The organism is Halorubrum distributum JCM 13561 (assembly GCF_000337395.1).
GTDB lineage: Archaea > Halobacteriota > Halobacteria > Halobacteriales > Haloferacaceae > Halorubrum > Halorubrum distributum.
Genome location: NZ_AOJF01000055.1, coordinates 1 through 56,159, shown reverse-complemented (window position 1 = coordinate 56,159; position 56,159 = coordinate 1). Strand labels below are relative to the sequence as shown.

General features: G+C 70.5%; 49 protein-coding genes and 2 pseudogenes (1 of these 51 running past the window's edge). 29 read left to right on the top strand and 22 right to left on the bottom strand.

Annotated features, from left to right (window positions below; genetic code table 11):
- Positions 1-621, bottom strand: the 5' portion of a protein-coding gene (locus C470_RS12980; protein WP_239638587.1) for a hypothetical protein. Its footprint begins 81 nt before the window's first position; the window shows 621 of its 702 coding nt (coding positions 1-621); its start codon is at positions 619-621; the stop codon falls past the left edge of the window.
- 275 nt (positions 622-896) lie between these two features.
- Here C470_RS12980 and C470_RS12975 point away from each other — a divergent pair, with 275 nt between their 5' ends.
- The 8 genes from C470_RS12975 to C470_RS12940 all read left to right on the top strand — a co-directional run bounded on the left by C470_RS12975 (position 897) and on the right by C470_RS12940 (position 7,784).
- Positions 897-1,586 (top strand): AAA family ATPase, encoded by a 690-nt coding sequence (locus tag C470_RS12975; RefSeq protein WP_008367801.1) that lies wholly within the window; start codon positions 897-899, stop codon positions 1,584-1,586.
- Positions 1,587-1,686: 100 nt separating this feature from the next.
- The gene (locus C470_RS12970; RefSeq protein WP_004595341.1) at positions 1,687-1,971 is read left to right on the top strand and encodes a translation initiation factor eIF-1A; all 285 of its coding nucleotides are present in this window, start codon (positions 1,687-1,689) and stop codon (positions 1,969-1,971) included.
- Between the two features lie 231 nt (positions 1,972-2,202).
- Complete coding sequence (trxA, locus tag C470_RS12965) at positions 2,203-2,541, top strand: thioredoxin (RefSeq protein WP_004595342.1); 339 nt, start codon at positions 2,203-2,205, stop codon at positions 2,539-2,541.
- A gap of 40 nt (positions 2,542-2,581) precedes the next feature.
- The gene (locus tag C470_RS12960) at positions 2,582-3,724 is read left to right on the top strand and encodes an aminotransferase class V-fold PLP-dependent enzyme (RefSeq protein ID WP_008367799.1); all 1,143 of its coding nucleotides are present in this window, start codon (positions 2,582-2,584) and stop codon (positions 3,722-3,724) included.
- A gap of 90 nt (positions 3,725-3,814) precedes the next feature.
- Complete coding sequence (locus tag C470_RS12955; protein ID WP_008367797.1) at positions 3,815-4,372, top strand: class I SAM-dependent methyltransferase; 558 nt, start codon at positions 3,815-3,817, stop codon at positions 4,370-4,372.
- A gap of 127 nt (positions 4,373-4,499) precedes the next feature.
- The gene (locus tag C470_RS12950) at positions 4,500-5,600 is read left to right on the top strand and encodes a DoxX family protein (RefSeq protein WP_008367796.1); all 1,101 of its coding nucleotides are present in this window, start codon (positions 4,500-4,502) and stop codon (positions 5,598-5,600) included.
- 83 nt (positions 5,601-5,683) lie between these two features.
- Positions 5,684-6,970 (top strand): hypothetical protein, encoded by a 1,287-nt coding sequence (locus C470_RS12945; RefSeq protein ID WP_008367794.1) that lies wholly within the window; start codon positions 5,684-5,686, stop codon positions 6,968-6,970.
- Positions 6,971-7,049: 79 nt separating this feature from the next.
- Positions 7,050-7,784, top strand: a complete 735-nt coding sequence (locus C470_RS12940; RefSeq protein ID WP_008367792.1) for a CPBP family intramembrane glutamic endopeptidase — start codon at positions 7,050-7,052, stop codon at positions 7,782-7,784.
- A 282-nt stretch (positions 7,785-8,066) separates the two neighbouring features.
- Here the strand turns inward: C470_RS12940 and C470_RS12935 are convergent, their stop codons facing one another.
- A complete protein-coding gene (locus C470_RS12935) occupies positions 8,067-9,362 on the bottom strand; it encodes a DNA double-strand break repair nuclease NurA (protein WP_008367790.1) in 1,296 nt (431 codons plus the stop codon).
- Positions 9,363-9,650: 288 nt separating this feature from the next.
- On the opposite strand from C470_RS12935, the gene C470_RS12930 reads away from it, so the two are divergent.
- Complete coding sequence (locus tag C470_RS12930; protein WP_049902356.1) at positions 9,651-11,558, top strand: methyl-accepting chemotaxis protein; 1,908 nt, start codon at positions 9,651-9,653, stop codon at positions 11,556-11,558.
- 51 nt (positions 11,559-11,609) lie between these two features.
- Here the strand turns inward: C470_RS12930 and C470_RS12925 are convergent, their stop codons facing one another.
- The 3 genes from C470_RS12925 to arcD form a co-directional block, all read right to left on the bottom strand.
- The gene (locus C470_RS12925; RefSeq protein ID WP_008367788.1) at positions 11,610-12,017 is read right to left on the bottom strand and encodes a hypothetical protein; all 408 of its coding nucleotides are present in this window, start codon (positions 12,015-12,017) and stop codon (positions 11,610-11,612) included.
- Position 12,018: 1 nt separating this feature from the next.
- Positions 12,019-12,528, bottom strand: coding sequence for a DUF2240 family protein (locus C470_RS12920; protein WP_193365841.1), 510 nt, complete (start codon positions 12,526-12,528; stop codon positions 12,019-12,021).
- A 66-nt stretch (positions 12,529-12,594) separates the two neighbouring features.
- Positions 12,595-14,067 carry an arginine/ornithine antiporter ArcD gene (arcD, locus tag C470_RS12915; RefSeq protein ID WP_008367786.1) on the bottom strand — a complete coding sequence of 491 codons (1,473 nt, stop codon included), beginning with the start codon at positions 14,065-14,067 and terminating at the stop codon, positions 12,595-12,597.
- A gap of 195 nt (positions 14,068-14,262) precedes the next feature.
- Here arcD and C470_RS12910 point away from each other — a divergent pair, with 195 nt between their 5' ends.
- Positions 14,263-15,246, top strand: coding sequence for an NOG1 family protein (locus C470_RS12910; protein WP_004595353.1), 984 nt, complete (start codon positions 14,263-14,265; stop codon positions 15,244-15,246).
- Positions 15,247-15,856: 610 nt separating this feature from the next.
- Here the strand turns inward: C470_RS12910 and C470_RS12905 are convergent.
- From C470_RS12905 to C470_RS12895, 3 genes are all read right to left on the bottom strand, one after another.
- Positions 15,857-16,603, bottom strand: a complete 747-nt coding sequence (locus C470_RS12905) for an SIMPL domain-containing protein (protein WP_007996820.1) — start codon at positions 16,601-16,603, stop codon at positions 15,857-15,859.
- A gap of 59 nt (positions 16,604-16,662) precedes the next feature.
- On the bottom strand, positions 16,663-18,873 hold the full coding sequence (locus C470_RS12900; RefSeq protein WP_008367783.1) for a formate/nitrite transporter family protein: 2,211 nt from the start codon (positions 18,871-18,873) through the stop codon (positions 16,663-16,665).
- 103 nt (positions 18,874-18,976) lie between these two features.
- Positions 18,977-20,251 (bottom strand): TIGR00341 family protein, encoded by a 1,275-nt coding sequence (locus tag C470_RS12895; RefSeq protein WP_008367782.1) that lies wholly within the window; start codon positions 20,249-20,251, stop codon positions 18,977-18,979.
- A 137-nt stretch (positions 20,252-20,388) separates the two neighbouring features.
- Between C470_RS12895 and C470_RS12890 the strand changes: the two genes are divergently transcribed.
- The 5 genes from C470_RS12890 to C470_RS12870 all read left to right on the top strand — a co-directional run bounded on the left by C470_RS12890 (position 20,389) and on the right by C470_RS12870 (position 24,912).
- Entirely contained in the window at positions 20,389-20,637 is a 249-nt protein-coding gene (locus tag C470_RS12890; protein WP_004599573.1) for a hypothetical protein, read from the top strand.
- Between the two features lie 152 nt (positions 20,638-20,789).
- The gene (locus tag C470_RS12885) at positions 20,790-21,671 is read left to right on the top strand and encodes a homoserine kinase (protein ID WP_007345125.1); all 882 of its coding nucleotides are present in this window, start codon (positions 20,790-20,792) and stop codon (positions 21,669-21,671) included.
- Positions 21,672-21,875: 204 nt separating this feature from the next.
- Positions 21,876-22,925: a metal ABC transporter substrate-binding protein gene (locus C470_RS12880; protein ID WP_008367779.1), complete on the top strand. Its 1,050-nt coding sequence runs from the start codon at positions 21,876-21,878 to the stop codon at positions 22,923-22,925.
- Entirely contained in the window at positions 22,922-23,824 is a 903-nt protein-coding gene (locus tag C470_RS12875; RefSeq protein ID WP_008367778.1) for a metal ABC transporter ATP-binding protein, read from the top strand. Before C470_RS12880 ends, C470_RS12875 begins: the two co-directional genes overlap by 4 nt.
- Positions 23,821-24,912 carry a metal ABC transporter permease gene (locus C470_RS12870; RefSeq protein WP_008367777.1) on the top strand — a complete coding sequence of 364 codons (1,092 nt, stop codon included), beginning with the start codon at positions 23,821-23,823 and terminating at the stop codon, positions 24,910-24,912. The genes C470_RS12875 and C470_RS12870 overlap by 4 nt, the downstream gene beginning before the upstream one ends.
- Before the next feature lie 36 nt (positions 24,913-24,948).
- Here the strand turns inward: C470_RS12870 and C470_RS12865 are convergent, their stop codons facing one another.
- Positions 24,949-26,562, bottom strand: coding sequence for an HTTM domain-containing protein (locus C470_RS12865; protein WP_008367776.1), 1,614 nt, complete (start codon positions 26,560-26,562; stop codon positions 24,949-24,951).
- A 147-nt stretch (positions 26,563-26,709) separates the two neighbouring features.
- On the opposite strand from C470_RS12865, the gene C470_RS12860 reads away from it, so the two are divergent.
- Positions 26,710-27,126: a thiol-disulfide oxidoreductase DCC family protein gene (locus C470_RS12860; RefSeq protein ID WP_004595362.1), complete on the top strand. Its 417-nt coding sequence runs from the start codon at positions 26,710-26,712 to the stop codon at positions 27,124-27,126.
- A 61-nt stretch (positions 27,127-27,187) separates the two neighbouring features.
- Here C470_RS12860 and C470_RS12855 read toward each other — a convergent pair whose 3' ends face one another.
- From C470_RS12855 to C470_RS12845, 3 genes are all read right to left on the bottom strand, one after another.
- Positions 27,188-27,742, bottom strand: coding sequence for a dihydrofolate reductase (locus C470_RS12855; protein ID WP_008367773.1), 555 nt, complete (start codon positions 27,740-27,742; stop codon positions 27,188-27,190).
- The gene (gene thyA / locus C470_RS12850; protein ID WP_008367772.1) at positions 27,742-28,770 is read right to left on the bottom strand and encodes a thymidylate synthase; all 1,029 of its coding nucleotides are present in this window, start codon (positions 28,768-28,770) and stop codon (positions 27,742-27,744) included. Before thyA ends, C470_RS12855 begins: the two co-directional genes overlap by 1 nt.
- A gap of 114 nt (positions 28,771-28,884) precedes the next feature.
- On the bottom strand, positions 28,885-29,481 hold the full coding sequence (locus C470_RS12845) for a hypothetical protein (protein WP_007996797.1): 597 nt from the start codon (positions 29,479-29,481) through the stop codon (positions 28,885-28,887).
- 142 nt (positions 29,482-29,623) lie between these two features.
- On the opposite strand from C470_RS12845, the gene C470_RS12840 reads away from it, so the two are divergent.
- On the top strand, positions 29,624-30,700 hold the full coding sequence (locus C470_RS12840; RefSeq protein ID WP_008367771.1) for a pyridoxal-phosphate-dependent aminotransferase family protein: 1,077 nt from the start codon (positions 29,624-29,626) through the stop codon (positions 30,698-30,700).
- Between the two features lie 66 nt (positions 30,701-30,766).
- Positions 30,767-31,189, top strand: coding sequence for a hypothetical protein (locus C470_RS12835; RefSeq protein ID WP_008367770.1), 423 nt, complete (start codon positions 30,767-30,769; stop codon positions 31,187-31,189).
- On the opposite strand, the gene C470_RS12830 is transcribed toward C470_RS12835, so the two are convergent.
- Positions 31,149-31,376: a hypothetical protein gene (locus tag C470_RS12830; protein WP_233125152.1), complete on the bottom strand. Its 228-nt coding sequence runs from the start codon at positions 31,374-31,376 to the stop codon at positions 31,149-31,151. The genes C470_RS12835 and C470_RS12830 overlap by 41 nt on opposite strands.
- 91 nt (positions 31,377-31,467) lie before the next feature.
- Between C470_RS12830 and C470_RS12825 the strand changes: the two genes are divergently transcribed.
- Positions 31,468-32,454, top strand: coding sequence for an aldo/keto reductase (locus C470_RS12825; RefSeq protein WP_008367767.1), 987 nt, complete (start codon positions 31,468-31,470; stop codon positions 32,452-32,454).
- 58 nt (positions 32,455-32,512) lie between these two features.
- Here C470_RS12825 and C470_RS12820 read toward each other — a convergent pair whose 3' ends face one another.
- Positions 32,513-35,707 (bottom strand): FAD-binding and (Fe-S)-binding domain-containing protein, encoded by a 3,195-nt coding sequence (locus tag C470_RS12820; protein WP_008367762.1) that lies wholly within the window; start codon positions 35,705-35,707, stop codon positions 32,513-32,515.
- 120 nt (positions 35,708-35,827) lie between these two features.
- Between C470_RS12820 and C470_RS12815 the strand changes: the two genes are divergently transcribed.
- Positions 35,828-37,498 carry a lipopolysaccharide biosynthesis protein gene (locus C470_RS12815; protein WP_008367760.1) on the top strand — a complete coding sequence of 557 codons (1,671 nt, stop codon included), beginning with the start codon at positions 35,828-35,830 and terminating at the stop codon, positions 37,496-37,498.
- A 55-nt stretch (positions 37,499-37,553) separates the two neighbouring features.
- The gene (locus tag C470_RS12810) at positions 37,554-38,438 is read left to right on the top strand and encodes a succinylglutamate desuccinylase/aspartoacylase domain-containing protein (RefSeq protein WP_008367757.1); all 885 of its coding nucleotides are present in this window, start codon (positions 37,554-37,556) and stop codon (positions 38,436-38,438) included.
- Positions 38,439-38,528: 90 nt separating this feature from the next.
- Here the strand turns inward: C470_RS12810 and C470_RS12805 are convergent, their stop codons facing one another.
- The 3 genes from C470_RS12805 to C470_RS12795 form a co-directional block, all read right to left on the bottom strand.
- A complete protein-coding gene (locus tag C470_RS12805) occupies positions 38,529-38,906 on the bottom strand; it encodes a DUF5811 family protein (RefSeq protein ID WP_004599570.1) in 378 nt (125 codons plus the stop codon).
- A gap of 73 nt (positions 38,907-38,979) precedes the next feature.
- The gene (locus C470_RS12800; protein WP_008367756.1) at positions 38,980-39,525 is read right to left on the bottom strand and encodes a pyruvoyl-dependent arginine decarboxylase; all 546 of its coding nucleotides are present in this window, start codon (positions 39,523-39,525) and stop codon (positions 38,980-38,982) included.
- 493 nt (positions 39,526-40,018) lie between these two features.
- Positions 40,019-41,008 carry an HFX_2341 family transcriptional regulator gene (locus C470_RS12795; protein WP_008367754.1) on the bottom strand — a complete coding sequence of 330 codons (990 nt, stop codon included), beginning with the start codon at positions 41,006-41,008 and terminating at the stop codon, positions 40,019-40,021.
- A 183-nt stretch (positions 41,009-41,191) separates the two neighbouring features.
- Between C470_RS12795 and C470_RS12790 the strand changes: the two genes are divergently transcribed.
- Complete coding sequence (locus C470_RS12790) at positions 41,192-44,716, top strand: pentapeptide repeat-containing protein (protein WP_008367752.1); 3,525 nt, start codon at positions 41,192-41,194, stop codon at positions 44,714-44,716.
- A 132-nt stretch (positions 44,717-44,848) separates the two neighbouring features.
- Entirely contained in the window at positions 44,849-46,156 is a 1,308-nt protein-coding gene (locus C470_RS12785; RefSeq protein WP_008367751.1) for an acetamidase/formamidase family protein, read from the top strand.
- A gap of 378 nt (positions 46,157-46,534) precedes the next feature.
- On the opposite strand, the gene C470_RS12780 is transcribed toward C470_RS12785, so the two are convergent.
- Positions 46,535-47,521 carry a M48 family metallopeptidase gene (locus tag C470_RS12780; RefSeq protein ID WP_008367749.1) on the bottom strand — a complete coding sequence of 329 codons (987 nt, stop codon included), beginning with the start codon at positions 47,519-47,521 and terminating at the stop codon, positions 46,535-46,537.
- A gap of 167 nt (positions 47,522-47,688) precedes the next feature.
- Here C470_RS12780 and C470_RS12775 point away from each other — a divergent pair, with 167 nt between their 5' ends.
- A complete protein-coding gene (locus tag C470_RS12775; protein WP_008367747.1) occupies positions 47,689-48,768 on the top strand; it encodes an aminopeptidase in 1,080 nt (359 codons plus the stop codon).
- Between the two features lie 28 nt (positions 48,769-48,796).
- Here C470_RS12775 and C470_RS12770 read toward each other — a convergent pair whose 3' ends face one another.
- On the bottom strand, positions 48,797-49,192 hold the full coding sequence (locus tag C470_RS12770) for a hypothetical protein (RefSeq protein ID WP_004595378.1): 396 nt from the start codon (positions 49,190-49,192) through the stop codon (positions 48,797-48,799).
- 94 nt (positions 49,193-49,286) lie between these two features.
- Between C470_RS12770 and C470_RS12765 the strand changes: the two genes are divergently transcribed.
- On the top strand, positions 49,287-49,571 hold the full coding sequence (locus C470_RS12765; protein WP_004595379.1) for an amphi-Trp domain-containing protein: 285 nt from the start codon (positions 49,287-49,289) through the stop codon (positions 49,569-49,571).
- A gap of 18 nt (positions 49,572-49,589) precedes the next feature.
- Here the strand turns inward: C470_RS12765 and C470_RS12760 are convergent, their stop codons facing one another.
- Positions 49,590-50,147 carry a response regulator gene (locus C470_RS12760; protein WP_008367745.1) on the bottom strand — a complete coding sequence of 186 codons (558 nt, stop codon included), beginning with the start codon at positions 50,145-50,147 and terminating at the stop codon, positions 49,590-49,592.
- 264 nt (positions 50,148-50,411) lie between these two features.
- On the opposite strand from C470_RS12760, the pseudogene C470_RS12755 reads away from it, so the two are divergent.
- The 3 genes and pseudogenes from C470_RS12755 (at position 50,412) to C470_RS12745 (ending at position 53,927) form a co-directional block, all read left to right on the top strand.
- Positions 50,412-51,721 (top strand): annotated as a pseudogene (locus C470_RS12755) (proteasome-activating nucleotidase).
- Positions 51,722-51,991: 270 nt separating this feature from the next.
- Positions 51,992-53,452 (top strand): 7,8-didemethyl-8-hydroxy-5-deazariboflavin synthase subunit CofH, encoded by a 1,461-nt coding sequence (gene cofH, locus C470_RS12750; protein ID WP_008367743.1) that lies wholly within the window; start codon positions 51,992-51,994, stop codon positions 53,450-53,452.
- Between the two features lie 154 nt (positions 53,453-53,606).
- Complete coding sequence (locus tag C470_RS12745; RefSeq protein ID WP_008367741.1) at positions 53,607-53,927, top strand: DUF2250 domain-containing protein; 321 nt, start codon at positions 53,607-53,609, stop codon at positions 53,925-53,927.
- 44 nt (positions 53,928-53,971) lie between these two features.
- Here the strand turns inward: C470_RS12745 and hmgA are convergent, their stop codons facing one another.
- Both hmgA and C470_RS12735 read right to left on the bottom strand, forming a co-directional pair.
- Positions 53,972-55,195 carry a hydroxymethylglutaryl-CoA reductase (NADPH) gene (gene hmgA / locus C470_RS12740; RefSeq protein WP_008367736.1) on the bottom strand — a complete coding sequence of 408 codons (1,224 nt, stop codon included), beginning with the start codon at positions 55,193-55,195 and terminating at the stop codon, positions 53,972-53,974.
- A gap of 83 nt (positions 55,196-55,278) precedes the next feature.
- A complete protein-coding gene (locus C470_RS12735) occupies positions 55,279-55,752 on the bottom strand; it encodes a GNAT family N-acetyltransferase (protein ID WP_004595384.1) in 474 nt (157 codons plus the stop codon).
- Positions 55,753-55,981: 229 nt separating this feature from the next.
- Here C470_RS12735 and C470_RS16520 point away from each other — a divergent pair.
- A pseudogene (locus C470_RS16520) lies at positions 55,982-56,159 on the top strand (DUF502 domain-containing protein); the annotation flags it as partial.

Sequence of the window (56,159 nt, the reverse complement as noted above, 5' to 3'; positions counted from 1 at the left end):
GCTGACGGTCTTGGGCTCGCCACACTGGAGGACGACGTCCGTCGTCGACTCGCCGTAGTCGTCGTTTCCGGTAAACCAGTCCGACGGGACTTCACGCTCGGTCACTTTCGTCGTGAGCTGCTTCGTGAGCGAGCGGCCCACGGGAACCTGGAACGACTCGATCGACTGCGCGATGTTCCGTGAGCTGCCCGTGGGAAGCCGAACCGACTCGGTGGCCGACTGCTCTCCGTGTACGTCGCTTTCGATGGTTAATTCGAGTGCTCCCTCGCCCGCCCCCTGGCCGCTGATGAAGTCAACGCTCTCCATGCGGATCGTCACCTGGCACTCCTCACCAACGGGGGGTACGGGCGCCGACATTTTGTTCACGCGAAGTTGGACGTGGCTCGGGTTCTCGATGTCGATGGACTTGATCGCCCCGTGGACTCGGTAGCCGTCGGCACCGGCCCAGACGGTCCCTTCAGTGGTGCTACCTGTCACCGGCGCGTCACTGTCCCGACTGACGTTCACGCCGTCCAACATCCCGTCAACCATGTCGATCTGTCCGGTCGCGTCGATGGTGTAATCGGATCGTCCGTCCGGTTCTAATCCCTCCAATACGACGGTGTGTTGGGGGTTGGCCATGGTGTGTTACACCATACCTAATGATTAATTAATAATATTTAAAATTTGTTATTATTGCCGGGTTAGCCCCCCCGACCGTTCGACCGTGGAACCAGTACACCCCCACACGGTCGGGTAACGGGGTGGTTGATCCTCCGCGGGTGGTTACACGCTACTACGGATGCGGGGGACACAGACGACCTCTCGTACGGGGAGGAGATTCCCGTCGAACCGCTCGAACGGCGCCGCAGCGTGATGCGAAGTTTCTTTTACTTCACCCCGGAGGATACGCGTAGATGAGCGACGGAGGCGGCCGAACACCGGACCGGACCGAATCGACGACTTCGAAGCGTGACGCGGCCGACTCTCTCGCTCCGGACGCGTCGACCGCCTCCGCCACGATCGCCGACGACGACGGCCCCTCAACCGGACGGCTGGTCGTCGTCTGCGGCCTGCCCGGCGTCGGGAAGACGACCGTCGCCGAGCGGGTCGCGGCCCACGTCGACGGGCGGATCCGCCGGACCGACGTGATTCGCAAGGAGCTGTTCGACGACCCCGAGTACACCGACGCGGAGACCGAGGCCGTCTACGCCGAACTCCTCTCGCGCGCCCGCGACGACGTCGACGCCGGCGACGCCGTCGTCCTCGACGCGACGTTCGCGGACGCGCGGTTCCGCGCGGACGCCCGCGAGACGGCCGCCGCGGCCGCCGCCGAGTTCGACCTCGTCGAGGTCGCCTGCGACGAGGCCGTCGTCGAGCGCCGGATCGAGCGCCGCGACGGGATCAGCGACGCCGACTTCGATATCCACCTCCACTTCAAGGAGCTGTTCGACGAGGTGGCGACCGACCACGTCCTCGTCGACAACTCCGGCACGGAGGCGGAGACGTTCGCGCAGGTCGACGCCGCGTTCGGGGAGAGCGGGGCCGGCGAAGACCAGCCGAGCGGTCACGGCGACCGCTCGGCCCCGGTCACCGACGCGGAGTAGGCGGCGGCGTCCACGGCTCGGCTGTCGTGCGAGCAGATCGCATGACGGGGGTACACACGCGTCTCCAATCACTTATACGGGCGAACGCACTACTGGTGGTATGAGCGAAGAATCCGGGCGGAAGAACCTCCGCATGCCCAACGACGACGAAGTGTTCGCCGTGGTGACCGAGCACCTCGGCGGCAACCACGTTCAGCTGCGCTGCGCCGACGGCGAGGAGCGGCTCGGCCGGATCCCCGGCCGCATGAAGTACCGAACGTGGATCAGCGAGGGCGACGTGGTCCTCGCCGAACCGTGGGACTGGCAGGACGAGAAGGCGAACGTCGAGTGGCGGTACGAGGACGAGGACGCCGACCAGCTCCGCCGCGAAGGCCACATTCAGTAATCGAGCTACCCGCACTGCGTCGCTGTCGACCGACCTCTCGCGGTTTCTCTCCACTCCGATACGACCCCGGTCGGGCGACCGCTCGTCCGACCGTACCGATTTTCGAACGCCGATAGCGACCGCATCGGTCCGCATCGCGACGGAGCCGGACGGGAACCGCGCATCTGCGCCATCGTAGTATTGTGGAAACTATCCAAAACCATTATTACCACGAGGCGCGTACGGCTTGGTATGAGTTCGACAGAAGCCGCACCCGGAGAGCCGATCCAGCTGACCGACGCCGACGCGTTCGACGAGCACGTCGCCGACGGCGTCGTCCTCGTTGACTTCTACGCCGACTGGTGCGGCCCGTGCCAGATGATGGAGCCCGCCGTCGAGGCGGTCGCGGAAGACACCGATGCCGCGGTGCTGAAGGTCGACGTCGACGTCCACCAGGCGCTGGCCGGCGAGTACGGCGTTCAGGGCATCCCGACGCTGCTCGTGTTCGCGGACGGCGAACTGGTCAATCGGATGGTCGGCGCGCAGACCGAGGAGGCGCTGGCGGACGCGGTCCGCCAGGCCGACGCCTGATCCGAGCGAGACCCGCCGCGGCGCCGCCGAAACCGACACCATGAGAACGATCCAACTCGACGACGACCGTATGACCCCCAGAGAGCTTCGCGCGGACGTCCCGGCCCTCGGCGACGCGGCGTACTTCAACTTCGGCGCGCACGGACCGAGCCCCGAGTACGTCGTCGAGGCGGCCGGGTCGTTCGTCGCGGACCACGAGTACGGCTCCGCGACGACCGACCCGTACGGACACGCGTTCGAGACGTACGACCGGGTGCGCGAGCGGATCGCCGAGTTCGTCGGCGCCGACCCGGCGGAGATCGCGCTCACCGAGAGCACGACCGACGGGATCAACCGCGTCGCCGGGGCGATCGACTGGGAACCGGGCGACGTCGTCGTCCGGACCGACCTCGAACACCCGGCCGGCGTCCTCCCGTGGAAGCGCCTCGAACGCGAGGGCGTCGAGGTGCGCGTGTTGGAGACGGAGGACGGCCGCGTCGACCGCGACGAGTACGCCGAGGCGGTCGCGGACGCCCGCCTCGTCTGCTTCAGCGCGATCACGTGGACCCACGGCACCCGCCTCCCCGTCGCCGACCTCGTCGAGGTCGCGAACGACGCGGGCGCGTTCACCCTCGTCGACGCGGTCCAGTCGCCCGGTCAGGTCCCGATGGACGTCCACGAGTGGGGCGCCGACGCGGTCGCGGCCGCCGGCCACAAGTGGACGCTCGGCCCGTGGGGCGCCGGCTTCCTCTACGTCGACCGCGACGCCGCGGCCGACCTCGAACCCCACGCCGTCGGCTACCGGGGCGTCGAGGACCCGACCGGCGACGAGATCGAGTTCAAGCCCGCGGCGGGGCGCTTCGAGATCGGGACGACGACGGCCGCGGCCCACGTCGGCCTCGTCGAGGCGCTCGACGCGATCGACGCCGTCGGCCTCGACGTGATCGAGTCGCGGATCGAGTCGCTCACCGACCGGCTGAAGGCGGGCGTTCCCGACGACCGACTCCTCAGCCCGCGGGCGTACGAGTCCGGGCTCGTCACGATCGACGTCGACGACCCGGAGGCGACCGTCGAGCGGCTGGCCGACGACGACATCGTCGTCCGGTCGCTGCCGCATCCGAACGGGATCCGCGCGTCGGTCCACGCGATCTCGACCGAGGCAGAGGTCGACCGACTCCTCGGCGCGCTGGAACGGGAGTGGTGAGCCGCGGGCGGGGTCGCTCGGTTCCGAGTCGGACGCGACCGCGCGCCGCTCGACCGGACGCGTTTTAGCACTTGGCGCACAAGACCGCCCATGGGATTCCACACGTTCGACGCCGATCAGGCGGAGCGGTTAGAGCGCCCCGGCCGCTATCGCTGGGTGTCCGCGGAGGAGCTGGTCGGGCCGCTGGTCGAGGCCGACGCCGAGGTCGTCGCCGACCTCGGCAGCGGCACCGGCTTCTACACCGACGACGTGGCCGCGCGCGTCGAGACCGTCTACGGCGTCGACGTCCAGCCCGAGATGCACGACCGGTACCGCGAGAAGGGAGTCCCCGACGGCGTCGAGCTCGTCGCGAGCGACGTCGCCGACCTCCCGTTCGCCGACGGCGAGCTCGACGGCGTCGTCTCCACGATGACGTACCACGAGTTCGCGAGCGACGCCGCGCTCGCGGAGATCGCCCGGGTCGTGCGGTCGGGCGGCGTCGTCGTGACGTTCGACTGGGCCGGCGACGGCGACGGCGAGCAGGGGCCGCCGGTCGACGAGCGGTTCGCCGCCGCAGACGCCGTCGCGGCGCTGGAGGCCGCGGGCCTCGAGGTCGTCTCGGCCGCCACCCGGACGGAGACGTTCGGCGTCGTCGCTCGGGCGCCGTAGGCGATCGGCGTTCGGTGCCGTCGTCGGGGTATCATCGACGTTCGAATTCGCGAAACTACCGTTTCAGCGGTGAATTCGAACGTTCATGAAGAAATACCGTTAGGTGCGTTCGGCCCGTACGGGGTGTATGTCCGTTCGTACCCGATCGGTCGCCGTCGCCGCGTTCGCCCTGTTCGCGACGCTCGTCGCGCGACCGGTCACGGCCCACGTCGACTACGTCACCGAGGACTCGGGCGATCCGCTCGACGCGGTGGCGTTCACCGCGGAGGTGCTGTCGGACCCGTTCAACGCGGCGCTGTTCGCGGGGTCCGGGCTCCTCGCGGCCGTCGGAATTGCCGCGTACCTCTGGGTACGCCCGACCGTCGTCGACGTCGTCGTCCTCCGCGAGAAGCTCGCCGGCTACGGCGACCTCGTCCCGTGGATGCTGCGGCTGGCCGTCGGACTCCCGCTCGTGGGCGCCGGCTTCCAGGGTTACCTGTTCGCGCCGACGCTCTCGTTCGAGCCGGCGACGAGCCCGCTGCTCCGCGTCTTCTTCATCGGGCTCGGCTTCTTCACCCTCTTCGGGCTCGCGACGCGGATCACCGCCGCGGCCGGCCTGCTGACGTACGCGTGGGTGCTCGTCGCCGTCGACCCGCTCGTCGTCCTCGCGGTGGAGTACGTCCCGGTGTTCCTCGCGCTGCTGATCCTCGGCGGCGGTCGGCCGAGCGCCGACGACATGCTGCTCGCGGTCGCGAGCACGCCGGGGTCGTACTACGGCCGGATCGACCCGGTCCACCACCTGAAGTCGTTCTTGGACGAGTCGACCGGCCCGCTGCGACGCTACGTGCCGACCGTGCTCCGGGTCGGGATGGGCGTCTCGTTCGTCTACCTCGGGCTGATCCAGAAGCTCGCCGACCCGGCGAGCGCGCTACGGGTCGTCGAGAAGTACGACCTCACCGCCGTGGTCCCGGTCGATCCGGGGCTGTGGGTCGTCGGCGCGGCCGTGACCGAGGTCGCCGTGGGCCTCGCGCTCATCGCGGGCTTCTTCACCCGCGGCGCGGCCGCGCTCTCGTTCGTGCTGTTCACGACGACGCTGTTCGGCCTCCCGGACGACCCGGTCCTCGCTCACGTGGCGCTGTTCGGCCTCGCGTCGGCCGTCTTCGCGCTCGGCGCCGGCCCGCTCTCCGTCGACCGGCTGATCGGTCGCCCGGCGCTCGAAGACGAAGGACCGGTCGCAGCGGCCGACTGACGGCCCGGTCGCCGCGTCCCCGCGCGGGGCGGCGCTCGGCCCGGCCGGCGGTTTTTAAGTCGCTCTCGCCCGGTGAGTGAGGTATGCGCGTGGACCTCGGCAACGCCTTGGAGACGACCCCCGGGCTCACGACGGCAACGCTGGACAGACTCGACGACCGCGTCGCGGCCGCGCACGAGCGGATCGCGGGCGGGATGGCCGACGACGAGTTCGGCTACGCCGCCCTGACCCTTCCAGAGACCGCAGACCCGGACGCGATCTACGCCGCGGTCGACGGGTTCGACCGCCCCGAGGCGGTGCTGACGGTCGGCATCGGCGGGAGCGCGCTCGGCGCGGCGACGCTGTCGAACGCCCTCGAAAGCGACGTGGACGCGTACGTCCTCGACAACGTCGACCCCGACGACGCGCGGGCGCTGCTCGCCGACCTCCCGCTGGGCGACACCGTCGTCAACGTCGTCTCGAAGTCGGGGACGACCGCGGAGACGCTCGCGAACTTCCTCGTCGTCCGCGAGGCGATGGCCGACGCGGGCGTCGACTGGACCGAGCGCACGCTCGTCACCACGGGCGAGGAAGGGAACCTCCGCCGGCTGGCCGACCGCCACGACCTGCCCTCGCTCCCGGTCCCGGACGGGGTCCCCGGGCGCTTCTCCGCGCTGTCGACCGTCGGCCTCGCGGTCGCCGCGCTCCAGGGCCACGACGTCGAGGCCGTCCTCGCGGGCGGCCGCGACGGGATGGAGTCGCTCGCGGGGTCGCTGTACGACTCGCCCGCCTACGCCTACGGCGCGGCGACGTACGCGCTCGCGCAGCGCGGCGCCCGCACCAACGCCGTGATGCCGTACGCGGAGTCGCTGGAGACGTTCGCGGAGTGGTTCGCGCAGCTGTGGGCCGAGAGCCTCGGGAAGGACGGGCTCGGGCAGACGCCGGCGCGCGCGCTCGGCGCGACCGACCAGCACTCCCAGCTCCAGTTATACCGCGCCGGCCCGCCGGACAAGCTCGTCTCGCTGATCCGGCCGACCGAGCGCGCAGAGGTGGGGATCCCGAAGACCGACCTCGACGGCCTTGCGTACCTCGGCGGGTCGTCGCTCGGCGGGCTCCTCGACGCCGAGTTCGAGGCGACCGAGGCGAGCCTCGCGGCCGCCGGGGTCCCAAACGTGCGCGTCGAGATCGACCGCGTCGACGAGCGCGCGCTCGGCGAGCTCCTCTTCGGGATGGAGGCCGCCTGCGTGCTCTACGGCGAGCTCGCGAGCGTCTCGACGTTCACGCAGCCCGCGGTCGAGTGGGGGAAGAAAGCGGCCCGCGGGCTGCTCGGTGGCGGCGACTTCGCGGAAGCGGAGGCGGTCGAACAGAAGCGCGAACTGCGGATCGACTGACCCCGGACCGCCGGGTCGGAGTCGACGGCAGCGATCCGCATCCGGTGCGTCTAAAGCCCCGCGAGCCGTGTCTCCGGCAATGAGCGACGACCCTCTCGCGGCCGCGGTCGGCGACCGAGTGTTCCGCGTCGCGAGCGCGCTGTTCGCGATCGTGTTCGCGCTGCTCGTCGCGAGCGCGATCACCGCGCCGGGAGCGAATCTCGCGACCTCCCTCGGGCTGGTGTCGGAGGGGTCGACCGGCCAGCAGCTGCTCCGGACGCTGCTCCAGTTCGGCGGGTTCGCTCTCGCGGCCGTCGGCTACCTCGCGGTCACCGACGAGTGGGAGATCGCCCACGTCTCCCGGCCGGACGGCCGCGAGGCCGCGATCATCGTCGGCGGCGGTATCGTCCTCTTCGCGTTCCAGTACGGCGCGCTGTTCGCGCTCGGCCAGCTCGGGTTCTCCACCGGGCAGAACCAGGCCGTCGTCCCCGCGGGCGACCCCGTGGTCTACTACCTCGCGATGATCGCGGTGTCGCTCGCGGTGGTCGGACCGGTCGAGGAGCTGCTGTTCCGCGGCGTCGTCCAGGGCGGCGTCCGGCGCGCGTTCGACGCCGTCCCCGCGGTGCTCATCGCGAGCCTCGCGTTCGGGCTGATCCACCTGCCCTCCGTCTCCGGAACGATGGTCGAACAGTGGGCGTACGTCGGCGTCGTCGTCGTCCTCGGCTCGGTCCTCGGCGCGCTCTACGAGTGGACGGACAACGTGATCGTGCCGGGGCTGGTCCACGGCATCTACAACGCGATCACGTACGCGGTGCTGCTCTCGCAGGCGCTCTGAAGGCTGACGCGACTGTTCTGGACCGCTATTCACTCTCACTCGAACCCCTGCGGTGGCGCGTGCCTGCGAGCGGCCGGAGCGAAGCGGAGGCCGCGAGGAGCACGCGCGAGGGNCGGCGACCGGAGCGAAGCGGAGGGAGCCGCGAGGCTGGGGAGGCGTGAGGCGCGGTTGCGGCTGGGGAGGCGTGAGGCGCGGTTGCGGCTGGGTGGGACTCGCGGCTGGGGCTTCGGCAGCGTTAGTCCTCGATCCGCAGTCGGCTATTTATGAGTAATCGACCGCGTCTCAGAACGTCTCCTTCCCCCACCGCAGGTCGTCGTACGTCGCCTGCTGGTCGCTGCCGAGCCGCTCCTCGAACTTCCGGCGGAGCGCGGCCTTCTCGGTGGCCGAGATCCGCGCCAGCTCGTCCGCCTTCGCGACCGGCTCCGGCGGCCCGCGCGTCGCCGCCACCTCGGCGACCACCTGTCGGGTGAGCCGCTCGCGGGTGTCCTCGTCGCGGGTGAAGGCGTACGGCGCCTCCAGCTTGTAGGTCACGTCGGTCCGGGGGTCGTAGACGACCATGAACGTCGGCTCGTACAGCTCCGGGTCGAGCTCGCGCTCGACGCCGAGCGCGTCGCCGTCGGCGGCCATCGGCGCGTCCGCGCCGCCGCGGCTGCGGAACCAGGTGGTGAACGTGAGGTCGTCGTCGAGGCGGGCGCCGCGGTCGGCGGCGGGGTCGTCACCGTCCGTTCCGACGGGTTCGGCGCCGTCACCCTGTTCCCGACGCTCCAGCAGCCGAGTGAAAAGCGCCGTGTCGTCGGGCCACGGCGACTCGACGCCGGCGCGCGAGAGGGCTCGGACCGCGGCCCCGCTCGCGGGGTTCTTGACGAAGCCGGCCAGCGGCACGTCGCGCTCGACGAACCGCTCGACGAGGCGGACGTACTTCTCGATCACCGCGCGGGGCTTCGCCTCGCGGGCGAGCGCGCCGAGCTCGGGGTCGCGGTCGGCCCAGGTGAAGAGTTCCTTCGGATAGATCGGGCCGTCGAGGACGAGCAGCTCGTCGACCGCGTCGGCGCGGTCGAGCGCGTGGGTCCCCTCGGCGAGGTACAAGGCGAGCGCGTGGACGACCCGCTCCGCGTAGCGGTTCACCCGCGGGACGTGGAGGACGCGCTGTTTGGTGTGGCCCTCGTCGCGGCGGGTCCACTCGCTGTCGAAGCCGGCGGTCGAGTCGCCGGCGTGGACGGTGGCGACGATCGTGCGGTCGCGGTGGAGGTCGAGGTCCGTCGGCGAGCTCGCCATCGCCGCGTGCGCGACGTCGACGACGAGGCCGTTTTTAAACGTCGTCGGGTTGATCGTCCCCGAGTCGAGGCCGTGGACCGTCCCGAACGGGCGCTCGGCGAGCGCCACGTCGTCGATGGCGGCCCGGCGGCGCTCGTGGTCGCCGAGCGCCTCGATCACGACCCGGCCGTCCCGGCGCAGTTCGGGGAGCCACTCGCGCCACACGCGCTCGGCGAGGTCGTCGTGGTCCGTCGCGTCCACGTCGCCGCCGATGCCGTACGCGAGCCGGGCGATGTTCTCGACGTGGATCGGATCGAGCGTCACGACCGTACGGCGGTCCGGACGGATATAAAAGTCGTCGGCCGCGCGGTCGACGGCACCGTCGCGGCCCGGCGACGACTCGATCCGGCGAGCTGAATCGGGGGGTCAACCGGGACCACCGACCGACCGAACCGGTTCGGACTACGCCGATATACCAGCAAAACGGGCCGTTTTCGGGAGATCGTGAGCGAACGGCAGCAGTTTATTAGCGGCGCTGCGCGTGGTAAACGACGGTATCAGGGATAATAGTTGGAGGCGATGTATTTTTAAAACATACGACAACCCACGGGTATGGCAGAGACTGCGACCGGAGTAGATTCAGGGGGGTCGGACGGGCTGACGGGGGGCCTACGAGAGGTGATCCGGTACATCCCTGACGGCACCTCGATGCCGGAAGAGATGTGGGCGCCGCGCCACCGGAACATCCTGATCGCCACCGTGATCCAGCTTCCGCTGTTGATCGGGCTCGGGCTCTACAGCGGAACGGAGTCGGTCACCGGCGCGCAGATTCCGGCGACGCCGCTGTGGATGCTCGGCGGGTTCGTCGCCGTCATCCTCGCGACGGCCGCGTTGGCGAGCTGGTCGGGGCTCGGACGCCGCCAGCGGACGGTGCTCACGGCGTTCAGCCTCATGACCGTCTCGATGGCGCTGGTGAAGCTGTCGGGCGGATACATCGAGGCGCACTTCAGCTTCTTCGTGTTCATCGGGGTGCTCGCGCTGTACGAGGACTGGCTCCCGTTCGCCGTCGGCGTCGCGTACGTGGCGATCGGCCACGGCGCGTTCAGCCTCATCGATTCGAGCCTCGTCTACAACCACACCGCGGCGATCGAGAACCCGATCGTCTGGGGCGGCATTCACGCTATCTTCGTCCTCGCGCTCGCCGGCGCGCTGATGGTCAACTGGTACTCGATCGAGAAGTCGCGCGAGGCGGCGCGCGAGCAGCTCGAACTGGCGGAGCAGAAGCAGTCGGAGATCCAGGACGTCGAGGCGGCGAAGGCCGAGGTCGAACAGCGCCGCGAGGAGGTCGAGCGGCTGAACAGCCACCTGGAGACGAAGGCGGACGACTACAGCGCTGCGATGGACAGAGCGGCCGACGGCGACCTGACCGTCCGACTCGACGCGGCAAGCGAGAGCGAGGCGATGGCCCAGATCGGTGAGGCGTTCAACGGCATGATGGACGACTTCGACGAGGCGATGGGAGAGGTCAGGTCGTTCGCCCAGGAGGTGTCGACCGCGAGCGCGAACACGGTCGACGGCGTCGAGACCGCGGCCGACCGGAGCGAGGCCGTCAGCCAGTCTGTCACGGAGATCGCCGAGGGGGCGGACGAGCAGCGCGAGATGCTCCGGCAGGTGTCCGACGAGATGAACGACCTCTCGGCGACGATCGAGGAGGTCGCCTCCTCGACCCAGACGGTCGTCGAGGTCGCGGAGCAGACCGCCGACATCGCCGACGACGGCGAGGAGACGGCCGAGGCCGCTATCGAGCGCGTCGAGGAGTCCCGCGAGGCGCTCGACTCCGCGGCGGGGACCGTCCAGGAGCTCGACGAGCGGATGGAGGACATCGGGGAGATCGTCGACCTCATCGGCGACATCGCCGAGCAGACGAACCTGCTCGCCCTGAACGCGAACATCGAGGCGGCCCGCGCGGGCGGGAGCGGCGGCGGGAGCGACGGCTTCGCGGTCGTCGCCGACGAGGTGAAACAGCTCGCCGAGGAGACCCAAGACGCCGCCACGGAGATCGAGGAGCTGATCGGCGCCACGCAGTCGCAGACCGAGGGGACCGTCGAGGCGGTCCGGAGCGCCGAGGAGAACATCGCCGTCGGCGCCGACGCCGTCGATGACGCCGCGGACGCGTTCGCGCGGGTGTCGGACAACGCCGCGGAGGCCGGCGAGGGGATCCGCGAGATCAGCCGCGCCACCGACGACCAGGCGGCCAGCACGGAGGAGACCGTCTCGATGGCCGAGGAGGTCGCGGACATCAGTCAGTCGACCGCCGACGAGGCCGACACGGTCGCCGAGGCCGCCGACGAGCAGCTGACCGCGATGAGCGAGGCGACGACGGAGGCCGGGTCGCTCGCGGAGCAGGCGGAACGGCTCGGCGCGCTCGTCCGCGACTTCGACGTCACCGGCGACGACGTGGACCCGGCCGCCGGTGCCGGGCCGAACGTCGCCGTCGGCGACGGCGGACAGCCCGAGTAGTCGGCGACCGCTCGACGGAGCTCTTTTCGGCGGGTCGACGCCGGCCGTCGGCTACTCGCCGCGAGATGCGTCTCGGAGCGATTCGAGGACCGCGAGCGCCCGCTTCACCTGCGCGCCGTCCTCGACGAACACCAGCGTGCGCGGCGGGTAAACCGCCTTCGGTCGCACGCGGAGGTCGACCTCCCTCGCCGCGTCCGCGGCCGCGTCCGGGGCGACGACCGCCTCGATCAGCGCGCGGTCCGGCTGGACGGACACCTCGGCAAGCGCTTCGGTCGCGCCGTCGTCCGTTTCAGCCCGCTCGCGGGCGATCCGGTACGCCAGCGCGCCGTCGGCCGTCGGCTCGACGTCGCGGTCGGCGTCGACGACCGTCAGCCCGCGGAGGTCGCTCTCGTTGCCGGTCACCTCGGAGGCGAGCAGCTCGGCGATCCGGACGCCGTCGGCGAGGCGGTCCGTGACCATCTCAGGCCGCCCCCGAGTCGTCGACGTCGCTCGATTCGGCCGTGTCGCCACCGCGCTCTCCCGCCTCGGCGGCGAGCTCCTCGCGAACGTCGGCCGCCAGCCGGCCGACCGCGGCGCCCTGCTCGCGGGCGTAGAGGACCGCGGCGGCCTCGATGGTGATTGCCAGCGCGCGCTGGCGCTCGTTGATCGCGGCGACCGCGCGCTGCTTCTCGACGCCCGCGGCGACGATGGCGTCGAGCGCGCTCTCGAAGGTGGACTGTTCGCGGAGCACCGACTCGTCCGGGGCGAACCCCTCCGGGACGGTGACCTCGGCCGGGTCGAACTGCGGGACAAGGTCGCCGTCCTCGGACGCCAGCAGCCCGCGACCGACGGCGACGTCGACGAGGCGCTTCGCCTGGTCGGGCGAGAACCACTCCCGCTCCAGCGACAGCGCGACGACGAACTCCCCCTCGCCGAGCCGGTCCTGGGCCCGGGTCTTGAACGGGGCGGCGACGGCGACCTCCAAACTCATGTGAGACGGACGGCGCGGCGGGCGCGTAAACGTGTCGAACGCGGGGTCGCTCGCGCCCGTCGAGAATCAGTCGTCGCCGCCGGGCGTCGGGGTCGCGGGCTCGCCCGCTTCGGCGCCCGCGTCGGCCGAGACCGGGTTCGCGTCGATCGTGTAGCCGGTCGCGGCCATGGCGAACAACACGAGCGGCGAGAGGAACGCGAACAGGTAGTAGGGCGCGTACTCCAGCGTGGGCACGCCGGTAACGCCAGCCATGTAGACGGCGCCCGCGTGCCACGGGAACAGCGCGCCGGTCGGGGTCCCGGCGGCCTCGACCGCGCGGGAGAGCTGGTCGGTGTCCAGGCCGAACTCGTCGTAGGTGTTCCGGAGCGTGACGCCCGGGAGGACGATGCTCATGTACTGCTGGGAGGTGAGCGCGTTGATGAAGATCGCGGAGACGCCGGTCCCCGCGACGAGCGCGCCCGGACTCCGAACGGCCGACGTGAACGCGTGGGCGATCACCGCGAGGACGCCCGTGCGCTCCAAGATCCCGCCGAGCGAGAGCGCGGCGACGACGACCGTGATCGTCCACGCGGAGCCGGTGAGGCCGCCGGTTGCGAGGAGGTCGTTTACGGTCTCAGAGGCCGACTCCGGCGCGGTCCCGTACATGAAGATCTCCCACGCGGCGACGAAGCCGGTCCCCTGGAGGAGGATCGTCGTGAACGCGCCGGCGAACACGCCGGCGACGAGCGTCGGGAGCGCGGCGTAGCCGCGCAGCGCCAGTCCGAAGGTGACGACGAGCGGGACGAAGGCGACGACCGTGATCGCGTACGTCTCCGTGAGCCCGCCCTGGATCTCGGCGATGCGGCCCGCCGGAATGGTCCCGCTCGTACGCAGGCCGAGCGCGGCGAAGCCGAGGACCGCGAGGCCGAAGGCGATCGCGGTGCCGGTCCGCATCCGTCGGATGTGCGCGTACAGGTCGGTGTTGGTGACGCCGGCCGCGAGGTTGGTGGTGTCGGAGAGCGGCGACTGCTTGTCGCCGGCGTACGCGCCCGAGAGGACGGCCCCGACCGTCATCGGCGCGGGGACGCCCAGTCCCGCGCCGATGCCGACGAACGCGACGCCGAGCGTCCCGACCGTGGTCCACGAGGAGCCGATCGCGAACGCGACGACCGCGGCGAGGACCGCGGCCGCCGGGAGGAACGTCGTCGGCGAGAGCACCTCAAGCCCGTAGTACATCAGGCTGGGGATGGTGCCGGCGCTGACCCACGTGGCGATCAGCCCGTAGATGGTGAAGATGATGAGGATCGCCTGGAGCCCCATCACGAGGCCGTTGGCGATCCCGTCGAACAGGTCGTCCCAGTCGTAGCCGAGCCACAGCCCGAAGGCGCCGACGAAGGCGATACTCCAGAGCAGCGGCGGGTGCGGGTCCAAGCCGAGGACGGCCGAGCCGATACCGAGGAACGCGACGACGGCGAGGACCGGGATCAGCGCCGCCGCGAGACTCGGGCGGCGGTCGGGATCCAGGTCGTCGTACGCCGTCGGGGTGAACGAGCGTGCCATATCCGATTGTATTCCTTTGAAGCATAAGTATGGCTCGAAATATGCGTGTGATAGATAGCGATAGATCTTGCCGCTTACGGTGAGCGGCTCCGGCGGGCCCCGCGGCACCCGCCGCGTCCGACCGTGTGCCGCCGTGTCGCGGCGGTCCGCGAACGGACGCTCTTATACGCGTCGGCGGCGAAAACTCGGGTAACAATGATATTTGAGGGCCTCCCGACGACTCCGCGCTCCGAGGAGCTCGTCGACAAGGCGTTCTCGCGGGCTGCGCGGGCCGGGCGCGCGAAGCGCGGCCACGAGGCGCAGGAGTCGATGCTCCGGACCGCCGGCAACGTGCTCTCGGACAACCTGGAGAACGTCGTCACCTCGTGGCCCGACTTCGGCTTCGACGTCGACCCGTTCTACTACGAGCTCGCCGACGCCATCGTCGACGTCGACCGCCTCCGGCAGGCGCTCTCGCAGGTGATGTGGGCGAGCCGTCAGATCGAGGACCTCCGCGACGAGTACACGACGAAGATTCGGAACTCGGACGTCGACACCGCGCGGAAACACCGCAAGCAGGCGTTCGCCCGCATGGCGGACGTGATGGACCAGATCGAAGACGACCTGCGCTACATCGGCGACTCGCGGGACCAGCTGAAGGTGCTGCCGGAGATCAACCCCGACGAGCCCGCCATCGTCGTCGCCGGCTACCCGAACGTCGGGAAGTCCTCGTTCGTCAACCGCGTCACCCGCGCGTCGAACCAGATCGCGGAGTACCCGTTCACGACGAAGGGCGTCCAGATCGGCCACTTCGACCGGAACCACGTCCGGTACCAGATCGTCGACACGCCCGGACTGCTCGACCGCCCGGAAGACGAGCGAAACGACATCGAGCGGCAGGCGGTGAGCGCCCTCGAACACCTCGCGGACGCCGTCGTCTTCGTCATCGACCCCTCCGGCGACTGCGGCTACCCGCTCGACGTCCAGCTGGAGCTCCGCGAGGAGGTCCGCGAGCTGTTCGGCGCGGACGTGCCGCTGCTCACCGTGGCGAACAAACACGACCGCTTCGAGGCCGTGAAGGCGGAGTCCGTCGACGCGACGATGAGCGTCACGGAGGAGGAAAACGTCGAGGCCGTCCTCGACATGGCTGTCGACGCGGTCGGCTACGAGCCCGACCTCCCCACCCGCGACGGGGAATAGTCACGGGAGTACGTGTGGTAGGTCGCTCAGTGCGATGGCGTCGTTGTTTATAAGTAGAACAGCAGTGTTGCTGTGGGCTATTTATACGTGACCGACGCCGCCGCGGTGAACGGCTTCAGAGCCTCAGCCGCGACGGCTCGCGCGCCTTCCTGTGCTCCTCGCTCGGTCGCTATCGCTCCCTCGCTGCGGTGCTTCTGCGGCGTATCGCCCTCGCGACAGCGTGGCGCTACGCGCCACGGGCAACCGGCGGCTTCGCCGCCGGTGACTGCCCTTTTGAATCCCGCCCCGCACCGCCCCGCACAGCACCTCTCACCTCCCCAGCCTCGTCGCTGGCACCCTCCGCTTCGCTCCGGGGCCAGCGACTCCCTCGCGGACTGGCTCGCGGCCGCCGGTGGCGGCCGCTCGCAGGCGCGCCACCGCACTCTCTATTTATAACCACTCGAAGCCGTCGCTCACGGCTATTTAAATAGCGTTTCGTCGCCACGAGTCTGTGATACCCACTCCCGCACTCGATCAAAAAGCGGCCCCGTCGATCGGATTTTTCAGGCGAGAGCCTGTCTAAAATGGGATTCCAACGGACTCCAGAGGTCGATACGTCCCTGTACGGTCGTCAGGCCGGAACCGCCTCGTACACGACGTTCACCGAGACGCGTACGCTGACGTCGCCGGTCTCGACGGCGGTGGAGGCGCCCGCGTCGCCGCCGGCCGCCGCGTCGTAGCTCTCCCTGACGTACGGCTGCGACCCCGACTGCGCCGTCGACACCTCGTAGACGCCGGACACCTCGAGCCCGCTGGCGTTCGCGAGCGCGGCCGCGTCGTCGTCCGCGTTCGACATCGCCTGCGCGATCGCCTCCTCGCGGACCTCCCGCTCGGTCTCCTGGCTCAGTCCGAACTCGATCCGCTGGACCTCGTCCGCGCCCGCGTCGATCGCGACGTCGATGACCTCGCCGACGGCGTCGACGTCGTCAAGTTCGATCGCGTACTGGTGGATCCCTTCATACCGCGTTCGGTTCGGGTCGTCGCGGGTCTCGTAGCTCTCGCGGACGTCGTACCGCTCCGTCCGGATGGCGTCCTCGTCGAGCCCCCAGTCGGTCAGCGCCGTTCGGAGCTCCCCTTCGCCGGCGGCCAGCTCGTCGCGCACGGCCGCGGCGTCGTCGCCGGTCGCGGTGACCGCGACGCGGAGCGTGGCGCGGTCCGGCGCGGACGTCGCCTCGCCGCTGGCCGTCACTTCGATGCTCCGTTCCAGTTGCGCGTCGTCGCCGCCGTCCGTGGGGGTCGCCGTCCCCGCGAACCCCGTACAGCCGGCCAGCGCGACGAGCGCCGCGATGCCGATGAGTGCCGTCAGTCGCCTGTTCATACCCGTCCGATGGATCGCGGACGCCTATAAAACGCCGATAGCACAAAGAGCCGCTTTCGCTATCGCGCGCCGTCGCCGTCGGCCGCGTCCTCATCGTCAGCCTCGTCTGCCGCCTCCTCGTCCGCCTCCTCGTCCGCCTCGTCGTGGTCCGCGATGAACGCGTCGTCGAGGTGCGGCTGCTCGTCGGCGGGGCCCTCGTCCGCGTCGCTCTCCGCCGCTTCGTCGTCGCCACCCTCGTCCGCGTCGTCGAGAACGGCGTCGACGGCCGCGTCCGCGGCGTCCGCCGAACCTTCGGCACCGATCGCGTCCGCGGCGCCGGATCCCCCGTTCGCGCCAGCGCCGTCGCCGCGGTCGGAACCGTGGGTCCCGGCGGCCCGCACGTCGGTGCCCTCCGACTGCTCCGGGTCGCGCTCGACGCCGCCCGACATGTCGGTCGCCCGGCGGCCGGAGCCGAACAGCCGCTCGCGAAGGGACCGGCTGCTGGGGCGCTCGGTGAGCAGCACGGCGGCGTCGACGTCGTGGATCACGTCGAGGTGCAGCGAGTTCGAGACGAGCCGCGAGAGCAGCCCCTTCTCGGTGGCGCCGATGATGACGAGGGTCTTGTCGACGGACGCGTCGCAGATGCCCGCCTCCACGTCGCCGCCGTCGTCGACCACGAACTCGGCGTCTTCGAGGCCGTGTTCCTCGGCCCAGTTCGCGAGGAACAGCTCGCCCTGTCCCCGCTTCTCGGGGCCGTCGACCACGTGGAGCAGCGTCACGTCGGCGTCGGTGGTGTCGGCGAGCACCTTCGCGACCTCCGCGCTCAGGTCCGAGTCCGGACCGCCGGAAGTCGGGATGAGGATCCGCGAGGTGTCCAGCTCGTGCTCGTTGAGGATGAGGAAGTCGCAGGGGAGCTGGTTGGTGAGCTCGTCGATGGGGCGCTCGGCGCGGGCGGCGCTCCACAGCTGGTCGTCGCCCCAGCCCATCAGCACCGCGTCCGGACGGGTCCGGCGGGCCATGTTGAACACCTCCTCGAACGAGCGGTGCGAGACGACCGTCGAGGTCGACACCTCGACGTCGTACTCCGCTGCGGTCGACCGGAGGTCGTCCATTCCCTGGGCGGAGACATCCGCGATCCGCTGGCCCGCGTCCCCCGAGGAGAGCGACATGCGCTCGGGCGCCTGGACGACGTGAACGATGTGGACGACGCCGTCCTCGTGGCTGCTCGCGAGCCGCGCAGCCAGCTCGACGATCGGGCCGTCCGTCCGGGGGTTCGTGATCGGCACCATGATCCGGTACCCCTCGCCCGCGAACAGCGTCGCCTCGGTGGCGTCTAAGATCGGGACGTACGAGCGACCGGCCGCGCGGCCGAACACCCACTCGGGGACCGTCAGGCGACGGCTGACGCCCTCGAAGCGCGCCTCCTCGAGCCGCTCCTCGCTGGTCTGGAAGTAGTTGACGAGCGTGACCAGCACGACCCCCCCGATGGTGTTCCCGAGTAACACCGGGATCACGAAGCCGACGATCCCGGAGTAGAGGCTGATCTCGGCGCCGTACAGCGGGATGTTATACTCGAAGAACAGGTAGAGAACCTCGGTGAAGGAGACGACCACGTGGAACAGGTCGCCGAGCGGGATCGCGAGGAACGCGAGGTAGACGACGAGCATCCGGCTCACGGAGTCGGTGGAGGCGAAGCCGACCCAGACGACGCCGGCGACGATCAGCCCCGCCATCGCGGCCTTAAAGAACAGCGGCACGGCGCCGACGCTGAACCCCCCCTCGGAGATGTACAGCGCCGCGTCGACGGTGTCGCCCGTGAAGACGCCGCCGTACGACAGCACGAGCGCGCCGATCCCGCCGCCGACGAAGTTGCCCGCGAGCACGATCGTCCAGTGGCGGAGGAGCGTGGGGAGGCTCGCGAGCCGTTCGAGCGTCAGCGCCACCGGCGGCAGCGTGTTCTCGGTGTACAGCTGGTAGCCGCCGATGATGATGTAGATGAACCCGAGGGGGTACAGCAGCACGCTCAGGATGGGGTGGGAGTCGGTCGACGCCGTCAGCGAGGCGTACAGCATGAACGTGATCGTGATCGCCAGCCCGGCGGCGAGCCCGCTGAAGAAGAGCTCTCGGCTCCCCGAGGTCACCTCCTCGTCCGCGGCCGCGATGATCCGCTGGAACACCTCGTCCGAGGAGAATCGGTCCCGGACGGCCTCGCCGACCGCGGGCGCGCCGCTCCGGGACCGCTCGACGACCTCCCGCATCGAATCGTCGTCGGGTTGCTCTGAGTCGGTCACTGGCGGAGCCCACGACGGCCCGATAAAAATCACTTGCTCTTCGGGTCACGCGGGGAAAACCGACCGAACGGCTGGCGATCGGCGGAACCCGCCAGCTGGGCGCTCAGGCCCGTTCGACGGTCACCGTGCGGACCTCAACGGCGACTTCGCGGTCGAGGACCGTCTCGATCCGGTCGTCGAGCGCGGGCGCTGTCCCCTTGACGGTGCTGCCGGGCGGTACGCCCACGGTGATCACCACCCGGTCCGTTTCGAGCGGCGGGACGGTCCCGGTCCGTTCGACGGTCAGTTCGAGCAGTTCGAACTCCGAGTCGATCGCGGTCAGTTCGTCGGTCGCGGCGGCGCGGATGTCCGTCTCGGTGGTCGAGGCGACGTACGATTCGTAGGTGACGCCGCCGAGGAACACCGAGAGCAGCGCGATGGCGACCGCCAGCACGGCGACGCGCTTGAGGAACGCGGCGCGCGCCTCGTCCTCGCGGAACCACCGCTGGGGCCGGTACCCCTCGTACCACAGCACGACCAGCGCCGAGAGGTTGATCGAGAGGACGTTCACCGCGACGATGACGCCCGCGCCGATCACGAGCTGGGGGATCCGGAAGGCGATCCCGATGCCGACCGCGGCCGCGGGCGGAATGAGCGCCACCGCGATCATCACGCCGACCAGCGTCGCGGAGACGCCCGTCATCAGCGAGACGATGCCCGCGATCCCGGCGCCGACCGCGACGACCAAGACGAGGACGTTCGGCGCGAGCCGCTCCGACACCTCCGCGAGTTCGAGCGGGTCGAGCCCGGGCGGGACCAAGGCGAGCGAGCGCAGCGCGAACGCGAACAGCGTCGCAGCGAGGATCGCGACCGCGACGCCCAAGATCTGCATCCGCACCCCGCGCCGGAACAGCGCCTCGTCGTCGACGACGGTCCCGATCGCGGCCGACATCGCCGGGCCGATGAGCGGCGCGATCACCATCGATCCGACCACGGTCGCGGGCGAGTCGAGCAGGAGCCCCGCCGTGGCGATCACCGCGGAGATGACCGTCATCAGCACGTACGTCCCGAGCCCGGAGGCGAGGCCGTCGGCCTTCGCCTGGAGCTCCTCGCGCGAGATGCGGTCGCCACCGCGCTCGGACTCCTCCTCGTACTCCTCTTCGAGCGCCTCGAACCGCCGCGAGATGACAGTCTCGGCCGCGACGATGACGGTGTAGGTGCTCTCGTCGATCCCCGCCTCTCGCAGCCGGTCGAGCACCGGCTCGACGGCGGCGGTCGGGAGCGGGAACGTCGCGACCGCGGTGTACTCCCGGCCGCTCGTCTCGTCGGTGACGACGTAGTCGACCCCCTCGTCGTCGAGCGCACGGACGACCGCCGCCCGCTTACCAGCCGGAATCATGACCTGAACGAGTCGCACGGTCCCCGGTCGCACCGACGGCTCTTATAAGATCGGCACGCGCCGCGGCCCCGGGCGCGACTCCGCGGCCACGAGAAACGGAACTTTAATGCGCGAATCGCTCGCACCTCCAGCCAAGAATGCTCTCGCCGCTGGTCATCGACACGTTCCTGCTCAACTACCACCTCGGGCACATCCTCCTGTTCGGGCTCCTCGTGTCGCTTCTGGGGGCAGCGCCGCTGAAGTCCCAGAAGGTCATCGCGTCGATTCTGGCCGTCTTCGGGGTCATCTTCCTGATGGCGCCGTACACGACGATGCCGCCGACGTTCATCCTCCTCGGCATCCCGCTCGTCCTGGTCGGGACGCTGCTGTGGACGATGGCCCGCTGAGGCTGCCGATCGACGCCGAACGGAGCGCCCGACCGAACCACCCTCGACGCGTCGGAACCCATCTCTCTTCGGCCGACCGCGGGGGCTTCCGTCGCCCTCTCGCTATCTGTTCGATCCCGCTCCTTTTTGCCCCCCGAGAGACACTCCCCGCCATGGTAACGGTACGGGCCCCCGCGACGAGCGCGAACCTCGGGAGCGGCTTCGACGTGTTCGGGGCGGCGCTCTCGCGGCCGGCGGACGTCGTCACCGTCGAGAAGGCGGCCGAGACGACGATAGAGGTCACGGGGGTCGGGGCGCAGTACATCCCGGAGGACCCCGAGAAGAACACCGTCGGCGCCGTCGTCGAGGCGCTCGACGCGCCCGCGCGGATCCACATCGACAAGGGCGTTCGCCCGGCCTCCGGGCTCGGCTCCTCGGCCGCGAGCGCCGCGGGCGCCGCGGTCGCGCTCAACCGGCTCTACGACCGCGGGCGCTCCCGGGAGGAGCTGGTCCCGATCGCCGCTGAGGGCGAGGCCGTCGTCTCTGGGGTCGCGCACGCCGACAACGTCGCCCCCTCGATCCTCGGCGGGTTCACCGTGACGACCGCGGACGGAACGCGGTCGGTCGACGCCGCGATCCCGCTGGTCGTCTGTCTTCCGGACGTGGCGGTCTCGACCCGCGACGCGCGCCGGGTCGTCCCCGAGAGCGCTTCGATGGAGGAACTGGTCGAGACGGTCGGCAACGCGGCGACGCTCGCGATCGGGATGTGCCGCTCGGACCCCGACCTCGTCGGCCTCGGGATGAGCGACCCCGTGGTCACGCCGGAGCGCGCCCGCCTCATCACCGGCTACGACGAGGTCCGCGAGCGCGCCTTCGACGCGGGCGCGACCGGCGTCACCGTCAGCGGCGCCGGCCCCGCGGTGATCGCCGCCTGCCGCGAGCGCGACCGCCGCGACGTCGCCGCCGGGATGCTCGACGCCTTCGCCGGCGCCGGTATCGAAGCCCGGGCGTATCAGACCCGGATCGGCCGCGGCGCGACGTTCCTCGCGGACTGAGCGGCGCCGGGCGGCCGCCGAGCCGACGACCCGAGTAGCGACCAGCGACGGCGCCGGGCGGTAGACGCCCGCGAGCGACCGAGTACCGATCAGCGGCGGCGCCGGGCGGAAGCCATATATGATGCGGGAAAACATAAGATTAGACGAGTCAAAAAATTGGATGTGACTTCTGATATGCCTACTGAACGCAACGACGACCGAGCGGTGACGCGACGCGACGCGGTGCGCGCCGGGGCGGCGACGGCGCTGGCCTCCGTCGCCGGCTGTACGTCGCTCCCGGGCGCGCCGGTGGGGTCCGGCCGGGCCGAAGGCGACGACGGGGGACCGGTCGCCGTGGCCTCCTTCTTCAGCTTCTACGACTTCGGCCGCCAGATCGCAGAGGGGACCCCGCTGACCGTCGAGAACCTCGTTCCGACGGGGCTCCACGGCCACGGCTGGGAGCCGAACGCGAGCATCACACGGCGGATCATCGAGGCGGACGCGTTCGTCCACGTCGGCGAGGACTTCCAGCCGTGGGCCGACCGCGCCATTCAGACGCTCGAGGCCGACGGCGCGGACACCGCGCTGATAAACGCCCGGGAAGGGGTCGACCTCGTGGACCTCGCCGCGTCGCTCGACCGCGACGAGGAGGGCGTCGGCGCCGAGCGCGGGAAGGACCCGCACTTCTGGCTGGACCCGCGGCGCGCGAAGCGGTCTGTCGACAACATCGCCGAGGGGTTCGCGGCGGTGGCTCCGGACCACGCGGACCGGTTCCGCGAGAACGCGGAACGGTACAAAAGCGAGGTGCTCGACCGCATCGACGCGGACTACCAAGCGATCTTCGACCGCTCGGACCGCGACGTGGTCCAGCTGGCCGCGCACAACGCCTTCCAGTACATCGGGGTGCGGTACGGCGTCCGGATGCGGCCGCTGGTGACCAGCCTCGCGGCGAGCGGGGACGTCAAGCCCGCGGACATCCGGGAGGCGACGCGAGTCATCCGCGAGAACGACATCCGATACATCGCCAACGGCGTCTTCGAGTCGCAGCGGCCGGCCAAGCAGCTCGTCCGGGAGACCGCCGTCGAGGCCTACTTCCCCGCCACGCCGTACGCCGGGGTCCGCGACGAGTGGGTCGCGGAGGACTGGGGCTACGAGGAGATCGCGTACAACATCAACATGCCGACCTTCGAGATCGTCCTCGGAAACGAGACGCCGGAGGCCGCGGCGCCGACCGACGGCTGGGTCGACGAGTGGCGGAACTTCGAACCGGTATGAGCGCGAACGACGCGGACCGCGCGACCGTCACGGGAAGCACCGAACGCGAGACCGCGACCGCCGTCTCGGAGGCAGAGGGCCCGATCGTCGACCTCTCCGGCGTCACCTTCGGTTACACGGCGACGCCGGTCGTCGAGGACGTGTCGCTGGCGGTCGAGTCCGGCGAGTACGTCGCCGTCGTGGGCCCGAACGGCTCCGGGAAGTCGACGCTGATGCGGCTCATGCTCGGGCTGCTCGGTCCCGACACCGGGACGGCCCGGCTGTTCGGCGAGGACGCCGCTGGGTTCAACGACGGCGAGCGCGTCGGCTACGTCGCCCAGCGGGCCACCGCCGCCGAGGACATGCCCATCACCGTCCGCGAGGTGGTGAAGATGGGCCGGTTCCCGTATCTCGGCCTCGACCGGCTGACCGACGGCGCGCTCGCAGACGAGTTCGCCGCCGACCCCGTCAACACGGCGCGGCGGACCGCCAACGTCGTCACGGGGCGGCTCACCGCCGACGACTGGGAGATCGTCGACGACGCCCTCGCGACCGTCGGGATGAGCGCGTTCGCCGACCGGCGCATCGGGCGGCTCTCCGGCGGCCAGCGCCAGCGGGTGTTCATCGCCCGGGCGCTGGCCGGCGAGGCCGACCTGCTGGTCTTAGACGAGCCGACCGTCGGCGTCGACGCCGAGTCCGTCGACGCGTTCTACGACCTGCTCGGCGCGCTCAACGAGGCGGGCATCACCGTGGTCCTCATCGAACACGACCTCGGCGCGGTCGCCGAGCACGCCGACCGCGTCGTCTGTCTCAACCGCGAGGTGTACTTCGACGGCCCGACCGACGAGTTCGTCGAGAGCGACGCCTTGGCCCGAGCGTTCGGAACCGAGGCGCGCTTCCTGACGCGGGGTGGCGAATGAGCGACCCGCTGACCGCCGCGGTCCTCGCGTGGCTCCTCGCCGCGGTCGACCAGTCGCCGGCGCTCGCGTTACAGGGCGGCCTCGGCGGCGTCGGAGAGGTCGTCTTCGGCGTCCTGCTGTGGGCGTTAGACCAGTGGTACTGGCTGATGGACTGGGCGTACTACTTCACCGGGCTGGAGATGCTGGACCCCCGCTATCGGTACATGCACCGGGCGTTACTCGTCGGTCTCTGCGTCGGCGTGATGGCACCGCTCATCGGGACCTTCCTCGTCCACCGACAGCTCGCGCTCATCGGGGACGCGCTGGCGCACACCGCCTTCGCCGGGGTCGCGGTCGGGCTCTTCCTCAACGCCGTCATCGACCTGGGGGTGTCACCGTACCTCACCGCCGTCGTCGTGGCGATGATCGCCGCGCTGTTCATCGAGCTCATCTCCGAGACGACGGACGCGTACAACGACGTCTCGATGGCGATCGTCCTCTCGACGGGGTTCGCGCTGGGGACGACGCTGATCAGCCTCAACGCCGGCGGGCTCGCCGTCGGGGTGAACCAGTATCTCTTCGGCAACCTCTCGACGGTGTCGCCGCAGAGCGCCGGGATCCTGCTGGTGCTGTTCGTCGTCATCGTCGGAACCGTGGCGGTGACCCGGAATCAACTCCTGTACGTGACCTTCGACGAGACCGCGGCCGCCGTCTCCGGGATCCCCGTCAACTGGTACAACCGCGTGATGGTGATGTTGACGGCGATGGTCGTCGTCGGCGCGATGCAGATCATGGGCGTCATCCTCGTCGCGGCGATGCTCGTCGTGCCCGTGGCGGGCGCGACGCAGGTCTCTCGCAGCTTCGCCGAGTCGCTCGTCGTCTCGGTGGTCCTCGCCGAGCTCGCGGTCCTCCTCGGCATCGGCGTCGCCTACTACGGCGGCGTCACCGCCGGCGGGGTCATCGTGCTCATCGCCGTGGGGATCTACGTCTGTGCGGTCGCGATCGGGAAGCTTCAGTCGGCCCGCGGCGAGCGAGAGACCAGCGAGATGGGGGGCATCGAGACCGACGGCGCCGACGGCGGCATCGGAATCGGGGGTGACCGACCGTGACGGCCGACGAGGGGGACCGCGCGCTCGTCCCCCGGCTCACTCGTTCTGAACGAACGCGCCCGAGCAGTCGTACTCGATCAGCTCGAACTCGTTCGCGGCCTGAACGCTCCCGTTGTAGGGGTTGGTCCGCTCGTACGCCTGGTAGACGGTCACGTTTGCGACGGCCGTCTCGTGGGTGCGGTTCCAGCTCCCGCAGAGGTAGTTCGCGAGGTACGAGCGGTGGTTCTCGTTGTCGGCGCCGTAGACGTTCTTGAGGTACTTCCGCCAGCGCGAGGTCGGATAGGTGGTCTCCGCGCGCGCCGGCCTGTCGAAGGTAACCGCCGCGTCCCGCAGCACGTCACGTTGGGTCCCGTCTTCGAGCGTCCCGACCGCGACGTACCACCGCGTCGTGCGGATCGGGTCGGGCGCGAACATCTGCCACGACTGCTCCATCTCGGCGGCGTCCAGGGCGTCGTCGGCGGGCTCCGGAACCTCGGCGTAGCCGACCGACGCCGCGCTCGACAGGAGGATCAACACGAGGAAGACGTAGGGAAGGACCGTCGAGAAGAGGACGCGTCCGCGGGCGAGACCCGCGGCGAGGTCACTACCGCGGAGGTCACCGAGACGCTCCGACGGGGCCGGTCGGGGAAGCGACGCGCCGGCCGAGAGGGCCGTCCTCGCCAGGGATTCGAAGCGGGCCCGCCAGCGCGCGAGCGCCGTCGACCAGTTCAGCCGGTCTGCGGCGCGCTCTATGGCGTCCCAGACGGGCGTCTGGAGGAACGGGATGAACCCGACGACGACGACTATCGGGAAGAGGCCGACCCGTATCGTGACCGCCATCCCGAGGTGCATGCCGACGAACAGCGAGGCGAGGGCGGCGCGCGGAATCCCCGTGAGCAGGAGCAACAGCGGCGACGCGAACAGCAGGGCGACCCACAGGAGCGTGAACACCCGCAGGAGTCCGGTGAACTCGGCCAGGTAGTTACCGAGGAGGTAGGTGAACTGGTCGGCCTGCATGACGTACGCGACCGCCTCCCCGCTCATCCAGACCTCGCTCGCGTACTTGTGGACGGAGTTCGTCAGGTACATCACCAGTATCTGCAGCAGGACCGCCATCGTGGCGACGCTCGCCACGGAGGCGGTCGCGGCGGACTCCGCGCCGGCTCCCCGGTCCGCTCGCCTGACCGCGTCGACCGACCAGCGGGCGCCGAGCGGGAGGAAGACGCTCCAGAAGAGCAGCATGCGAAGCAGGGTGTCGCCCGAGTTCAACACCATCGGGTTCCGGGCGTGGAGCGACACCAGCAGCACCCACGAGACGAGCGTCACGAGTCGCGTTCGGTACCCGACGACCAGCGCGAGCGCGAAGGCGCCGGCGACCGCGAACGACAGGGCCACGGCCCACGGCTCGCCGGAGAGCGCGTGTAGCGAGTGGCTCGTCGAGTAATCCGAGAGGAACGCCCGGAGCGGCAGCACCCCGTAGTCGGTGTAGAAGGCGGTCAGCGATCGCGAGCGCAGGAGCAGGTCGACGATCACCAGGGTTCCGAGCCCGATCCGGAACGCGGCGAGCGCCCGCAGGTCGACCGAGACTCGCGCGGCGACCGCGGCCGCGAGCCGTCGAACGGCGGCGGTGAGCCGCGACCGGACGGTCGAGGCGGAGGGGTTTCCAGCCATGCTCTTTTGATCCAACTTGTTGGAGACGCCGAGGGACCGGTATAAGTTTTCCGTGCGACGGGGCCGCCTCGGTCTCGGGCGTCCGCGGGACGAGCGTCGGCTCCACCGGAATCCTGAACTGCGACGGCCGCGTACGTCCGACAGGTGATGGACGAGGACATCCCGGAGGACGCCGCGATCGTGCTCTTCGACGGCGTCTGTAACCTCTGTAACGGGTTCGTACAGTACATCTTCCCCCGCGACCCGGAGGGTAAGTACCGGTTCGCCTCGCTCCAGTCCGACGTGGGACAGGCCCTCTTGGCCGAACACGACCTCGCGACCGAGGAGCTGGACTCGATCGTCCTGATCGAGGGCGGCGAGAGCTACGTGAAGTCGTCGGCGATCATCCGGATCGCGACGGGGCTCGGCGGCCGCTACCGGCTGCTCTCGCCGTTCCGCTACGTGCCCGAGGCGGTCCGCGACCGCGTGTACGACTTCGTCGCCGACAACCGGTACCGCTGGTTCGGGAAGAAGGACCGGTGTATGATGCCCTCGGGGGACGTGGAGTCGCGGTTCATAGAGTGAGTCGCAGGCTCGGTGTGAGCGGAGGGGCGCGTCCCGGCGTCCGGTCCCGCTCCGGCCGCGTTCAGTCCCCGTCGCGCCGCTCGTAGGTGAGGAACGCGAGGTCGCCGTCGCTCTGGCGCTCGCGCTCGGCCCACGACCCGGAGTCCCACTCGGGGAAGCGGGTGTCGCCCTCGGGGCGCTCCGGGATCTCGGTGAGAACCATCCGGTCCGCGCGCTCCAGGTACGCCTCGTACACCGTCGCGCCCCCGATGACGTAGACGGCGTCGACGCCGCGGGCGGCGGCGTCCGCGTTCGCACGGGAGCGCGCCGACTCCACGTCGTGCGCGACGACCGCGCCCTCGGGAAGGTCAGCGTCGTCGATGGGGCGGGTCGTCAACACGACGCTCGTCCGGTCGGGGAGCGGGCCGCCGATCCGGTCGGCGATGCGCTCGTACGTCTTCCGGCCGACGATCACAGGGTGGCCGGTCGTCAGTCGCTTGAATTGCGCCAGGTCCGCGGGGTAGTGCCACGGCATCCCGCCGCCGTCGCCGATCACGCCGTTCTCCGCGACGGCGGCGACGAGGACGAGGTCCGGATCGGCGTCGCGCTCCGCCGCGGAAGCGTCGCCGTCCGCCATCACTCCGCGACCGCGAACGAGATGCCGTCCGCGGAGTCGTAGTCGACGACCTCGACGTCGTCGTACGTCAGCTCGTCGAGCGGCTTATCCGCGACCTCAATGCGGGGGCGGTCGCGGGGCGTCCGCGAGAGCTGTTCGAGCAGGCCGGGCACGTGGTCGTACCCCTCCTGGCCGTTCGGCTCGTCGGGGGCGGTGCGCTCGACCCAGCTCTTCACGTCGAGGTAGTCGTCCTTGGTCTCGACGTTGCCGAGGCGCTCCTGAACGTAGCGGAGGTTGTTGGCGTACCACTTCCCGCGGTCGCCGCGGCCGCAGTAGACGTGCGCGTCGACGACGGTGTGGCCGAACTCCCCGACCTCGAAGCCGGTCCGCTGGGCGAGCGCGTTCGCGAGCAGCGCGTACGCCGCGATGTTGAACGGGACGCCGAGGGCGATGTCGCCCGAGCGCTGCGTGAGGTGGAGGTTGAGCCGGCCGTCCTGGACGTTCACCACGAAGGTGTAGTGGCAGGGCGGCAGCGTCGAGACGGCGGCGTTCGCCGGATGCCACGCGTTCACGACCATCCGCCGGGAGTGGGGGTTCTCTTCGAGGGTGTCGAGGACGTACTGAATCTGGTCGAAGGTGCGCCGCGTCGTCCCGTCGGCGTCCTCCTCGACGGTGACCCAGCGGTGGGCGTCGTCGGGCCACGTCTCGCCGGGGAGCGCGGCGTCGGTCTCCGGGACCGGGTAGCGGCGCCAGAACCGACCGTAGGCGGTGTCGAGCTTCCCCTCCTCGTCGGCCCAGGCGTCCCATATCTTCGTCTCCTCGCGGAGGTTCCGGATGTGCTCCTCGCCGGAGAGGTACCAGAGCACCTCGTGGATGAGCGAGTTCCACCGGTGGCCGTCCATCTTCTTCGTGGTCAGGAGTGGGAACCCCTCCGCGAGGTCGACGGTGTACTGCCCGCTGAACGTCGCGATGGTGTCGACGCCGGTTCGGTTCGGCTTGTAGGTGCCGGTCGAGAGCGCCTCGTCGACGAGGTCGAGGTACTGTTGCATGGTGGGGTGCGCGCGCCGGGATCGGTCGCCGGCGCGGACTGTTATCTGGTCAAACGAGGCGGGAAAAGTAAGCGCGTCGGTCCGACGGTCGAGGCCAACTCGTCGGCCGCGGCCTCATCGGTACCGGTCGGGAAGGTACGGGTCGAGAGATGAGGGGAGCAGCGGGATCACGGCCGCCGCGATCTCCGCGAGTCGCCGGCGGAGAACGGTGTACGCGACCGCGACGGCCAGCGTCCCGATCACGATCTGTCGGAGGGGGCTGTCGACCAGGAGGAGCAGGGGGACACCCAGCCCGACCGAGAGCGCGAGGTCCTCGACCGCGCCGTCGTACCGGACGCCGCGCCGCGGCGCGATCCACTTCTCGCGGTGGTGGTCGTACACCGCGCGGTCGGAGTTGCCCTCCCACGGCCGGAGTTCCAGCCCGCCCCCGTACATGTCGGCGACGCTGTGGAGCGCCGCGCCGAGGAGGAAGAAGGCGACGCCGACGGTGAGCGTCGACGGCGCGGCCACGGCCGCGAGGAGCGCGGGGACCGCGAGGACGGAGTAGTAGACGGGGTAGTGGAGCGTCCGCCGGTGGCCGGTGTACATGTCGAGGTCGGGGAGGAGCCCGCCGAGGAAGCCGGCGGCGAACCCGACGGGCGCCAGCTCCGGCGCTGCCCGCACCAGCGGGGCCGCGAGCAGCATCCCCGCCAGCACGTGGGTCGGAAGCATCATCGTACCGGAACGCAGGCGACAGAAATATATGAGCGTGTCGGCGCCGCGACCGTGGTCGACCCCCGCGCAGCGACCTCCTGCGGCGCCTCGACGGCCGCTTTCGCGGTTCGTTTATATACCGCCGGCCGAACCGAGGCGTATGCTCATGACGCCGGGACCGACCGCGGTCCCCGAGCCGGTGCGCGACGCGATGTCCCGCGAGCTGATCAACCCCGACGTAGACCCGCGGTTCCGGGAGATATACGACCGACTCACGGACCGGCTCGCGACGGTGTACGGCGTCGACTCGGGCGGAGACGCCGGCCGCGACGTCGTCGCCCTCGGCGGCGAGGGGATCTTAGGGCTGGAGGCGGCGGTCGCCTCGCTCGTCGAGCCCGGCACCGAGGTGCTGTGTCTCTCGAACGGACTGTACGGCGAGGGGTTCGCCGACTTCGTCGAGTCGTACGGCGGCGACGCGACCCTCGTCGCCGCGGATCACGACGAGCCGCTCCCGCTCGACGCGCTCGAAGAGAGGTTGGCGGCCGCCGACGCCGACTTCGACCTCGTCACGATGGTCCACTGCGAGACGCCCACGGGGACGCTCAACGACGTTGGGAGCGCGCTCGATCGCATCGAGGCCGCCGACCCGGAACTGCTCACGGTCGTCGACGCCGTCTCCTCGCTCGGCGGCGTGGAGGTCCCGACCGACCGGATCGACGTCTGCCTCGGCGCCTCCCAGAAGTGTTTCAGCGCGCCGCCGGGGCTCGCGACGGCCGCGGTGAGCGACCGCGCGTGGGCCGCGATGGAGGCGCGCGACCCGCACTCGCTGTACGCGAACTTCCTCCCGTTCCGCGACGTGAGCGACGGGTTCCCCTACACGCACCTGACGACAGAGGTCGTCGCGCTCGACGCGGCGCTCGGGCTGCTGCTGGACGAGGGCCTCGACGCGGTACGGGAGCGACACGAGACGGCCGCGGCCCGGTGCCGCGAGCGCGGCGCGGAGCTGGGACTGGAGCCGGTTCCCGACCCGGAGCGCAGTTCGCCGACGGTGACCGCCTTCGAGGTCCCCGGTCGGGCCGAGGCGCTTCAGGAGCGGCTGCGCGAGGAGCACGACGTGATCCTCGCGACGGGACTGGGCGAAGACGCCGGAGACGTACTCCGCGTCGGCCACATGGGCCACAACGCGCGAGTCGAGCGCGTCGAGGAGACGATGGACGCGCTGGCGGCGGTGTTATGAACGAGGGGTGAGACGGGCCCGCAAACCGCCGATATCTTCATCTCAGACGCGGCGGGAGATCCGGTTATGCCGTCGCCACGCGAGGCGATCCGGGAGCACGGCTGGACAGTCGAACACGTCCCCCACGAGAGGATCGCGAAGTACAACGCCTGTTACCGCGTCGAACTCGACGGGAAGCTTATCTACCCGCCAGCGGCCGACGACCTAGGCATCCCGAGGAACGAGGTCTGGATCTCCGAGAAGTGGTTGAGGTACGACCGGTTCATCCTGTATCATGAGCTCAGAGAGATCCTCCACCGGGCGAACGGCCACGACAAGTCCACGGCGCATCGGCTCGCCGAACGCGACGAACTGTCGCTGTGGCGGGACAACCCCCGCTGGCGGGTGATGAACGCCGAGTGGGACCAGGGACGGGCGCACCTCCCGTTCCCGCACGAGGGAGGCGGCCTCAGTCGGCGGACCGCCGCAGCAACAGCGCGATCCCGGTGAGCGACACCGACATCCCGAACAGGATCACGCCGAGGTAGCCGACCGCGATCGACCCGATGTCCTGAATGTGCGAGTGGTACTCGTCGGTCACGTGCGCGTACAGCAGGAGGGTGCCGACCGCGCTGAGCAGGAGACCGACTGCGTTCACTACCAGCCCGAGCTTCGCCATGTCACTCGTGTCGTCCACGCTCCAGGTAAAAGTGAGCGGTGGAGTGGAACGTCGCGGCCTCGCCGCCTCCGGAACGCCCTTGCCCCCGCCGCGATCAGTAGCGGACAGTATGAACCACCGCGAACTCGGCGATGTCGGCGAGGTCAGCGAGGTCGGCTACGGCGCCTGGCAGATCGGCGGCGACTGGGGCGACGTCACGGAGGACGAGGCGGTCGCGGCGGTCGAGGCCGCCCGCGATGCCGGGATCGACTTCTTCGACACCGCGGACGTGTACGGCGACGGCCGGTCGGAGCGGATCGTCGGCGAAGTCCTCGCGGACGATATCGCCGCGGGCGACGTGACCGTCGCGACGAAGGCCGGGCGTCGGCTCGACCCGCACGAGGCCGACGGCTACGCGGAGGCGAACCTCAGGCGGTTCGTCGACCGCTCGCGCGAGTACCTCGGGATGGACACGCTGGACCTGGTCCAACTCCACTGCCCGCCGACGGACGTCTACTACCGGCCGGAGACGTTCGACGCGCTGGCGACGCTCGAAGACGAGGGCCGGATCGCGAGCTACGGCGTCAGCGTCGAGCGCGTCGAGGAGGGGCTGAAGGCGATCGAGTACCCCGGCGTCGAGACGGTCCAGATCATCTTCAACCCCTTCCGCCAGCGCCCCGCCGAGCTGTTCCTCGACGAGGCCGCCGCGCGCGACGTGGGCGTGATCTGCCGGGTGCCGCTCGCGTCCGGACTGCTGACGGGCGCGCTCTCGCGCGACGCGGAGTTCCCCGAGGACGACCACCGCAACTTCAACCGCGAGGGCGAGGCGTTCGACGTGGGCGAGACCTTCGCGGGCGTCCCCTTCGAGGCGGGCCTCGACGCGGTCGACGAGCTCGACGAGCGCCTGCCGGACGACCGCCCGCTCCCCGAGTTCGCGCTGAGCTGGATCCTCGACCACGACGCCGTCTCGACGGTGATCCCGGGCTCGACGACGCCCGAGCACGTCCGCGCGAACGCGGCCGCGAGCGACGCCGAACCGCTCTCCGACGCCGAGCGCGAGGCCGCGAGCGAGGTGTACGACGCCCACGTCCGCGAGCACGTTCACCAGCGCTGGTAGGGGGCGGGCACGGCCGGCGCGCGGCGAGACGGGAGCGAACCATGCGCCGTCACCGCACTCACTCGGCGAGCGCGGCCGCCAGCTTCTCGATCGGGTGCGGCGGCGTCTCGGCGCCCTCGCGGTCGCCGAGCTGCGACCGGCAGGAGGCGCCGGGCGCCGTCACCGCGTCGCCGTCGCTGTCGTCGACCTGCCCGAAGAGGATCCGCCCGATCGCCTGCGAGAGGTCGTAGTGTTCGCTCTCGTAGCCGAACGAGCCCGCCATCCCGCAACAGGAGGAGTCGAGCGGGTCGACGCCGTAGCCGGCCCGCCGGAGCACGCCGACCGCGTGGTGGTCCTTGTTCGTCGCCTTCTGGTTACAGTGGCCGTGGTAGGTGAGCGTCTCCGCGGGCGCCTCGAACGACAGGCGCTCGTCGACTCGGCGGGCGTCGAGGTACTCGCAGACGCCCGCCGCGGCCGACGACACCGCCTCGACGGCCTCGCCGTCGAGGAGGTCCAGGTACTCGTCCTGAAACATCACCGCGTCGGAGGGCTCGACGAAGAGGACCGACTGCCCCTCCCGGACCCGGGGCGCGAGGGCGGAGACGTTCTCGGCCGCGCGCTCCCGGGCCGCATCGAGGAAGCCGGTCGAGAAGGCGGCGCGGCCGGAGGGCGCGAGGTCGTCGGGCACCTCGACGCGCACGTCCGCGGCCTCCAGCACGCGCACCGCCGCCTTCCCGGCAGCCGGGTAACTGTAGTTCGTGTAGGTGTCGGGGAACAGCGCGACCGTGTCGACCGCGTCGCGCTCGTCGACCGCGGGGCCGCCGCGGGCCGCGAACCACTCCTCGAAGCTCGTCGACCGGAACGTCGGCAGCGCGCGTTCGGGGGCGATCCCCGCGACGGCGTCCATCGCCGCCCTGGCCCCGGGGACCTTCGCCGCCGCGTTCGACAGGGGCGCGAGCCTGCTCCCGAGCGCCGAGAGCCGGTCGATGTCGCGGAAGAGGCGCTCGCGTATCCCCGCCCCCTCCCGCTCGTGGTGGTCGTGTTTCACCTCCGCCTTCAGCTTCGCGAGGTCGACACCGGTCGGACAGTCGCTCTGACAGCCCTTACAGCCGACACAGAGGTCCAGCACCTCCGCCTGGAACCGGTCGGAGTGGATCTCCTCGTCGTCGAGCTCGCCGCTTATCGCGGCCCGGAGCATGTTCGCCCGGCCGCGAGTCGTCTGAATCTCCTCGCCGGAGGCCCGGTAGGTCGGGCACATCGTCCCGGAGTCGGTCTCGCGACAGGTGCCGCAGCCGTTACACAGCTCGACGAGCTCCGAGAACCCGCCCTCGTCGGAGAAGTCCAGCGACGTCTGCGGCTCGATCGACCGGTACGTCGGCCCGTACCGGAGGTTCTCGCGCATGTCCGTGTCGGCGGCGGCCTCGGGGTAGCCGCGCTCCGCGGCGGTCTCGCCGTCGACGTAGACGACCTTCCCGGGGTTCATCCGCCACTCGGGGTCGAACGCGGACTTCAGCTCCTGGAACGCCGACCAGAGCTCGTCGCCGTACATCTTCGGGTTGAACTCGGTGCGCGCGAGTCCGTCGCCGTGCTCGCCGGAGAAGGCGCCGTGGTGCTCTAAGACGAGGTCGGTGACGTCGGCGGCGATGTCGTGCATCGTCTCGACGCCCTCGGACTCCTTCAGCGAGAGGATCGGCCGGATGTGAAGCGTCCCGACCCCGGCGTGCGCGAAGTAGGCGGCCGAGGTGCCGTGGTCGGCGAGCACCTCCTCGAAGGCGGCGACGTAGTCCGCCAGCTCCGCGGGCGGCACCGACGCGTCCTCGATGAACGGGTACGGCTTCGCGTCGCCGTCCATGCTCATCAGGAGCGGGATCGCCGCCTTCCGGAGGTTCCAGAGGTCCTCCTGCGTTCCCTCGTCGTACGCCTCGATCACGTCGAACGCGTCCCGGTCGCCGCCGCCGAGGAAGCGGTCGTTCGCGTCGGCGACCGCCGCCTCGAACCCGTCGACCAGCTCCGAGTCCCACTCCAGCATGAGCGCGGCCGCGGCCCGGTCGGGGATCGGCTCCGCGTACTCGGCGTACTCCGGCGAGCCCGCGGCCAGCTCGACGACCGCGTCGTCCATAAGTTCGACCGCGCTCACCGGGAGTTCGAGCGCCTCGGGGACCGCGCGCATCGCCGCGTCGAGCGAGTCGAAGGCGTACAGGGCCAGCGCGGTCTCCTCGGGGCGGGTGACGAGCGAGACCGTGGCCTCCACGACGACGCCGAGCGTCCCCTCGGCGCCGACGAACAGCTTCGAGAGGTTGATGACGCGCTCGCCGTCGTCGTTCTCGGAGATCACCTTGTGGAGGTTGTACCCGGAGACCGACCGCTTCAGCGTCGGGTAGCGCTCCTCGATCTCGTCGGCGTTCCCCTCGACGAGCGCGCGGACCGTCTCGTACAACGCGGCCTCGCGCTCGCCGCCCGCCTCGCCCGCGACGATCGCCTCGTACTCGGGGGAGTCGAGGACCACGTCGCGGGTGTGGATCAGCGTGCCGTCCGCCAGTATCACGCGCAGCTCCTCGGTGTAGGCGTCCGTGATCCCGTACCGCACGGAGTGCGCCCCGGTGGAGTTGTTGCCGATGCCGCCACCGACGGTCGCGCGCGCCGAGGACGCGGGGTCGGGCGCGAACTTCAGGCCGTCCTCGGCGAGCCGGTCGTCGAGGTCGTCCTGGACGACCCCGGGCTGGACCGTGGCGCGGCGCGCGTCGGGGTCGACCGACAGGATCGAGTCCATGTGGCGCGAGCAGTCGAGCACGACGCAGCCGGGGCCGACGGTCTGTCCCGCGAGCGACGACCCCGCGCCGCGCGGGAGGACCGGGACGCCGTGATCGGCCGCGACCCGCATCGCCGCCCGCACGTCGTCGACCCCGCGGGGGTACACCACGCCCGCCGGCCGGGCCTGGTAGACGCTCCCGTCCGTCGCGTACAGCACCTGCGCGTACTCGTCGAACTCGACGCCGCCCGCGACCGCGTCGCGCAGATCGGCCGCGAGCGACCGGTACGCCTCGACGTCCGGCCGGTCGTGGCCCAGCGCGGCGGCGGAGACGATCGACCTCTCCGGGTCAGGCTTGGAAGCCCCGGTCGCCGTCGACCCGTCGCGCGCGGACCCGTCCGGCGCGGTCCGCGTCCCCTCCGCGGCGACCCCCCCGTCCGACGCTACCCGCCGCGCTCGGTCGCCGTCGCCGCTGTCGCGCGATTCGTCCGGGCCGCCGTCACCGGCGAGACCTCCTCCGTCCATGGGGAGAGTGGGCGGGATGAGGGTGATAAATCCATCGTGAACGATAATTATATTCATTTAGGGCGGCCGCGAAGCGGGTCGCTTTTTCCGCGGGACCGCGACCGACCGACGGAGACGACCGTGGGACACGAACGCGGCGAGGACGCGAGCGGTCCGGACGCCGGCGGCCGCGAGGGCGACGTGCGCTCCGAAAGCGGGGACGGCGCGCGTTCCGATAGTGAAGGCGGCGCGCGTTCCGATAGTGGAGGCGACGCGCGTTCCGGCGGTGAAGGCGGCGCGATCCCGGACGACGAGCGCGAGGCGCTGGAGACGATCGCGCACGGCGCGGTGCTCACCTCGGGCGGGGTCGCCGGCCAGCGCGCGCTGATCGCGGCGACCGAGTTCGCGCTGACCCGCGGGCTCGGCCCGACCGCCTACGGCGTGTACGCGCTGGCGTGGCGGATCGCGCAGTTGCTCTCGCGGCTCGTGACGTTCGGCAGCGTCCCCGCGATCCAGCGGTACCTCCCGGAGTACGCGGCGGACGCGGATCGGCAGGGCGCGGTCGCCGGCCTCGCGTACGCGACGACGCTCGGGTTCGGGGCCGCGATCGCGGCCGGCGTCTGGCTCGCGGCGCCGGCGATAAACGCCCGCACCGTCACGGAGCCGGCGTTCGCGGGGACGATGCGGGCGTTCGGCGGACTCGTCGGCCTCCTCGGCGTCGTGATGGTCGCGTCCGCGCTCTTCCGCGCGGTCGGGTCGGCCCGGGGCGAGATCCTCTTCAACAAGCTGTTGCGCCCGGGCGTCAGGCTCGTCGGCGCCGTCGGGGCGCTGGCGCTGGGCTACTCCGTCGTCGGCGTCGCCGGAGCGATCGTGGCCGCGACCGCGCTGCTCGCGGCGGCCGCGGTCCCCCTCTCCGCGTCAGTTACGGGGGTTCGACCGACGCTCCGGGGCGCTCGCGCGGAGGCGCGCCGCTTCTACGACCACGCGGCCCCGGTCGCGATGAGCAGCCTCGGGAAGGTGTTCCAGAACCGCGTCGACGTGCTGCTCGTCGGGGCGCTGCTGACGGCGACCGCTGCCGGCGTCTACAACGTCGTCCTCGTGGTGATCGCGGTCGCGTGGATCCCGCTCCTCTCGTTCAACCAACTCCTCCCGCCGGTCACCTCGGAGCTGTACGCGAACGACCGGACGGCGACGCTCAACGCGGTGTACGGCTCCGTCACGCGACAGATCGTCACCGCGGTCGTCCCGATCCTCGCCGTGCTGGCGGTGTACGGCCGCGAGATCCTGGCGCTGTTCGGCGAGGCGTACGTCGACGGCTACCTCCCCCTCGTCGTCTACCTCGGCGGCGTCTTCGTCGGGAGCGCGGTCGGGGCGACCGGCTGGCTGCTGATGATGACCGACCACCAGTACGCGCGGATGGCGCTCGACTGGCTGCTCGCGGGCCTCAACGTGGGGCTCACGTACGCGTTCGTCGTCCGGTACGGGCTCGTCGGCGCCGCACTCGGCACGTCGCTCGCCATCGCGGTACAGAACGGCATTCAGGTCGTCCTCCTCCGTCACTTCGAGGGGTTGTGGCCATTCGACCGGACGTTCCTCACCCCGCTCGCGGCGGGCGGCGTCGCCGTCGCCGCGATGTACGCGGTCCGAACGCTCCTGACCGGTCTCCCCGCGGTGCTCGCGGGGAGCGCGGTCGGGCTCGCGGCGTACGCGGCCTCGCTCCGACTCATCGGCGTGGACCCGCGCGACCGGTTCGTCGCGCGGCGGCTGGCGCGACGGTACCGGACCGCGCTCGCGGAGCGGGTCGAGCGGTAAATCTCTCGCAGGCGGATCGCGACGATTTATGAGCGGACGGCGACGTACTGACGGTATGCAAACGATCGACCGCGAGTCGGTGGGATCAGCTCGCGTCGCGATCGTCGGCGGGATCCACGGCGACGAGCCCGCCGGCGTGCGGATCGTGGAGCGGCTCGCGGACGAACTCGACCCGCTCGACTCGGCCGACCGAGGCGAGAGCGACGGCGATACGGGCTCCGAGGGGCTCGTCCGGCTCATCCTCGCCAACGAGCCGGCCATCGAGGCCGAGACGCGCTACACGGACGCGGACCTGAACCGGGCGTTCCCGGGCGACGCCGACAGCGACGAGTACGAGCGGGCGCTCGCGCCGCGGCTCACCGCCGAACTACAGGGGTTCGACGCCGTCCTCGCGCTCCACACCTCCCACAGCGCGCCGCCGCCGTTCGCCATCTTCAGCGACCTCACGGAGTCGGTCCGCCGCACCGTCACCGGGCTCCCGGTCGACCACGCCGTCGACGCGAGCGGCCTGCGGTCGACGACGCTCGACTCCACGATCCCGCACACCGTCTCCATCGAGGTGGGACGACAGGGCAGCGAGGAGGCGGCCGAGTTCGGCTACGAGGCGTGTCTCGCGTTCCTGCGGGTCCACGGCGCGATCGCGGACGAGCCGCCGACGTTCTCGGAGACGACTGTGGTGAAGGGCAGCGAGGAGGTGCCGAAGGGGGGCGGAGAGCCGCACGTCCACTTCGCCAACTTCGAGGCGATACCGGAGGGCGCGGTGTTCGCCGAGGACGACGTGCACACCCACCGCGTCGATGAACCGGGCGTGGTCCCGATCCTCGCGAGCGAGAACGGGTACGACGACATCTTCGGCATGTACGGGCGGGTTACCGGCGTGCTGAAACCGCCGGGAGAGGGGGATCCGCGGGTGTACCCGCGCGACGGGGCCGAAGACTGAGACGAGCGTCGCGACTCTGACGCGGGCGGCGACGACTGCGAGAACGGACCGGTCGGAGCGTTCGAACTGACTACGTCTCGGCGCGGAACGTCACTTCGCGGTCGGCGTGATGTCGCCGACGGCGTCCATCACCTGGACCGCCGCGCTGGCGGCGAGGCCGCGGGCGACCTCGTCGGTGTCGGACTCGGCGATGCCGGCGTCCAAGTCCTCCGGGTCGGGGGTGAAGCCGGCCGAAACCGGGTGGCCGGCCGGGGGGTTCACCGCGACGGTCGCCTGCGGGCCCTCGGCGCCGACGGAGAGTTCGGAGCCGACGGCGTAGCTGTCGGGGAGATACGATTCGGTGCGCGATACGATCCCGGCGACCGCGCGCCGGAGCTGTCGTTCCTGGTCCGGAGAGAGGTCGACGGCGGCGGGCGAGCCCGCGTCCGTCACACCCGGTGCCCCGGCGTACGGGTTGTTGCCGTTCATTCGAAGCTACGTCCTGTACGCGGAGCCGAGTCAAAAAGGCGTCGGCGGCGGCGACCGGAGCCGCACGAGACCCTCACAGGATCGGCTCGGACTCCCCGTACGCGGCGATCACGACCGCCGTCGCGTACCGATCCGGCTCGGCGGCGACCCTCTCGACGCGCGTCTCGCGGGCCGGGAGCTCCCAGTCGCGAAGGTCGGCGCCGGCGTCGAGGCCGGCCTCGATCCGCTCGCGGACTCCCTCGGGGTCCTCGCCGGTGACCTCGTAGAAGAGCCCCGGCCCCGGGCCGGTCGCCCAGCCGAGCCCCGCGACCGCGTCGGGGTGTCGGCGGGGCGCGCGCTTCGACTCGGCGCCCTCGGCCCCCGAGCGCCCGCCCTCGCGGAAGTCGACCTCGTCGCCCGGCCCGATCGTCCGGCGCGCCTCGACGACGGTGAGCCGGTTGCCGGCGGGGCCCAGGTCCGGGACCTCCGACACCGCCTCGACGGTGGCCTCGGCGGGGACGACGGAGGAGACCGCGACGAGGTTGTAGTTGTGGAGGTTCGCGTCCGCGAGCGCGGCGTCGTACGAGGCCATCGCCGTGTCGGCGACCCCGACGCCGCCGGCGACGTGGATGGTGTTCATCGACGCGGGATCGGCGGCGAGCGCGGTAAGGGGTTACGAACCCGACCGCCGGCGCGGATAGCATAAACTGTACGTAAAAATGCGGTGACGCGTGCCGATGAGCGCCCGGAGGGCGCGAATCGCACGCGCGAGGTCGTCGGGCGAAGCCCGACTGGCAGAGGCGCGTCGCGCCTCGCTGTCACCGAACTGCGTCCGGTTTCAAGCGAGAGCGAAGCTCTCGCCCTGTCGCCGGCGCTACGCGCCGGCTGCCAGAGGGACCTTCGGTCCCTCGCTGGACGCGGCGACCGAAGCGAGGGAGCCGCGAGGCTGGGGAGGCGTGAGGTGCGGTCGCCGTGCGGGGCGAGACGGGACGCAAAGGGGCAGCCGCGAGGACGGTGTCCGCCGGTGAGTCGCCATCAGCCACGTATAAACGATCGACTGGGGCTTTGGCGGTGTCCGTAGCCGATCCGCCAGTATCTATTTATAAATAAACGACCGATTCGCCCCGATCGACTCACGCCAGATCTCGATAGTCTCGGTCCTCGTCGGCGTGCGCGCGGACCCACAACTGGCCGGTCCGCGAGAGGCTCGTCCGGTGGGACTTCCCGTGCTCCTCGCGCTCGATGTACCCCTTGCCGCCGGGCCCGAGCCGGTCGACGTTATAGATGACCTTCGAGCGGAACGAGTCCGTGTACTCCTCGTTGAGCTCGGCCGCGAGCGTCTCCGCCAGCTCCGAGACGGACTCGAACTCGCCGTGTTCGCCGAGCGTGAACAGCACCAGCTCCTCGAACGGCTTGACGTTCTGGAAGGAGGCGACCGGGAGTTCGATCACGTGGCTGTCGCCGATTTTCTTCGCGCCGATGGTGGTGCCGCGCTCGTCGAACTCCGCGAGCAGGTCCGTGGTGCTCGCCAGCCGGTCCGCGACGCGGTCGGGGTCGACGCTCGCGTCGGTGACCGCCTCGTCCGTCCCCTCGTCGAGGTCGCGCAGGAGGTCCCGCGTGGCGCGCAGCTCCTCCGCGAGCTCTGTCTCCAGGTACTTCTCCGGGGCCGTGTAGTAGGTGTGGATGCGGTCGCGGTCCGCCTGCCGTTCGACCATGATCGAGTGGGCCGCGGTCGCGAACGCGAAGGAGACGGGCCGGGGCATCGAACAGAGGTTCACCCACACCTCGCGCTCGTCCGCCGGCGCGTCGCCATCGGGTGTCACCTCGGCGTCGTCGACTCCGTCGTCCCGGTCGAGTTCGGCGTTAATGAGGTCGAACGCACGCTCGAAGGCGGCGTCGTAGTCGTACACGTCGTCCAACTGCTCGCGCACGGTCTCCGCGCCGAGGAGATTCTGAAAGTCTTGCTCCAGCTTGCGCGCGATGTTCCGCGAGTACTCGACGTTGGCCTCGCTGCCGACCGTCCCCTCCAGCAGGATCACCCGGTCCACGTCGAACTGGTCCCGGATGAGCGGGGCGATCATCCGGTCGTAGTCGAACCCGACCGGAACGATGTGCGTCTGCATACGCGGCGTAGTTGGCGCGACCGCGGTAAAAAGGGCCGCGCACCGTCGCGACGGATCACGACCCGTGCCGACCGCGAAACCGGCCGCCGATGCCACGGCCCCCGACGAAGCGCCTGCCGGCAAACGTGCGGCCGAGTACCAAAATTAAAGTCACTGTCGTTACGATGACCTGTCAACATACCGATGGCGAGCCGGTGTACGTTTCGACTCGACCCTCAGGCGGCCGGCGTGGCAGCGGACGCAGCCGCGGAGATAGACGAGGAGTGGCGCTGTCCGCACGACGCGCACCCGGAGGCCGACCGCTGCGTGTTCCACCTGTCGAGCGACGCCCGCGACGGTCTCGGCGTCGACGCAGACGCCGTCGCCGAGCGCCTCCGTACGGTCGCCGGCGAACGCGGCAAAGACGCGAAATGCCTGCTCGGCGCCAGTCTCGACGACCTCTCGATCCGCCACGAGATCGTCGAGGCCGCCGACAAACATCCCCTCGATCTCAGGGGTGCGACGGTGACCGGCACCCTCGACCTATCGGAGTCGGAGTTCGAGGGGCGGATCGACCTCTCGGGCGCGGAGATCGGGGCGATCGACTGGACGGAGTCGGAGTTCGACGCGTCGGTCGACCTCTCCGGCGCCGTCGTCCGCGGCGAGACGGCCCTCACCGGCGCCGTCTTCGAGGGCGACGTCGATCTCGCCGGCACCGCGTTCGAGGGCCCCGTCGACGTCCGGGAGGCGCGGTTCAACGGCGACACCACGCTGCGCGGGGCGCGGTTCCGCGACGCGGCGACGTTCGACGGCGCCGAGTTCCGCGGCGACGCGAACCTCTTGGACGACGACGCGTGCTTCGAAGACGCACGCTTCGACGCCCCCGTCTCGTTCACGGAGGCCGCCTTCCGGTACGCGGACTTCGTCGGCTGCGAGTTCCGCGACGACGCGGCGTTCGACCGGGCGACGTTCGGCGGCGACGCCGAGTTCGCGGACGCGACGTTCGCGGCGACGGTGACGTTCGCGTCCGCAGCCTTCGACCGGGACGCCGCCTTCGACCGGGCGGCGTTCGGCGGCCGCGCCGACTTCGCGGAGGCCCGGTTCGACGGCGACACCGCGTTCTCGGGGGCGCTGTTCGAGGCGCCGGCGACGTTCGCGGGCGCGGAGTTCCGCGGCCGGGACAACCTCGAAGACGACGACCTCTCGTTCGCGGACGCGACGTTCGAGGCGGATGCGACGTTCCGGCGCGCGGTCGTCGGCTTCGCCGACTTCGCGCGGCTGACGGCGGCCGCCGACCTCGTCTTCGACGAGGCGCGTTTCATCGAGGAGGCCGGCTTCGAGGACGCGACGCTGGCGTCGCTCTCCTGTGACGAGGCGCGGTTCAGAAGCGACGCGAGCTTCGCGGGCGTCGCGGTCGACGGGGAGGCGACGTTCCGCGGCGCGGAGTTCGAGGGGGGCGACAACGTCGACGACGACGACCTCTCGTTCGCGGACGCGGTGTTCGGCGGCGAGGTCGACTTTCTCAGCGCCCGGTTCGGATACAGCGACTTCTCCGGCGCAGCGTTCGGCGGGAAGGCGGTCTTCGACGAGTCGCGCTTCGACGACGACCTCGCGTTCACCGACGCCACCTTCGACGAACGAGCGAGCTTCGACGAGTGCCGGTTCGACGACGACGCCGCCTTCGAGCGGGCGACGTTCGCCGGCGTGGCCAGCTTTCGCGGCGCGGAGTTCGACGGCGGCGACAACGTCCGCGACGACGACGTGACGTTCGCCGACGCCGCCTTCGCCGACGAGGCCGACTTCTACTGCGCGGAGTTCGAGTACGCCAACTTCGAGGGTGCGGCGTTCGAGCGGCCCGCGACCTTCGAGGCGACCCACTTTGCCGGCGAGGGCGACTTCCGCGACGCGGCGTTCCGCGGCGAGGCGACGTTCGCCGAGGCGCGGTTCGACGACGACGCGACGTTCGAGGACGCGGCGTTCCGCGACGCCGCCTCGTTCCTCGGCGTCGAGTTCGTCGGCGACTACCACGAGGACGACGACGCCGCGTTCTCGCGCGCCGTCTTCGACGGCGAGGCCGACTTCCGCGAGATCGAGTTCGGCCAGACCGGCTTCGACGACGCACGCTTCCGGGGACCGGTGTCGTTCCAGGAGTCGCTGTTCGGCCGCGCTCGCTTCGAAGACGCGGTCTGTACGGAGTCGGTCGACCTGTCGTTCACCCGCTTCACCGAGCCGGTCTCGTTCGACGGCATCGCGTTCGAGTCCGGCGTTACCGCCGACGAGGCGCGGTTCGAGAGCGACGCAAGCTTCGCCGAGTCGGCGTTCGAGGAGGGAGCGACGTTTCGCGGCGTCGAGTTCCAGGGGGGCGCCCACACGGTCACCGACGCCAACTTCGAGGCCGCGACGTTCGCGGACAGCGCCGACTTCAAGCTCGCCGAGTTCCGCGTCGCGGACTTCTCCGGCGCGGAGTTCGAGGGGACGGCGCTGTTCGAGCGCACCGTCTTCGAGGACGACGGCACCTTCCGGAACGCTGAGTTCGGCGCCTCGGCCGTCTTCTCGCGCTCCCGGTTCCTCGAGGAGTCCGACTTCTCCAGCTGCCGCTTCGGCGGCGAGGCGCACTTCGACGAGCTCCGCTTCGAGAAGGACAGCACGTTCGCCGACGCCGAGTTCGGCGGCGACGCGACGTTCCGGTCGGCGGAGTTCGAGGGGAGCGCGAACATGCACAACGACGACGCCAGCTTCGAGGCGGCGACGTTCCGAGGGAAGGCGGACTTCGACAAGGCGTCGTTCCTCTACGCGAACTTCACGCACACGACGTTCGCCCGCGACGCCGCGTTCACCGAGGCGGAGTTCGAACACTCGGTCGCCTTCCGCCCGCGGCCCGCCGAGTCCGAGACTCTCGTCGACCTGAGCGACGCGGTCGTCCGCGGCGGGACGCTCGGTCAACCGGAGCAAGGCGACGCCTTCTACGACTGTACCCACGCGGAGGTCCGGGAGGTCACGCTCGACGACGAACACTGTGCCCACGGCCTGTTCAACCACTTCCGGTTCTGTAACACCGACTTCCACGGCTTCGACTTCACCGCCCACAAGACTTACCTCGCGCGCAACAACTGGGAGATCCATACCTTCGCCGCCACCGAGGCGGCCGACCGGTCGGGGTCCGAAACGGATTTCACGCCCGCCAGGCTGGAGAACACGTACCTGAAGGCGAAGAACTGCGCGAGCGACTTCGGCGACCGCAAGGCGGCGGCCGAGTTCTTCATCAAAGAGATGGTGTACCGCCGGCGGAAGAACTGGCGCGCCGCCTTCACCCGCGAGGAGGCGGTGTCGCCGGTCAACCGCACGAAGGCGCTCGGCAAGTGGATCGGGAACAAGGTGCTCCACCAGACGTGCGGGTACGGCGAGCGGCTCTGGCGGGTCGTGTACGTCTCCGCGGTGACGGTGTTCATCTGGGGCGTGTTGTACACCACGACGACGCAGGGCACGACCGGCAGCAGCGGGCTCACGACGCAGGGGATCGGCGGCCTCTCGAACCTCTTCTCGCCGGAGGGAGCGGTCGTCCTCGGGAAGAACATGTACTTCAGTATGGTGACGTTCACCACGCTCGGCTACGGGGACATCCAGCCGGTCGGGTCGACGGCGCGCGCGCTCGCCGGACTCGAGGCGTTCCTCGGCGCGCTCTTGGTCGCGCTCGTCGTCTTCGTGCTGGGCCGCCGGGTCGCGTGGTGATCCGCGCGCGGCGTCGAATCGACTCAGTCTCGCGGCCGCAACGGCGGCAACAGGGGCAACGGCCGCAACTACCCCCGCTCCCCCTCCGCGAGCAGTAGGATTATCTCGGTCAGTGCCGTAGGTTACCACGGTATGTCACAGCAAGGCGTTCAAGAGGAGCTGTACGTCGACCAGTACACGCTCGGCCTCGTCGGACCCGACCAAGAGTGGGCGGGCACGGTCGCGGACGGCGGCACGGTGACGACGTACACCCCGCCGGGCTGTTGGGGGCCGATGGTGACGCCCTCGTTCCGGGGCGGCCACGAGGTGACGCGACCGATCCGGGTCGAGGGCGCCGAGGTGGGCGACGCCGTCGCGATCCACATCCGCGACGTGGAGGTGACGAGCATGGCGACCAGCACGGGGTCGATGGCGGAGCGCGAGGGGGCGTTCGGCGACGACCCCTTCGTCGACCACCGCTGTCCGGAGTGCGGCACCACGTGGCCCGACTCCGTCGTCGAGGGCACCGGCGAGGACGCGATCCGCTGTGCGGAGTGCGGCGCGAACGCCTCCTCGTTCGGCTTCGAGTACGGCTACACCGTCGCGTTCGACCACGAGAACGCCGTGGGAATCACGCTCGACGAGGACGGCGCTCACGAGCTCGCGCTCGACGCCGACGAGGTGATGGACATCCCCGAGAACGCCCGCCAGCACCCGATCCTGCTGTACGAGCCCGACGGGATGCCCGGCACGCTCGGCCGGCTCCGTCCGTTCATCGGGAACATCGGCACCACGCCGCCGGTCACCATGCCGGACTCGCACAACGCGGGCGACTTCGGGCAGAACCTCATCGGCGCCGACCACGACTACGGCGTCGAGACGGAGGAAGGCTTGGAGCAGCGGACCGACGGCCACATGGACGTGCCGGAGGTCCGCGCGGGCGCGACGCTGATCTGCCCGGTCGTCGTCGACGGCGGCGGGATCTACGTCGGCGACCTCCACGCGAACCAGGGCGACGGCGAGCTCTCCCTCCACACCACCGACGTGAGCGGCACGGTCACGATGGACGTGGAAGTGATCGAGGACGTCGACCTCGACGGCCCCGTCCTCCTCCCGAACGAGGAGGACCTCCCGTTCATCAGCGCGCCGTACAGCGACGAGGAGGTCGCGGCGGGCGACGACCTCGGCGCCGAGCACGGCGTCGACGTCGACACCGACGCCGCGCCGATCCAAGTGATCGGCTCCGGCGCGACCGTCAACGACGCCACCCAGAACGCCTTCGACCGCGCCGGCACCCTGCTCGGCATGAGCGAGGGCGAGGTCCGCGGCCGGTGTACGTTCACCGGCGGCGTCCAGATCGGGCGGCTCCCCGGCGTCGTTCAGCTGGATATGTTGGTTCCGTCCGACGCGCTGGCGGAGTCGGGACTCGACGACGTGACGCGCGAACAGTACGACGTATAAATCGTCACTGGCGGACCGACATCTGTAAATGTCCTATTTCTGACGAATAATTCATAAATGATTGTTTGCGGATCGGCGACGGATACCGCCAAAGCCCCAGCCGTGAGGGCGGCGTACACTCGTTGCGCTCCTCGCTCGTTCGCTCCGCTCACTCGCTGTGGTGCTTACGTCGCCTGCGCCGCCCTCACAGCTGCCCCTTTGAATCCCGCCCAGCACCGCAACCGCACCTCACGCCTCCCCAGCCTCGCCGCTCGCTTGGGGCTCCCTCCGGTCGCCCACGTCGCTCGCGGCGTCCCTCGCGCGTGCTCCTCGCGCCCTATCGGGCACTCGGAGGCACGCGCCACCGCAGTAGCGTCCCAGTCCCGTGTCGAACAGCGTTCACCGCGGCGACCGCCGTCGACCGTCGCCCGCCCGCGACGGCCCCGCGGGAATCCGCCGCGTCGGGCCCTGCGACTCGGCCATCTCCCGCAGGCGCTCGACGCGCTCGTCGGTCGAGGGGTGCGTCGACAGCCAGCGCTCGGCGGGCTCGTCGGTCCGCCTGTGGGTCGAAAACGGCGCGAACGGCCACGTCGGCTCGGTCGCGCGCTCGATCCGACGGAGCGCCCGCGCGAGCGCCATCGGGTCGCCGGTCACCTCGGCCGCGCGGTCGTCGGCCGCGAACTCGCGCCTGCGCGACCGCGAGCGGGCGACGAGCGTCGCGAGGACGAACCCGCCGAACAGCGCGCCGGCGAGCCCGCGGTGGAGCCGCGCGAACGGGCCGGACCGGTCGCCCGGTCGCCCGCGGACCCACGCCGAGGCGGCGGCGAGCCCCGACAGCGCGAGCAGCGCCGGCAGCGCGACCACGGTGGCGACTCCGACGAGGGCGCGGCCGACCCCGTCGGCCATCGCTATCGCGAACCCGTCGTTCCCCTCTAAGTGCGCCAGCTCGTGCGCGAGGATCGCCTCGATTTCTCGGGGGGAGAGCAGCCGGAACAGCGAGCGGTCGATCACCAAGGCGCCGCCGTCGCTCCCGCCCCCGACCGCGAAGGCGTTGGGCGCGCGGGCGTCGGTGACGTACAGGGTCGGGCGCGCGACGTCCATCCGCGCTGCGAGCGAATCGATCCGGCGATGGAGGTCCGGCGCCCGCTTTCGCGGGACGTGGTCGCCCTCCAGGTTCGCGAGGATCTGCGCGGTGCCGAGCCGGTAGCTGAGGTACGCCGACCCGAGCGCGCCGGCGGCCAGCAGCGCGAGGAGGACCGGGAGGTCGGGGCGGGCGGCCCAGACCGCGCGCAGCAGGTCGGCGACGAACAGCGCCGCGGTCAGGTAGACGGCGAGCAGGGCGACGCCGACGACCGCCGCGGCCACGCGGAACGCGAGCCGAGACATGCTCGGAACTACGCGACGACCGGGCAAACGCGTTGCGACCGGCGCGTTCGCGGCGGTCGGATGCGTTGCGGTCGGTTGGTTCCGACCCGACTCTCGTCGCTCGGGCTCCCCCACGCGACCCGCCGGAAGGAAAAGCGGTAATTCCCCGGCCCCGAAACCGACCTATCATGGACGCACGCGTCCGCGAACACGCGGAGATCATCGCCGACCACGCCACCGGCATCGAGTCGGGCGACGACGTGGTCATCCAGATGCCCAAGGAGGCCGAGGACCTCGCCGTCGCGCTCCACGAGGTCTGCGGCGACCGCGGGGCCAACCCCGTCTACCTCAACTACTCGAAGCGCGCCCAGCGTGCGTTCAAGCGCTCCTCCGAGGAGTTCTCCGAGCCGAGCCACCGGCGCGCGCTCTACGAGAAGGCCGACGTCTTCGTCATCGCGCGCGGCGGCGCGAACGCCACCGAGGACGCCGACGTCGACCCGGAGACCAACGCCGCGTACAACCGCGCGATGGAGGAGGTCAAGCGCACGCGGCTCTCGAAGACCTGGTGCCTCACGCAGTACCCGACCGCGAGCCACGCCCAGCTCGCCGGGATGAGCACCGAGGCGTACGAGAACTTCGTGTGGGACGCCGTCTCGCTGGACTGGGACGAACAGCGCGAGTTCCAGTCGAACATGGTCGAGATCCTGGACGACGCGGACGAGGTCACGATTAAGTCGGGCGAGGAGACCGACCTCACGCTCGACGTGTCGGGCAACTCCACGCTCAACGACTACGGCGAGGCGAACCTCCCCGGCGGCGAGGTGTTCACCGCGCCGACGCGCGACGGCGTCGACGGCGAGGTCCACTTCGACCTGCCCCTCTACCGCTACGGCCGCGAGATCGACGGGGTCCGGCTCCGGTTCGAGGACGGCGAAGTGGTCTCCCACTCCGCCGAGCGCAACGAGGACCTCCTCTCCGGCATCCTCGACACCGACGAGGGCTCGCGGCGCCTCGGCGAGCTCGGCATCGGGATGAACCGCCAGATCGACCGGTTCACCTACAACATGCTGTTCGACGAGAAGATGGGCGACACGGTCCACATGGCGGTCGGCTCCGCGTACCCCGAGACGGTGGGGGGAGACAACGAGGTCAACGGGTCCGCCGAGCACGTCGACATGATCGTCGACATGAGCGAGGACTCCGTCATCGAGGTCGACGGCGAGGTCGTCCAGCGGAACGGCACGTTCGTCTTCGAGGACGGGTTCTAAGTCGGTTTCCGGTCGGCGACCGTTCGGTCTACTCTGTCTCGGCCGCGTCGCGCTCCGCGCTCCGACGGACGAACGCCCCGTACGCGACGACGAGGACGGCAATCAGTCCGACCGTGCCGACCGCGGCGACGCCGGGGTAGTCCGCGAGCGGCGCGATCTCCCCCGCCGGCGGGGCGACGACGTCGACGACGCCGGTGCCGATCGACAGCGCCAGCACCGCGAGCCACATCGTCCCCACCGCGTAGCCGAGTTCGACGAGCCGGTCGGTGCGCGCCGCGTGCGCGACGACCGCGCCGCCGCCGAGGACCGGGACCGCGACGAGCGGGCTCGTCGGGTCCGGGAGGAGGACGCTCCCGCCGAGCGCGATCGCCGTCCAGTACACGGCGACGGCGACGACCGTACGGAGCGAGTCGGGGAGTGGCACGGGGTGAACGTTCGGTCGGGCGGCACAAAACGATCGGGGGAGCGGAGGACCGCCTGCGTCGGTCTTTAAGTTTCGAGGCGGCGTACGACGATGTATGCCCGAAGAAGTCCTGTTCGAGTCGGAGAGCCGCCGGAGCCGCGAGGAGATCGCCGCGTACCTGCGGACGGTCGCGGACTCGCTCGACGCCGGGAACGCTATCACCCTCAAACGCGGCGACGAGTCGACGACGCTCGACCCGCCCGCGCGACCGACCTTCGAGGTGAAGGCGGAGCGCGAGGGGCCCGCGGACGGGCCGGGTGAACTGAGCGTCGAGTTCGAACTGGAGTGGGACGAGGACGGCGGCGGGGAGGCCGCCGACGGCGAGCTGGAGATCGAGTAGTCGGGGAGGACGTTCCGTCTACGGCACTTCGCCCGGGACCTCGACGAACGCGTCCCGCGCCGAGAGGTGATCGAGCGTGTCGTCGACTTCGAGCCGGACGGACTCCATCCGCTCGACGAGTTCCTCGTACTCCTCGGTGCCGGTCGTGCCCGTGGCCTCCAGCGCCGCCTTCTTCGAGGCGAGCGCGAAGAACTCCTGGCTCCGCTCGTCGAACGCGGCGCGGTGGAGGAGCACCTCGACGAGGGTGAGCAGGTCCTCCTTGGTGACCGGCTTCGTCTTGTAGTCGTCGAACGGCATCTCGACGATGTCGACGTCGGGCTCGACCGCGGTCAGCATCGCCACGCGGGCGTCGTACCCGTCTCCGCGGATCGCGTTCAGCACCTCGTGGCCCGACATGTCGGGCATCCGGCGGTCTAAGAGGACGACGTCGACCGCGTCGTCCATCGCGTCGAGCGCCTCCTCGCCGCCGGTGGCGATCCGAACGTCGTAGGCCGAGTCGAGATACACCCGGTACAGCTCCGCGAGGTCCGGCTCGTCGTCGACCGCGAGGACGGTCGCCTCCGGAGTTCCGGTCATCGGCGGAGCCCTCCCGTCCGGATCTCGCGGCCCGCGAGCGCCGGACCCGCGCGTCCGTCCGCCGTTCGTGCGTTCATACGAACGGATTCGTATTACCCGCGTTAAAACGTTGACCTCTGGTTATCGATCCTGATACCGGCCGTTCGGGCCGCGAGCGCCGGTCCGGGTTTCGGGGTGAGACGGTCCCGCGTCCGCGCCGCTGATCCAACGTTCTCTCCGTGACCCAAAGGCACATTTACGCCCGGATCCTACTCCGCACAACGAATGTCTCACAGCCCCTCACTGCCCGACCGCCCGCGGTTGGAGCTCGACCCCGAGATGAGCGACGCGGAGCGGCTGGAGGCGATCCGCCAGCACTACCGGCGGATCGTTCAGGTGAACGAGGAACTGGAAACGCGGCTCGCGGACGCCGAGGGGCGCCGCGGTGAGCTGAAAGACGACGTCGAGCAGCTGAAACGCGAGAACGAGGTGCTGAAGACCTCCTCGCTGTACATCGCGTCGGTGGAGGAGATCACCGACGACGGCGTCGTCATCAAACAGCACGGCAACAACCAAGAGGTGCTCACGCAGGCCGCCTCGCGGCTCGACGAGGACCTCCGCCCCGGCGACCGCGTCGCGATCAACGACTCCTTCGCGGTCCAGCAGGTGCTCGACGACGAGACCGACTCCCGGGCGCAGGCGATGGAGGTCACCGAGTCGCCCGACGTCGAGTACGCCGACATCGGCGGCATCGACGACCAGATCCGAGAGGTCCGCGAGGCCGTCGAGGACCCGCTCGAGAACCCCGAGCAGTTCGAGACGGTCGGCGTCGAGCCGCCGAGCGGCGTGCTGCTCCACGGCCCGCCGGGCACCGGAAAGACGATGCTCGCGAAGGCCGTCGCAAACGAGTCGGACGCGACGTTCATCAAGATGGCCGGCTCCGAGCTCGTCCGGAAGTTCATCGGCGAGGGCGCGCGGCTCGTCCGCGACCTGTTCGAGCTCGCCGCCGAGCGCGAGCCAGCCGTCATCTTCATCGACGAGATCGACGCCGTCGCCTCGAAGCGGACGGACTCGAAGACCTCGGGCGACGCCGAGGTCCAGCGGACGATGATGCAGCTGCTCTCCGAGATGGACGGCTTCNCTCGAAGCGGACGGACTCGAAGACCTCGGGCGACGCCGAGGTCCAGCGGACGATGATGCAGCTGCTCTCCGAGATGGACGGCTTCGACGACCGCGGCGAGGTCCGGATCATGGCCGCGACCAACCGCTTCGACATGCTCGACGAGGCAATCTTACGCCCCGGTCGGTTCGACCGCCTCATCGAGGTGCCCGAGCCCGGTCCGGAGGGCCGCGAGCGCATCCTGGAGATCCACACCGAGGAGATGAACGTCGCCGACGGCGTCGACCTCGGCGCCGTCGCCCGCGACCTCGACGGGTACAGCGGCGCGGACATCGCCTCGCTGGCGACCGAGGCCGGGATGTTCGCCATCCGCGACGGCCGCACCGAGGTCTCGCAGGCGGACTTCGAGCAGGCCCGCGACAAGCTTCAGGACGCGGACAAAGAGGACGAGCGGGTCATCAACTACCAGTACTGAGGCGACGGCGACGGCGGGGTCGGCGGCCGGCCGTTTCGAGGCGGTGCCGGGTCGGTGATGTCACGCGGGAATTCAGCGGCTCGTTTATGAGTAATTCACAACGGAACGGTGGTGGCCGCTCGGCGGCGCGCGCCGCCGCAGTTGTTTATAAGTGAACGGCGCGCGCTCGGCTCTGGTTATAAGCGGACGTTCGCGATCGGCGTCGTCTGTCCGACTCGATCGGTGTCGCGACCCGCCCGTTTATCAGGGTGGAACCGGGAGCGTTAGGGGATGAGCTCGGGGGGCAGTTCCGGCGCGGGCGGATCGAACGGCGGCGGGAACGGCGACGGCGGGGGCGGCGCGAACGAGTTCGACTTCGCGGCGCCCGCCACCGACCAGTCGTTCGAGAACGCGCTCGCGAAGGCCCGCGACGGCGCCCGGCTGACGGTCGACGACGCGACCGAACTGCTCGCCACCGGCACGGCGTCGGCGGGGATCGACCCCGTCCGCAAGGAGGCGGTGCTGGAGGCGGCCGACCGGCGCCGCCGCGAGGCGGTGGGCGACGAGGTCACCTTCGTCGCCAACCTCAACAACAACGTCACCACGGCCTGCAACACGGGCTGCCTGTTCTGTAACTTCAAGGACTCCGCGCACGCGTTCGAGGCGGACAGCGACGTCGAGCACGCGGGGTTCACCAAGACGCCGACGGAGTCGCGCGAGGTCGTCGAGGACGCCCTCGACATGGGAATTTACGAGGTGTGCTCCGTCTCGGGACTCCACCCGGCGTTCGCGCTGAACGCGGAGCACCACGAGATACTCGCCGCGTACGACGACCCCGCGAGCGAGGTCAACTACAAGCCCCCCGAGGAGTACGCGACCGATCCGGGCACCTACGTCGAGCAGATGCGAGCGATGTCGGTCGGCGGCGTCCACCTCCACTCGATGACCCCCGAAGAGGCGTACCACGCCTCGCGAGGCACCGACTGGGAGTACGAGGCCGTCTACCGGGAGCTTGCCGAGGCCGGGCTCGACTCCGCGCCGGGCACCGCCGCCGAGATCCTCGTCGACGAGGTCCGCGACGTGATCTGCCCGGGGAAGATCCGCACCGACGACTGGGTGGCGGCGATGGAGGGCGCGGCCGCCGCCGGCCTCGACGTCACCTCGACGATGATGTACGGTCACGTCGAGACGGTGGCGCACCGCGCACAGCATCTGAAGGTGATCCGCGACCTCCAGGACCGGACGGGCGCGATCACGGAGTTCGTGCCGCTCTCCTTCATCCACCAGAACACCCCCCTCTACCGCCGCGGCGTCGTCGACTCCGGCCCCTCGCGCGCCGAGGACGAGCTCGTGGTCGCGGTCGCGCGCCTCTTCTTGGACAACGTCGACCACGTCCAGGCCTCGTGGGTGAAGTCGGGCGACGCCCACGGGCTCAAGCTGCTCAACTGCGGCGCCGACGACTTCATGGGCACCATCCTCTCCGAGGAGATCACCAGCCGCGCGGGCGGCGAGTACGGCGAGTACCGCTCGTTCGACGACTACGTCGAGATGATAACGGCGATCGGTCGGACGCCGGTCGAGCGCTCGACCGACTACCGCACGCGGCGCCGGATCGACCCCGACGACGGCCCGCACGGCCCGCGGCTCGGCCCGCGCGCCGACGGGACGCCGATGCTTCCGGATCGGTCGTCCGGCGGCGAGGGAGCCGCCGGCGACGCTGCCGGGACGCCTCCCGCCGACGCCGACGACTGACCTCACCGGACGCCGCCTCCCCGAGACCGACGACCGATGCGACCCCCGGGAGGAACGGTTAACCACCGAACACGTTCCGCCGAGCGGCGGCGACTCCCAGCGAATGGGAACCGCCGGTGTCACCTTTATCGTGCCACACGTCACCACGTGTGAGATGGCCGCACCCGACGAACAGCCGCCCGAGCGTTTGGCGGGGAGTTCCGAGGACGAGAGAGGCGGCGAGCGGATCGCCCCCGACCGCCCGTCGCTCACGCGCTCAGACGAGCGACTGCTCTCCTACCTCGCCGACGTCGGCGCCGACTACCAGGCGTTCATCGCCGGGAACACGGGGCTCTACGACGATCACGTGGAGTCCCGGCTGACCGCGCTGGCGGACGCCGGGCTCGTCGAGCGCGTCTCCGGCGAGGCCGTCTACCGCGTCACCGACGCGGGACGCGAAGCGCTCCGCGACGACTGTCCCCGCTGGTCGGACTGAGAGAGAGTAAAAGGAACCGGGGACCTGTGGACCGCGGCGCCCGTCTACCGTCCCAGCTCCGCGTGCGCCGACGAGAGGTGTCGCGACCCGAGCGCCGCGAGCAGCGACAGCTCGCCCGCGAGCGCGCAGACCGCGATCGACTCCGCGAGCGCGTCGGCGTTGCTCCCGGCCGGCTCGCCGCCGCCGGCGACGCCGAGGATCTCGAGGCTCGCCCGCTGGGTCGGGAGCTTCGTCCCGCCGCCGACCGTCCCCACTTCCAGGCTCGCCAGCGAGACGGAGACGTAGAGGTCGCCGTCGGCGGTCGTCTCGGCGGTCGTGATCGCGTTCGCCCCCTCGACCACCTGCGCCTCGTCCTGTCCGGTGGCGAGAAACATCGCCGCGACCGCGTTGGCGACGTGGGCGTTGAAGCCGAGCGCGCCGGCCTTCGCGGAGCCGACGAGGTTCTTCCGGGTGTTGATCTCCGCGATCGCCTCCGGCGTCGTGTGGAGGCGGTCCTCGACGACCTCCCGGGGAACTGTCGCGTCCGCGACGACCGAGCGCCCGCGGCCCTCGACGGCGTTGATCGCGGCCGGCTTCTTGTCGGAACAGAGGTTCCCCGACAGCGCGACCAGCGAGGCGTCCGTCTCCGCCTCGATCACGTCGCAGGCCTCGCGCGTCGCGATGGTGACCATGTTCATCCCCATCGCGTCCTTCGTGTCGTAGCGGAAGCGCAGGAAGACGTTGTTGCCCACGACGTACGGGGTCACGTCGAGCAGTTCGCCGTGGCTCGTCGTCGACTCCGCGGCCTCGCGCATCGCGGGGACGTTGTCGCGGACCCAGTCGGCGAGCGCCTCGGCCTCGGCGACGCCCGCGACCCGGAACACGGGTGCGCGGGTCATTCCGCTCTTCGTCACCCGCGCGGTCGCGCCGCCGGCGTCCTCGATCACGGAGCAGCCGCGGTTGATCGACGCGACGAGCGCGCCCTCGGTGGTCGCGAGCGGCAGGTAGCGCTCGGCGGCCCCCGCGCCGCCGTCGATCGTCACCGGGCCGGCGACGCCGACCGGGACCTGAACGCCCCCGAGGGTGTTCTCGATGTTCGAGCCGTGGACCGCGTCGGCGTCGAAGGCGTACTCGCCGAGCGGGTCGAGGTCGGCGTCCGTCGCCTCCGCGACGAGCAGCCGGCGCGCGGCGGCCGCGACGTCGGCGTCGGCGTGGTCTTCCAGCTCGTGGAAGCGGAGGTCGCCGTCGCGGACCCGGGTCGCGAGGTCCGCGGGAGTCGGTTGCGACATGGCGCGTTCTCCTCGCGGCGGGCGCTAATTACTGTCGGTTCGACGGTCCCAGAGGCCGCGCACTGCGGGCGGAAAGCGGCCGCCTACCGGCCGACGAACCCGGAGAGCCGCTCGCGGAGCGACTCGCCGCCGAGCTTGAGGTAGTAGGCGTCGCCGCCGTCCTCGTAGTAGTCGTCGATGCGGCGGATCACCTCGAAGCCGAGGTGCTTGTAGAACCCGAGCGCCTGCCGGTTCGTGGTGCGGGCGTGGCAGGTGACCGAGCGGTGATTCTTCGCGACGTCGGCGACCAGCCGCTCGGCGTGGCCGCGGCCGCGGTGGTCGGGGTGAACGGCGAGGAAGAGGATGTAGCCGTCGCGCCGGACGGAGGCGAACGCGACGAGCCGGTCGTTCTCGACGAGCAGGTGGGCGGTCGACCGGCGGTACGCGTCGACGAAGAAGCCGCGTCGCTGTCGGAGGACGCCCTCCGCGGACCGAATGCGCTCTTTGAGCTCCCACGCGGCGGTCGCGTAGTCGGACTCGCCGGGCGGGTCGGTCCGCTTTTCGACGTTGACGCTCACTGGGGAGACCTAACACGCGGGCGGAATATAACTCCACCGCCAGCGGGGACCGTTGCGGGCGGCTGCGCCGCCAGCGAGAGCGGTTGCGGGCGGCTGCGCCGCCAGCGAGCGCGGTTGCGGGCGCGTACCCCGACTCGGCGCGGGTCGGCGCCCGCGCTCGCCGTGCGAGACCCTCGCGGTTCGACCCCGACGGAAACGATTTTGTCGCGGTCGTCCGTGGTCGCGATCAATGACCGACGAGTCGGGGATCGAACTGCTCCGCCGGGCGTTCCTCACCGGCGTCGCCGTCATCGTTCCGGCCGTCATCACGCTGGCCGTCCTCGCGTTCGCGTTCAACGCGGTGTACGACTACCTCGACGCCTTCTCGTCGGCGATCGTCGCCGTGTCGCCGGGAGACGGGCTGCCGG

What these genes read in the sequence shown, in the direction of transcription:
- C470_RS12875 (WP_008367778.1), top strand. Translation starts at nt 22,922, where the DNA reads ATGAGCGCGAACGACGCGGACCGCGCGACCGTCACGGGAAGCACCGAA.
- C470_RS12835 (WP_008367770.1), top strand. Translation starts at nt 30,767, where the DNA reads ATGCCGTCGCCACGCGAGGCGATCCGGGAGCACGGCTGGACAGTCGAA.
- C470_RS12870 (WP_008367777.1), top strand. Translation starts at nt 23,821, where the DNA reads ATGAGCGACCCGCTGACCGCCGCGGTCCTCGCGTGGCTCCTCGCCGCG.
- C470_RS12805 (WP_004599570.1), bottom strand. Translation starts at nt 38,906, where the DNA reads ATGAACGGCAACAACCCGTACGCCGGGGCACCGGGTGTGACGGACGCG.
- C470_RS12975 (WP_008367801.1), top strand. Translation starts at nt 897, where the DNA reads ATGAGCGACGGAGGCGGCCGAACACCGGACCGGACCGAATCGACGACT.
- C470_RS12775 (WP_008367747.1), top strand. Translation starts at nt 47,689, where the DNA reads ATGGACGCACGCGTCCGCGAACACGCGGAGATCATCGCCGACCACGCC.
- C470_RS12950 (WP_008367796.1), top strand. Translation starts at nt 4,500, where the DNA reads ATGTCCGTTCGTACCCGATCGGTCGCCGTCGCCGCGTTCGCCCTGTTC.
- C470_RS12905 (WP_007996820.1), bottom strand. Translation starts at nt 16,603, where the DNA reads ATGAACAGGCGACTGACGGCACTCATCGGCATCGCGGCGCTCGTCGCG.
- C470_RS12970 (WP_004595341.1), top strand. Translation starts at nt 1,687, where the DNA reads ATGAGCGAAGAATCCGGGCGGAAGAACCTCCGCATGCCCAACGACGAC.
- C470_RS12960 (WP_008367799.1), top strand. Translation starts at nt 2,582, where the DNA reads ATGAGAACGATCCAACTCGACGACGACCGTATGACCCCCAGAGAGCTT.
- C470_RS12825 (WP_008367767.1), top strand. Translation starts at nt 31,468, where the DNA reads ATGAACCACCGCGAACTCGGCGATGTCGGCGAGGTCAGCGAGGTCGGC.
- C470_RS12790 (WP_008367752.1), top strand. Translation starts at nt 41,192, where the DNA reads ATGGCGAGCCGGTGTACGTTTCGACTCGACCCTCAGGCGGCCGGCGTG.
- C470_RS12780 (WP_008367749.1), bottom strand. Translation starts at nt 47,521, where the DNA reads ATGTCTCGGCTCGCGTTCCGCGTGGCCGCGGCGGTCGTCGGCGTCGCC.
- thyA (WP_008367772.1), bottom strand. Translation starts at nt 28,770, where the DNA reads ATGCAACAGTACCTCGACCTCGTCGACGAGGCGCTCTCGACCGGCACC.
- C470_RS12910 (WP_004595353.1), top strand. Translation starts at nt 14,263, where the DNA reads ATGATATTTGAGGGCCTCCCGACGACTCCGCGCTCCGAGGAGCTCGTC.
- C470_RS12760 (WP_008367745.1), bottom strand. Translation starts at nt 50,147, where the DNA reads ATGACCGGAACTCCGGAGGCGACCGTCCTCGCGGTCGACGACGAGCCG.
- C470_RS12895 (WP_008367782.1), bottom strand. Translation starts at nt 20,251, where the DNA reads ATGATTCCGGCTGGTAAGCGGGCGGCGGTCGTCCGTGCGCTCGACGAC.
- C470_RS12840 (WP_008367771.1), top strand. Translation starts at nt 29,624, where the DNA reads ATGCTCATGACGCCGGGACCGACCGCGGTCCCCGAGCCGGTGCGCGAC.
- C470_RS12855 (WP_008367773.1), bottom strand. Translation starts at nt 27,742, where the DNA reads ATGGCGGACGGCGACGCTTCCGCGGCGGAGCGCGACGCCGATCCGGAC.
- C470_RS12795 (WP_008367754.1), bottom strand. Translation starts at nt 41,008, where the DNA reads ATGCAGACGCACATCGTTCCGGTCGGGTTCGACTACGACCGGATGATC.
- hmgA (WP_008367736.1), bottom strand. Translation starts at nt 55,195, where the DNA reads ATGTCGCAACCGACTCCCGCGGACCTCGCGACCCGGGTCCGCGACGGC.
- C470_RS12860 (WP_004595362.1), top strand. Translation starts at nt 26,710, where the DNA reads ATGGACGAGGACATCCCGGAGGACGCCGCGATCGTGCTCTTCGACGGC.
- C470_RS12845 (WP_007996797.1), bottom strand. Translation starts at nt 29,481, where the DNA reads ATGCTTCCGACCCACGTGCTGGCGGGGATGCTGCTCGCGGCCCCGCTG.
- C470_RS12745 (WP_008367741.1), top strand. Translation starts at nt 53,607, where the DNA reads ATGGCCGCACCCGACGAACAGCCGCCCGAGCGTTTGGCGGGGAGTTCC.
- C470_RS12955 (WP_008367797.1), top strand. Translation starts at nt 3,815, where the DNA reads ATGGGATTCCACACGTTCGACGCCGATCAGGCGGAGCGGTTAGAGCGC.
- C470_RS12890 (WP_004599573.1), top strand. Translation starts at nt 20,389, where the DNA reads ATGCTCTCGCCGCTGGTCATCGACACGTTCCTGCTCAACTACCACCTC.
- cofH (WP_008367743.1), top strand. Translation starts at nt 51,992, where the DNA reads ATGAGCTCGGGGGGCAGTTCCGGCGCGGGCGGATCGAACGGCGGCGGG.
- trxA (WP_004595342.1), top strand. Translation starts at nt 2,203, where the DNA reads ATGAGTTCGACAGAAGCCGCACCCGGAGAGCCGATCCAGCTGACCGAC.
- C470_RS12800 (WP_008367756.1), bottom strand. Translation starts at nt 39,525, where the DNA reads ATGAACACCATCCACGTCGCCGGCGGCGTCGGGGTCGCCGACACGGCG.
- C470_RS12920 (WP_193365841.1), bottom strand. Translation starts at nt 12,528, where the DNA reads ATGAGTTTGGAGGTCGCCGTCGCCGCCCCGTTCAAGACCCGGGCCCAG.
- C470_RS12820 (WP_008367762.1), bottom strand. Translation starts at nt 35,707, where the DNA reads ATGGACGGAGGAGGTCTCGCCGGTGACGGCGGCCCGGACGAATCGCGC.
- C470_RS12765 (WP_004595379.1), top strand. Translation starts at nt 49,287, where the DNA reads ATGCCCGAAGAAGTCCTGTTCGAGTCGGAGAGCCGCCGGAGCCGCGAG.
- C470_RS12785 (WP_008367751.1), top strand. Translation starts at nt 44,849, where the DNA reads ATGTCACAGCAAGGCGTTCAAGAGGAGCTGTACGTCGACCAGTACACG.
- C470_RS12940 (WP_008367792.1), top strand. Translation starts at nt 7,050, where the DNA reads ATGAGCGACGACCCTCTCGCGGCCGCGGTCGGCGACCGAGTGTTCCGC.
- C470_RS12885 (WP_007345125.1), top strand. Translation starts at nt 20,790, where the DNA reads ATGGTAACGGTACGGGCCCCCGCGACGAGCGCGAACCTCGGGAGCGGC.
- C470_RS12925 (WP_008367788.1), bottom strand. Translation starts at nt 12,017, where the DNA reads ATGGTCACGGACCGCCTCGCCGACGGCGTCCGGATCGCCGAGCTGCTC.
- arcD (WP_008367786.1), bottom strand. Translation starts at nt 14,067, where the DNA reads ATGGCACGCTCGTTCACCCCGACGGCGTACGACGACCTGGATCCCGAC.
- C470_RS12865 (WP_008367776.1), bottom strand. Translation starts at nt 26,562, where the DNA reads ATGGCTGGAAACCCCTCCGCCTCGACCGTCCGGTCGCGGCTCACCGCC.
- C470_RS12945 (WP_008367794.1), top strand. Translation starts at nt 5,684, where the DNA reads ATGCGCGTGGACCTCGGCAACGCCTTGGAGACGACCCCCGGGCTCACG.
- C470_RS12810 (WP_008367757.1), top strand. Translation starts at nt 37,554, where the DNA reads ATGCAAACGATCGACCGCGAGTCGGTGGGATCAGCTCGCGTCGCGATC.
- C470_RS12930 (WP_049902356.1), top strand. Translation starts at nt 9,651, where the DNA reads ATGGCAGAGACTGCGACCGGAGTAGATTCAGGGGGGTCGGACGGGCTG.